This window comes from Rhodococcus sp. PD04 (assembly GCF_035918275.1).
In the GTDB taxonomy this organism is placed as follows: Bacteria; Actinomycetota; Actinomycetes; order Mycobacteriales; family Mycobacteriaceae; genus Rhodococcus; species Rhodococcus rhodochrous.
Window position 1 is genome coordinate 346,029 of record NZ_CP142144.1, and the last position, 57,671, is coordinate 403,699.

A 57,671-nucleotide genomic window follows, 5' to 3' on the forward strand; every position below is an offset into this window, starting at 1 on the left:
CACGTGCCCGAAGTGCGGTGACGGCGGCGAGATTGCCACCGGCACTGTCGCCCATGATGGCGACACGCGTCGCATCACCACCGAAGTCGGCGACGTTGTCGACTACCCAGTTCAAAGCAGCGAACGCGTCTTCGGGTGCGGCAGGGAACTTGTGTTCGGGAGCGAGCCGGTAACTCACGGCGGCCACGATGACTCGGGCGTCCGCGGCCAGCGCGCGACAAGGCTGCTCGGTAACGTCGAGGCTGCCCGCAACCCACCCGCCGCCGTGGATGTACACCACAACCGGCAGGGGCGCATCGGACTCCGGAATGTACAGACGCACGGCCTGGTCGCCATCCGGTCCGGGGTAGACCGTGTCGACGACACGAGCAAGATCCGCCTTCGGCGCCTGCAGTCCGCTGAAGGATTCGATGACCTCACGGACTTCAGCGACACTCATCTGCTCGAACGACTTCAGTCCCTGCTCGTTCAACGTGTCTATCAACTGCTCGACTACAGGATCGAGTGCCATGGTGATCTCCTTGATGTGATAGGCGGACTGGTCAATCGCCGAGTCGGTGGAGTCACACTACGAGGAGGCCCGAGCGGACGAGTGTCCGAAAACAACACACCTGTCTGTCTGTCCCGGTTCTCGGAGATGTGTGTTGCACAATCGGACACACCGAAGGTCCATCACTGTTCTACCGTCACCCACGTGACCCACAGACGGCCAGAATCTCCCCATCACCGTTCGATGATGGGTCCGGCACCGCGAGGGACCCACCAGAGAACGGGTTCACCCTCGAGGTGCTCTCGAGAAGTGGGTTCCCCTGTACGCTCACGCACTGTGGGGAGAGCTGTTCGGTCGCCGCACGTCAGGGTGAGGACACATCAACGGCTCTGAAAAACGCGCCGCCCACTTCGGGTGTCGAGCTCGAATTATGCTTCCAGAGAGGGATTATCATGTTGCATCACGTCGTAACATTCATATGGAAGAAGGACATCACCGACGAGCAGGTCGAATCGTTCCACAAGGCTCTTGACGCGATATCGGCGAGCATTCCCCAGGTCGTCGAGTTTCGTTACGGAAGGGACCTCGCCCTCAAGCCCGGGATCGGCGACTATGCAATATCTGCGATTTTCGAAGACGTCCCCGCCTTCCGCGCATATCTGGCCCATCCCGATCATGTGCGCCTCGTTGAGGAATTCATTTCGGTGATGTCCGAATCGTACTCGTCGATCCAGTTCGAGTTTGCCTGACGGCAGTGCCGGCCGCACGCTCACGAACGAAGTGCCGGTCGACATGGTCGCTCGTTACGGAAGGTTGTGATCAGTGGTGAACGCTGACGGTGTCGGGGGTGCCCTTCCTGGCGATGTCTTGAGTCGCCCTGTGGCGCTACGTGACGATGCGACCGCGCAGGCGAGGGCATGGCCGGATGCGCGGCTGCTTCGCGTGAACGGTGCCGGTCAGGTTCGCATCATCGATGGACAACTGCTCCTAGAGTCGGCTGCCGACTATTGTTCCCAACCTCCGACACACGCGGTCTTGTTGGGAGTTGTTGGTACAGTGCATCAGTGGGCTGTACGGGACGAGTTTCTCACGGAGGCCCCCATGGAGAGCGCGGGCATCGAGTTCGGTGACCTGCGGTCACACGGAGCACTTCTCGATGCTGTTGATGCCGAACGGTATCTCACCGCGCAGGCCCTGCTGATGTGGCAGGACGAGTCCCACTTCTGCGCCAAGGACGGGGCACCGATGACGATCACCTCGGGTGGTTGGACGCTCGTGTGCACTGCGTGCGGTCGGGAGGAGTACCCGCGGACCGATCCTGCGATCATTTGCCTGGTACATGACGGGGCGGACCGCGTGCTGTTGGCGCGACACGCGGCGTGGCCGGCGCGGAACTTCTCGACGCTGGCGGGATTCGTCGAGGTCGGTGAGTCGCTCGAAAGCTGTGTGGCGCGGGAGATTGCGGAAGAGGTCGGTCTCGTTGTCTCCGACGTGGCCTACGTCGGAAGTCAACCATGGCCGTTTCCGCGTTCCCTCATGCTCGGCTTCCATGCCGTCGCCGATCCTCGAGAACCGCTCATCTTCAGTGATGGTGAGATCTGCGAGGCTGTGTGGTGTTCCCGCGCGGAGGTGAAGGAGGCCCTCGCCGCCGGCGACTGGGCTAGTTCGGTCGATGCGCCCGTGTTGCTGCCGGGGAAGGTCTCGATCGCACGGCGCATGCTCGAGGCATGGGTGCGAACTGCTGGCTGAACGTCCGGATTGATCGCCGCCGACCTGTCATCGGCCAGCGCTGCTTCGGAGGGATCGGCCTTTGTTGGGGTTTCGGCCCCGGCTCGGTGGGATCCCATGGGGCTGCCATCGTGATGTAAGGGTCGCTTGTGGACGACGATCCGGAGTCGCATGGTGAGGGCACGCGCTGCGGCAGTCCTGATCTGCATCGTGCGCGCTTTTCCTCGGGTGTGTCGGTGCTGAGTCCTGTCAGCCGCCGCTGACAGGACTCCCATCGGCGACGATTGGCCGCTCACCCAAGGGGAGGTGATGCAGCTCAGCAGAGTATAAACGAATACTGGTGTTGTATAACGGAATTGAGTATAATTTTCGCGTCGACAGTATTGTGGTTGCCAGCTGGCGCGGCCCACTTGTCGGCGGTTCGTCCCACGAGCATCCACCACGGGCAACATGGTCGCCCCGCGGTGTGCATGCAGTGGCGGCGAGGCGGCGTGCCTCCATCTCCGGGCACGGGCAGATCCCGATATCCCCCCTGCGTTCGGGCTGCCGGGGTCCCGCTTCGGCGATCGACCGATAGTCGAAGCGGGGCCTTCCGTCCATTTGTCGATGCCGCCTTGTCGGTGACCTTCGCTCGATCCCCCGACACGTCAGCGCGGCTCGCGGCTCGGGGCTCGGAGGACCGGGTGCGGTGGTGTTCGTGGCGGATCGTCGGGCGCCGGGATCCCGTGAGCCAGGGCTACGGGTGTTTCGATCTTCCCGCGATATCGACGGGACATCCTCGCTGCGATTTGCCATAGAAGCCGATGATGCGGGCTCTGCTCTGTCCGCCGCCCTGACGGTGTTACCGACCCGGCGAGCAGCAGATCATGTATACGACTGCCCACTCGATGTCCCGGCGCCGGCCGGGCACCGCCGACGGGTGGGCCGGTTGTCTTCGGCCCTGGGAAATCGCAAGTCCCGGTGGCATCGGTCGTTGCCGCGACCATGTTTGATGGCCGACACGATCGACCGGATCGGCCGGAAATACCGCGACGACGGTGCCCGCTTCGCGGCGGAGGAAGTTGACGACCTCGCCGGAGTGCGTGCCGAACACCGCAAGGCTGCGCCCATCATCCGGTGCACCGGCACGAGAAGAGGGCAGCGGCTCCGTAGCGGGTGTGTGTGAGGACGCGTGCCCCACGATGCTCTGACAGCAGATGAAGGCTCATTTCTGCCTCCACATCAGGCCGGTCCCGTCGTTCCGTCACAGCGCCTTCTTGCACGTCAGGGTCGTGGCTACACCCTTCCAGGTCCGTCATCGGTTCGGTTCGAACCAGAACTCTGGACAGTCGCAGATCTCGCTTGGGCGATCCACGTCGTGTTCGTGTGCTGTCGTTTGATTCGTCTCGCGTACATCGCGACCGCATCACCGATGCTCGCGCCCGCCTCGCCTCTGGCGAAACCTGCTCGAAGACAATGCTCTCTCAGTTCCATCACTGCCCCATCGACGCAGTCGATGCCCATCGGGATCAGGGCAGCGAACCCCGTCGAGCGGATGCGCTTGGGCTACTGGGGGACCCAGTAGCCCAAGCGTGTCCGTCTCGTCAGTCGGTCTCGTAGGTGTCGTAACCGTTGGACTTGATTTCTTCCCAACGAGCAAAGTACTGAGGGACTCCCCCTGAGTAGTTGAGCATCTGTGCCGGCTTACCGGGCACGTTTGCACCCCAGTACCAGGAACGTGCCTTCGTGAACATCGAGTTCACGAAAAGCTCGTCGACGTGTGCGCGCCACTGCTTCTCGGACTCTTCGGTGTTCTCGAACCGTGTCGCACCCTTCTCGCGCAGGTGCTCGAGGAATTCGACGACGATTTCGCCTTGGTACTCGGCAGATGTCGGGCCGTTGCAGAACCCGGACGGGCTCTGAGGTCCGTACAGGAACATCATGTTCGGGAATCCGCGGGTTGACAGGCCCAGACACGTGTCGACACCGGACTTCCACTTGTCCTGAATCGTCAGGCCGTCGACGCCGGTGATATCGATGGCCATGATCCCACCACGGTTGTTGTCGAACCCTGTTGCCAGTACGAGGAGGTCGCATTCGATGACACCGTCGTCGGTTTCGACACCATGGGGCAGCACCCGTCGAATCGGCGTGACGTTGGAGTCGATGACATCGACGTTGTCCTGATTGATGACATCGAAGTAGTCCTGTTCGAGGGAGGGACGCTTGACGCCGTAGGGGTGCGGAGGCGTCTCCGGTGCGACGATTGCCGCTTTCTTGGGGTCGGTGACCCGCTCGAGGACCTTGCCACGCCAGAAGTCGTAGAACGTACGGTTGGCCTCCTCATCTACAAGGATGTCCTGGAAGTTTCCGAGCCACAGCTCGAAACCACCTTCTGCCCACATCTTCTCGTAGATCGCGTCGCGCTCTTCCTTACTCAGGTCGGTGGCGTTCTGCGGAATGAAATCGAAGTCGAAGCCGGCAAACGCCTTGTAGCGCGTAGCAAACCGCTCGGGCAGTCCCTTCCGGAAGTGCTCGTTGTCGTCAGGGGTGAGTTTGCGTTGCTGCATCGGAAGTGCCAGATTCGGGGTGCGTTGGAACACGGTGACGTGTTCGGCGACATGACCTGCCTCCTGGACGACCTGTACACCACTGGCGCCGGTACCGATGACGACAACTTTGCGGCCACTCATATCCACGCCCTCTTGAGGCCAGCGCGCAGTGTGGTAGCACTCACCGGCGAAGGAATCGAGCCCTTCGAGATTCGGATACAGCGGCTTGGCGCCGAATCCTGTGGCAACAATGACCTGCCGTGCCTTCTGGATCTTGCCGTCGGCGGACCGTACGGTCCACTGGCGGCTTTCCTCGTCCCACGTGCATGCTTCGGCGAAAGTGTCGAACACGACGTCGCGGGTGAGGTCGAGCTGTGCGTCGACATAGTTGAAGTACTCACGAACCCCCTGGTGACCCGGATACAGTTCGGTGAAGTCGTACTTCTTCCACAGGTCCTTGTACGAGAACTGGTAGATCTGTCCGGTGCTGTCGGTACGGGCTCCGGGATAGCAGTTCCACCACCAGATTCCGCCCAATCCACCCGCGGCGTCCCAGACTTTGACGGTGAAACCGAGATCGCGCAGTCGGTCCAATGCGTACAGGCCGGAGAATCCTCCCCCGATGATCAGAACATCGAGTACGTCATTGTTCGAGTGCGAGCCGCTGCGGGTCGCTGTGGCGACCTGGGATTCGGTCATGTGGTCCTCCTGGAGATTTCCCGGGACGGGTGTTTCCGCCCGGACATCTACGACGGTAGAAGCGAACATGTGATGTGAAGTGTCCGAAATCGAGTCAAGACAATCCGATACGACACACGTATTAGTAAGCAGCACAAACTAATTCGCTTACCGTGCGACATTCGAACCCGCTGCACTCACGACAGAACGATCGGTACTCCACGCCGAGATCAGAAGCCCAGATCGCGACCGATCAGTTCTTTCATGATTTCGTTCGATCCCGCCCAGATCTTCGTGACCCGGGCATCCCGCCAGGCTCGTGCCACTCGGTACTCGTTCATGTAGCCGTATCCCCCGTGCAGTTGCACACAATGATCGAGGATCCGGTTCTGGATCTCCGCAGTCCACCACTTCGCCTTGGCCGCATCGATCGGTGTCAACATCCCCTCCGAGTGGGCTTCGATGCAGCGGTCGACGTAGGCCTGTGTCACGTCGAGCTGTGTCACCAGTTCGGCAAGCAAGAACTTGTTGTGTTGGAACGTTCCGATGGACTGCCCGAATGCCTTCCGTTCTCGGCAGTAGTCGATCGTCTCGAGCAGAATCTGCGCAGCGTGCGCGAGATTGGCAATGGCGCATCCGAGTCGTTCCTGGGGCAGGAAGGACATCATGTGGATGAATCCTCGATCGAGCTCGCCGATCACGTCGTCATCGGTGACGCGCACCCGGTCGAGGAAGAGTTCAGCGGTGTCTGCTTCGTCCTGTCCGACCTTGTCGAGTTTGCGGCCACGCTCGAATCCGGGCAAGGACGTGTCCACGCCGAAGAGGGTAATTCCCTTGGCCTTCTTCGATGGAGAGGTACGTGCAGGAATGATCACCAGGTCTGCAGAGTAACCGTTGGTGATGAATGTCTTGGCACCCGAGAGCAACCACCCGTTGCCGTCCCGCACTGCGGTGGTCTTCAGTGCGGCCAGATCCGATCCCCCACCGGGTTCGGTCATTCCGATGGCAGTGAGCACGTCCCCGGAACACAGTCCTGGGAGCCACCTGGCCTTCTGTTCGTCGGTGGTCAGGTGCACCAGATACGGCGCCACGACGTCACAGTGAATACTCACGCTCGACGCCAACGCGGCGTTCATCCTGGCCAATTCCTCGATGAGAACCGCATTGAAGCGATAATCCCCTGCCTCGACACCTGAATATCGTTCGGGTACTTCGAGTCCCAACAGGTCGTGCTTACCCGCGGCAAGCCAGAACTCTCGCGGCAATGCCCTATTGGCACGAACGTCGGCGGCCAGGGGCTCGAACCATCGAGCGAGAAACTCGCGGACAGAGTGTCGGTAAGCCTCGTGATCATCGCCGTACACCGTTCGCTTCATGATGGGTCATCCTTCGGATCGGGTGGACGTCACCGTCCAGACGGACGATGTGAGGAGGCAAGGAGTGATTGCCTACCCCATATCATCGTCTCGTTCACCGTGCCGTTGGAGATGTCCCGTTATGCGACAGAGTGTTTCAGGGGTCAGGAACCGAACGTTTCGTTTTCCAGGCCCAGTGCGCGGATCTTGCGGTAGAGGGTCGAGCGGGCCACACCGAGTCGGTGGGCGGCGAGGGATTTGTTGCCGTCGGACTCGTCGAGGGCGCGGACGATCGCTTCGCGTTCGGTGCGTTCGAGCGAGGTCAACCGGCGGCCGGCACCGAGGGTGCGGTAGTCGGCGGGCAGATGTTCGAGTTTGATGTCGAATCCCATCGACCGTGCCGCCGCGGTACTGAGCACCGAGGCGAGTTCGCGCAGGTTGCCGGGCCAGTGATGGTCGATCAACGCCCGATGCGCGGCCGGTTGCAGTTGCGGGGTCGGACGGTCGGGGAATTCGGCGGCGAGCAACTCCCGCGCGAGATCGGTGAGATCTTCGATGCGCTGGCGCAGCGGTGGGATGCACACACTGCGCCGCACATGGGTCTGCACCTGATGGCGCAGATCGTCGGGGGTGCTCGAGGTGGCGGTGGCGATCACCGGTGCACCGAGCTCGACGGCGGCGTCGAGCAACCGCCGGGTAGGAGCGACAGCGTCGTCGGGGACCTCGTCGAGGTGCTCGAGGATGCACGCGAAACTGCCGGACAGACGCGCCCGCAACTCGGCCACCGCCGAGGGGGTCAACGTCGACGCGTCGACGCTCGGGACCGGGGCGTTCGGTCCCCAGCGGTGCTGGATCTGCCGGGCCAGATGGGTTTTGCCGACACCGGACTCGCCGATGATCAGCACCGGCGCGACGGTCGCGGCGATCTCGTCGACCCGGTCCTGGAGTCGGTGCGCGGCCAGGCTGCGGCCGGCGATACGCGTCGCCGGCGCCGCACCGGCGGGCGCGGCGGGGGCCAGGCGGGCGCGCGGACGCGGCGGAGCCGGGGAGGCCAGCGGGCGCAGTTCGATGATCGCGCTGAGCGGATCGGTGGACTCACCGACCCGGCGGGCATGGACCCGCACGTCGATCCCCTCGGCGAAACGCAGCGGTCCTTCCCATTCGTCCTTGGCGGCCAGATGGGTGCTGATCCAGTCCCAGATCATCATCTGATCGGTCGAGTCCATCAACCGTGACACCGTCGGGGTCGCGATCACCGTGTCCCGGCTCATCGCCACCACCGCGGCGTGGCCGCGGCGTTTGCTGCGCATGTATTCGCGCAGCAGGTTCTGCTCGCTGCGGGCGGACAGGGCGAACAGTCGTTCTTCGATGTCGCGTACCGCCGAGAGCACCAGCGGTGCCATCAGCTCGTTGACATCGTCGACCTGGCAGGTGATGTCGACGATGCCGGTCACCGCGCGTGAGACCGGGTCGACGATCGGGGAGCCGACACAGGCCAGCGGGTGCAGCGACTCGAGCAGGTGCTCTTCCCCGCGGACCCGGAACGCTTTGCGTTCTTCGAGGGCGGTGCCGATCCCGTTGGTTCCGGCGCATTCTTCGGCGAAGATGAACCCCGGGGCGACCTGGGCCCGGTCGAGACGACCGAGCAGCGACCGCTGCCCGGCCCGCCGGTCGACGATGGTCGCATCCTGCGAGGCGAGCAGGATCGTCACCGGTGCATCGGCGAGTTGATCGGCCAACCGATCCAGGACCGGCCGCGCCGCACGCACAAGCTTCGAGTCTGTGGGGGTATCGATGTAGCGCAGACGAGAACCGTCCGAAGCCGCCCCGATGGCACGGCAGCGGCGCCAGGACTGCTCGATCTCCGGCCGCACTCGTGGCGAAGCATTGTCATACCTGTCGGAGTCATACCTATCGGAATTGCGATCGTCTACGTGCATGCCAAGCCGCTCGGTCACGTCATCACCACCTCGAACACCTCACGGTCAGTACGAACATTATGTAATAGAGGTCACATGGACCATGGGTGTCCCAGAACGCTACACCACGGACTTCTGGGCCCACATCCGGCGCATGCGCACCTTGTCCAATTTGCCCACTGACGTCTTGGGGACCTCGTCTACCCGCACGAACGTGTCGGGGAGCCAGAACTTCGGCAGGGTGACCGCCAAGTGGGCCCGAAGCTGATCATCGGAGACCTCCTCCGTTGTCCGAACCCACGCCAAGGGGCGCTCCTGCCAGGTTTCGTGCGGTACCGCGATGACAGCGGCTTCCACCACCGCCGGATGCAGGAGCAGCTGGTTCTCGACCTCGACGGAAGAGATCCATTCTCCTCCGCTCTTGATGAGGTCTTTGACCCGGTCGCGGATCTCCAGCCGGCCGTCCGGGTGGATCACCGCGACGTCGCCGCTGCGCAGCCAGCCGGCGTCGAACGCCTCGGCGGCGCGGTCGTCGTCGAGGTACGTCCCGGTCACCCACGGCGAACGAACCTCCAGCTCGCCGGTGGTGAAGCCATTCCACGGCAGCTTCCGACCCTCTTCGTCGACGACACGCACCTGGAACAACGGCAAGGGTCTGCCTTGGCAATCGGCCGAGTTGCTGAAAGTTCCCATAGGGGAGGTTTCGGTCATCCCCCACCCGTTGACGGTCGCCACTCCCCGCTCCGCCCACCACCTCACCAGCACTGGTGGCAGCACCTGCCCGCCCAACCACATGGTCTGCAAACTTCCGAGGTCGTAACGCTCGGGATCGGCATCGAACTGTGCACGCATGAGCGCCGCCACGGCCGGGGCGCCGACGAAGACATCGGGTGTCTGATCCGTGATGATGCGCAGCAGCTCCGCGGGCGAGGGGTGCGGCCCGGGGAGGACGAGACGTGCGCCCTGCAGCACCCCCGCGTACGGAACACCCCAACTGTGTACGTGGGACATCTGCGTGGCAAGCAGGTACGAGTGCCGACCGTCGATCGCGACGCCCCCGGAAGCACTGATCGCCATCGCGTGCAGCACCGTACTTCGATGGCTGTACACGACCCCCTTGGGCAGCCCGGTGGTACCCGAGGTGAAACAAATCGACGATGCGGTCGTCTCGTCGAACTCCGGGAATTCCCCGATCGGCACGGCATCGAGCAGCAATCCGTCGAACGACCACCAGGTCACCTCTGCAGATATCGAATACTCGGCCTGCTCGAGATCACCGATGACCACCACATGCCGGATCCGCGGGAGGCGCGGGAGAATCTCGAGGAGTACGGGCAACAGATCAGCGTCGATCAGCACAACCTCGTCCTCGGCCTTGTCCATTGTGTAGGCGATGTGCTCGGGTGACATCCGATGGTTGACCGTGTGCAGCACTGCCCCGCACGCAGGAACTGCGTAGTAGGCGACAAGATGCTCGAAGGTGTTCCAGGCCAACGTCGCAACCCTGGTTCCGAACCCGATGCCCAAGTTCTCGAAGGAACCAGCAAACCGGCGTGCGGTCGCGCCGAGATCGCGGTAGGTGAACTCTCGGTCTCCGCGGGTTGCGTCGCACGAGACTCCGACCCGGTCGGCGAAGACGTTCTCAGCACGCCACAGCAGCGAGCTGATCAGCAGTGGACGATCCATCATCGTGGTGAGCATGGCGCATTCCTCCGGATCAGGTGAGCGAGGGTACGACCAGCCTGCACACCAACCCTGGCACCGAACCGTCCGAATTTGCGACAGCGCCCGATGAACTCGTCCGCACTGTTGCGTTGTGGGACACCTCGACCGCCGTGAGGATCCCGAGACTGGAGCCACCTCACCCGCATAGGCGCCCGGCCGAGACCGGCCGAGCCCAGCGGGCAACGAGCGCCGGAAGAAAGGTACTCCCATGACAAGTCGTCCAATGACGGAAGTCGCAACAGGATTCACCTACACCGAGGGACCTCGGTGGCATGAGGGCCGACTGTGGTTCGTGGATTTCTACACCCACTCGGTCAATGCCGTGAACGCCGACGGATCCATCGAACAGGTCTGCACCGTCGAACACCAGCCGTCCGGACTCGGATGGCTTCCCGACGGGCGCATGCTCGTCGTCTCGATGAAGGATCGCAAAGTCCTGCGCCGCGAACCCGACGGCTCGCTCGTCGAGCACGCCGACATCTCCGAACACTGCCACGGTCACGCCAACGACATGGTCGTCGCCGCGAACGGTCAGGCATACGTCGGCGAGTTCGGATTCGACCTCATGGGAGGTGCCGATCACGAGCACGGCGTTGTGGTCCTCGTCGACACCGACGGCACTTCCCGAGTAGCTGCCGAAGGACTGTCCTTCCCGAACGGTATGTGCATCTCCCCGGACGGAAGAACGCTGTACGTCAACGAACTGTTCGGCAACCGCGTCTCCCGATTCGATATCGAACCGGACGGCACACTCGGCCCCCGTCAGGACTTCGCCTCGTTCGGCGATCTCGGCGACGAGCCGAGCGTGGAGAAGAGGCTTGCGGCGTGCACGATTGCACCTGATGGTCAGGCCCTCGACGCTGAAGGTGCCATCTGGATCGCCGACTGCGTCAACCAACGTGCCGTCCGCCTGGCCGAAGGCGGAACCATCCTGGACGAGGTGAGTACGGCTCCGCTGGGAGTGTTCGCGGTTGCGCTCGGTGGCGATGACGGTCGCACACTATTCCTCTCGGTCGCACCGGATTTCGACGAAGCCAAGCGCAGCGCTGCGCGTGAAGCCAAGGTCCTCTCGACGAGAGTCGACGTTCCGCACGCAGGGAGGCCGTGATCGTGCTGCGCACACGTTTCACCGACACTTTCGGGATCGAGCACCCGGTGGTGTGCGGTGGCATGACCGGGGTCGGCACCGCGGAGCTGATCTCCGCGGTGGCCAATGCCGGGGGTTTGGGGTTTCTCACCGCGCTGACGCAACCCACCCCCGAAGCTCTCGTCGCTGAGATCGCCCGGTGCCGGGAGATGACCGATAAGCCGTTCGGTGTCAATCTCACCCTGCTGCCCACCGTCACTCCCGTGCCGTACGACGACTACCGGGCCGCGATCATCGACAGCGGCATCACCATCGTGGAAACCGCCGGCAGCAACCCCCAGGAACATGTAGCGGCGTTCAAAGCCGCCGGGATCAAGGTCATCCACAAAGCGGTAGCGGTCCGGCATGCGATCAAAGCACAGTCCATGGGTGTCGACGCCGTCAGTATCGACGGGTTCGAGTGCGCCGGCCATCCCGGCAACGAGGACATCCCCGGCCTGATCCTCATCCCCGCCGCAGCGCGCGTGCTCGACATCCCGATCATCGCCAGTGGCGGATTCGCCACCGGCGACGGATTGGCCGCAGCACTGGCCCTCGGCGCATGCGCAATCAACATGGGCACCAGGTTCGTGGCCAGCGACGAAGCTCCTGTGCATCCGAACGTCAAGGCCCAGATCGTTGCCAACGACGAACGCCAGACCATCCTCGTGTTCCGAGAGTTCCGTAATACCGCACGTGTGGCCCGCAACTCCGTCTCCGAGACGATCGCAGCCCTCTCCGCCCGCCCTGACGCCACGTTCTCCGACGTCGCACACCTCGCCTCCGGGGTACGCGGCCGAACGGAAGTGCTGGAGAAGGGGAACATGGAAGGCGGCATGTGGTGGGCCGGCCAGTCCCAAGGTCTCATCGATGCCGTGCTTCCCTGCAAGACGATCATTTCGGACATCGTGAGCGATGCCGAAGCCGCCATCCGCAGGATTGCCGCCGACCTCGCCTGACAGGCAGACGGGAGAAGTCATGGAATACACCACCCTTCGCCACGAAGTCGAGGACGGCATCCTCACCGTGGTCCTCAACCGTCCCGACCGTCTCAATGCGTTCACCGTCGAGATGGCCGACGAACTCGAGCACACCTTCGTGTCGGTGAACGACGACGACACGGTCCGGGCCGTGATCGTCACCGGAGCAGGGCGCGCTTTCTGCGCCGGCATGGACCTGTCGAGTGAAGGGAATGTGTTCGGACTCGACGAGTCGAAACGCCCCACTCTTGCCGACATGAAGAATCTCGACGACCCCGAATTGCGCCGGATCCGCGACACGGGCGGTCGTGTCACCCTCGCAATCCATGCCTGTCGTAAACCGGTGATCGCCGCAATCAACGGTGCGGCCGTCGGAATCGGTGCAACCATGACGCTGGCGATGGACGCGCGGCTGATGTCGACCCGAGCGCGGTTCGGCCTGGTGTTCGGCAAACTCGGAATAGTGCCCGAAGCGTGCTCGACATGGTTCCTTCCCCGGCTGGTCGGCATGCCCACTGCGCTGGATCTGGTCTATAGGGCAGAGATCCTCAACGCCGAGGTCGCATACATCGACGGGTTGGCGCAGGCGGTCCATGAACCCGAGATGTTGCTCAGCGAAGCGCGCGCGTTGGCGAATGCCTGGACCCGCGACCGCTCATCGGTCTCGGTGGCCCTGATGCGCCAGATGCTGCTGCGAAACGCGGCCGCTGCTCACCCCGCAGATGCCCACCGCGTCGATTCGCTGGCCATGTTCTACACCAGCATCGGCGACGGCGCCGAGGGAGTGCAGGCATTCCGCGACAAACGCCCACCCGAGTTCCATGACAAGGCCTCAGCCATGCCGCCGTTCTACGAAGAGTGGATCGAGACAACGACGCCGTGAACACCTACTGCGTCCCCGCTCCAACCGACCGAACAAAGAAAGTCTCATGAAGCGCACTGTCCTTATGCATGAACTCCGCCAGGAAATCGGACTACCGCTCGGCGACGGCATCCCCGCTGATTCGTCCGCATCTCTGATGGTCTCAGCCGATGCTCTGAGCGCGTGGGGCGCGGAGACCGAAGCGGCCGCAACACGCGAGTTGGCAGCGATGCTCCATCAGTGCCTCTGAATACCGAACCTTCCACTTCACCAGCTCGGTTCGTGATGATCGATCCACGCAGGACATCGAACTCTCAACGGATCAGGACTGGAGAAGCCCCGCACCCGGTTGGAGCCACCTTCCCGATCACGGGGAAGGTGGCCCGCCGCGTTACGCACGGAATGCGCCCGTGTGCGAGTGTTCGACGTCTCCTACCCCAAACACGTACTTACTTCGGGGCTACTGTCCGTCGGCCGAGGAATCCGTCGAGCCCTCTCCTCACGCCCGCGGTAGGAACGGTAGTTGCGAACCATGCGGCCTCGACAGCGAGTCCTTCGTCGATGGGCACGTTGAGGCCGCGGGTGACGGCGGCGAGACAGGCATGCACTGCGGTCGGTGCGTGGCGTTCGATGCGTACCGCCAACTCCAACGCGGTGGACAGCAGTTCGGTGGCCGGGACGACGTGGTTGATCAAACCCATCTCGTAGGCACGGTGGGCATCGACGGCGTCGCCGGTGAGGATCATCTCGAGGGCCCGTTTGCGGCCGATATGGCGTGGCAGTCGTTGTGATCCCCCGAACGGTGGTGGGAATCCCAGTGTGATTTCCGGTTTGGCGAAGAGGGCATGGTCGGCAGCGACGGCGAGATGTGCTGCTTCGACGATTTCGCATCCGCCGCCGTAGGCGAGGCCGTTGACGGCGGCGATGATCGGTTTCGGGAATTGTTCGATGCGTTTGGTCAGCCCTTGTCCGCGGGTCACGATCTCCTGCAGGGCGTGGGTGGTGCCGGCCTCGATGCTCTGCGCCAGGCAGGAGATGTCCGCGCCGGCACTGAAAGCCCGGTCACCGGATCCGGTGAGGATGATCGAGCGGATCGCATCATCAGCGGTGGCATCGTCCAGCCACGCCGACAACTCGTCGATCGTGGTGTAGTCGAGCGCGTTGAGTTTGTGAGGGCGGTCGATGGTGATCACTGCGGTCGATTCTGCGTGGCGCACGTGGATGCTCATACGGTTCCTTCGATCGAATGTCGCGAGGCACTGGCGGCGTGGTGGTTACAGGGACAGGGTGTGGCAGGCCGGGTCGTAACGTTGGGTCTGCTGGAATTTGTCTCGCATGCCGTGCAGGAGATGCGAGGGCGTGCGTGCGATGTCGTAGACGAGTTCGCGGGCGCGGTCGAGAACGGGGCGGTCACGGACGATCTCGGTCAGCAACCCGATCGTAAGAGCTTCGTCGGCCTCGACGGTTCGACCGGTGAGGACGAGTTCGCGTGCGCGGGTGGGGCCGACGCGTTCGGCAAGGGGGCCGTAGACGACGGGGAATCGGCGGTGTTCGGGGTGGGAGAAACTCGTGCACGCGGTGCCGAGGCGGATGTCGGTGAGTACCGCGAGGTCCGTTCCCCCGGCCATGGCGGGTCCGTCCAGTGCGGCGATCACCGGCACGGGGTGCGTGGCGATGGCGGCATTCATTCGGTCGGAGGATTCCCACAGTCCGGCCTCGTCGATCCGGTCGAATTCGGTGAGGTCGAATCCTGCACTGAAGACGTCTCCGCGGCCGGTCAGGATCACCACGCGGGCGTCGGTCAGGGCCTCGAAGGTGTGGGCGAGGTCAAGTCGCATCGCGTGCGACAAGGCATTCTTCTTATCGGGACGGTTCAGGGTCACGACGGCGACGCCATATTCGTCGAGCTCGGTGGTGTCCACGTCGATGAGGGAACTATTCATGCTGCCTCCATGGCCAGGTCAGGGGCGGGGAACCCCGATGGGATTGGGTAGCGGGATGACGCCGGTGTCGAACAGGCGGCGACTGATAGGCGCAGCGATCGCGATGATCGTTTCGACGCCGGTCTGACCGAGGGCGGTCACCGGATCCGCTGCGAGGAAATCGGTGCGGTCCTCGATGCTGCGTCGCAGCGCTCCCCCGCTCTTGGTGAGCCGGCCGCCGATATCGATCAGGCCGCGGGCACGCAGGCGACGCTCGGAGGCTTCCCATTCCTCATCGCTCCAGCCGCGGTTGGGTTGCATCATCTCGCGGGTGACTGTGCCGGTCGCGGCGTGCGCGACGACCGCATCGATGCCCCGCAATCCCGCGTGCACACAGGCAATGACATGACCGTCTCCACGATGTTCACGCAGGACTGTCGCGGCGAGCCACAGCTGAGCGGCGATATCGTCGGGACGGGGAACGCGCGACCATCCGGCTGCCAGCGGTCGCCCGGCGAAATGACATCCATCCGCTGCCATTTCAAGGTACGAAGCGAGTGTGTCGAGGTCGCGTCGGGGTACGTCGCGGAGGTAGTCGGTTAGGACGAGGCGCGCGGTGGTGATTCGTGCCTCGAGTACCGTGCCAGGATCCGCGCACGCCCAGGCTTCGGGCAGGGCGCGTGCGACGCGGCGGTCGGGGAAGCTGAAGAACATCGATTCGACCGGTGCTGCGGTCATCGCCCCCAGCGGTGCGGCGCGGCCGGCGAAGTAACCCATCCAGTAGCCGCTCATGCCGAGATCGAGGGAGATCCGGCGGTGGTGCGGGGAGAAGTACGGTGCCGCGTGCAGCGGTTCGATTGCCTCCCACAGGCGTCGGGCCAGTGTCGCTGCCGGTTCTGCCATCGCCATTCCTCCGCTCGGTGGTCGTGCAGGTCCAGCATCGTGCTTGCACCACCAGCCCGGACAGTGCCATTTTTGTCGAGTGGACCAGGACACTGCGTGGTGGACAACTGTCGTCTTCGCGACGGACGAACGCACCGACCTTCCTCGCTACCTACGAATCGTCACGGCGGTCGAACGAGCCATCGATTCCCGCACCGTGACCTACGGTCAGCGCCTCCCTGCCGAACGCACCCTCGCCGCCGCACTGTGCGTCAGTCGCGGAACGGTGGTGCGCGCCTTCGAAGAACTCGTCGAACGCGGGGTCGTCGAACGCATCCACGGTTCGGGCACCTTCGTTCGTCCCCGCCGGACCTCCTCTCACGCGGTAGTGCGCCATATCGATTCGTCGACCGAGGACATCGGCGACGTCATCGACCTGTCCAGGCCAGCCCCGGTGGATCCGTCGCACCTTCCTGCAATCGACTGGAGCTTCGACCCAGCCGCTCACAGGGCGGGCGTTCCCACCCGGGGACTTCCGGTCCTCCGGCACGCCCTGGCATCGCACCTCACACGCCTGGGCCTGCCGACCGAAGCGGAACAAATCGTCGTGACCACCGCAGCAGCAGAATCACTCGATATCGTGTTGCGAGCGAACTCCGCCGCGAAACGTCCGACCGTGCTCGGCGCACCGTTATGGCCGACGCTGCGTGCAGCCTTCACCGAACACACTGCGACCTCGCTGTGCCTGTATCCCGACGCCGGGGGCATCGATCCGGCGGCGATGCGGCGCGCGCTGCGCCGCACCCGTGCTGCGACTGCCTTCGTCGATGTGGTCGAGTCCGGACCCAGCGGACAGACGACGGCCTCGTCGCGGTTACCGCGCCTCGCCGCGGCGATCGAGGATCACACCGCCGTCGTGGTCGAGGAGCTGTCATTTCTTCCGCTCGCCAGGTCGCGCGACCCCCGGCTGCGACCGCTGGCGGCGCTGTCCGAACGGGTCACCGCGATCGGGGAACTCAATCGCGTGTTCTGGGCCGGGTGCGGCATCGGGTGGATCCGGCTTCCCGCGCCGGACGCATCCCTGCTCAGCGCATTGCCCCGTATTCCGGCCCCGGCGGTCAGTGCACAGGTCCACGCCGCACGGTTGCTCGACGCAACCAGTCCGCAGTGGTACACCGCCCGCTACGACACGCTCGCCGAACGGGTGGTCCTTCTGCGCAGCATGCTGGCGGGGCTGATGCCGAGTTGGACCGTGGCGTCGACGACCGGGGACGGGCTGTGGATCCGCCTGCCGGTCGTGGATGCGTCGACCTTCGCGCACGTCGCCGTGCGCGGCGGAGTCAGGGTGTGTGTCGGGCGCGAGTGTGTCACCGACGGGAGCCTGCGCGAGTACATCCGCATCTCGGCGGCCGCGGACCCCGCCGTGCTCGAGTCTGCGGTGGATCGGCTCGTCGAGGCGTGGGCGACATATACGCGGCGATTGGCGGCCAGTGTGTGAGCTGCCGGTTCATGCGCGGGCGCGGGTGCCCTCCGCTGGGCCGAAGACCACCAGTGTCGCGAAGTCCTCGTCGACGTCGACGAAACGATGGGGCAGACCTGCTGGGACGAACAGCACCGCCCCAGTCGGTGCCGGCACGGTCCCGGGCGGCGTCCACAAGGTCGCAGCCCCCGCGGTGACGATGTAGATCTCGTCTTCGGTGTGCGGTTGTTGTCCGTCTACACCACCGTTCGGAATCGAGTAGGTGCCGACGCTCAGATCGGGGCGCCGCAGGTGTTCGACATAGCGAGCAGTGGAGGTGGGCTGGACCTGCCCAGCGTCATCGAGCCGTCGCGCAGGTTCGGCGCGCACCGCCCGTCCGGACACGGTGATGCCCTGCCCACTCTCGCCGATCCGCACTCCGATCTTGCTCGGCCGTCCCATGTCAACTCCTTGGTGCACGACGAACCGGTCTCCCGGCTTCGCCACGCCCAAGTAGCGGAGGTATCCGCCGAGAGCGGCCGCGGCCGATCCGGTCGCAGGGTCCTCCACGATCCCGCCGACGGGAAAGGGGTTGCGACTGTGAAGGTCCCGCCCGGAGCCGAACCAGAACAGCTGGGCGGTCATCGCGTCGAGTTCGGTGAGCACGGTCCGCAGCGCGTCGAAGTCGTAATCGAGGCGAGCCAAGCGTTCGCGGGTGCCGACGCCGAGGATTAAGTGTCGAGAGCCCGCATCACATACCGCGGCGGGGAAGCGAGAATCGAGGTCATCCGGTGCCCATCGCAGCGCTGTCAAGGCTGCCGCGACGATGTCGTCCGGCACGGTGGTGATCGTGGGTGGGACCGATGTGAAGGCCGCGTGCAGACCGTCGGGACGGCGTTCGATCTGCACCGGCACACGGCCTGCGCGGGTCAGCATGACGATGTCGTCCTCGTCGCGGTGTTCGGCCAGGGCGATGGCGGTGGCGATGGTGGCGTGTCCGCAGAAGGGCACTTCGACCTCAGGGGAGAAATAACGCAGGCGATAGGTGTGCGGCGCATCCCCGTCGGTGACGAAAGCGGTTTCCGATGCTCCGACATCGCGGGCCACCGTGAGCATCTCGCGCTCCGACATGCCCTGTGCATCGAGGACTACGCCGGCCGGATTGCCTCCCCCGGCATCGACGGCGAACGCTTCGTACAGCTCCACTCGCGCCACTGTGCTCTCTTCCTCCATGTCCGACATTGTTGCCGCTTCGGTTCAACCGCGAACGAAGGGATCAAGGACCAGGATCGCGATGCCGAAACCGCACATGACGCCACCGGTGACGATGGCAGTCCAACGCTCCGACCGTGGGCCGAGCGTGCCGATCCGGGCGGCGAGCAGTGCCACCGTCAGGAACCATGCTGCTGCGAAGACCACCAGAAACAGGCAGTGTCCGACCAGGGTTGGGTAATCGGCGTCCGGACCTGCGAACGCCGGTACGACCGTGACGAACACGACCAAGGTCTTCGGATTGGTCATATCCACGAGAAGGCCTCGTCCGAACCGACGTGCAGGTGCCAATATCCGCTGCGACGCAGGGCTTCCCGGAGCTGTTTCCTCGGTATCGGCGGGAGCACGGACAGCGCTGCGCAGGGACGTGAGTCCGACGAAGACCAGATAGAGTCCACCCACGATCCGTAGGGCGTCGAGAGCGGCGGGTGCGGCGACGAGCAGTGCACCGAGTCCGGTGCAGGCGGCGACGGTGAAGACGAGCATGCCGGTAACAGCACCGAGTGCGATCATGACACCGTCGGTCCGAGAGCGCACGGCCGCATCAGCGATCGCCAGGCTGTCCGGACCAGGGGTCATCACCATGAAGGCGACCGCAATGACGAAAGCGGCGGTCATGACCTATTCTCCCCTTCATCAGCATGTTCCGGTCACAGGCCACCGGCCACGGTGATGGTCGTGGCGGTCAGATACGAGGCGTTCTCTCCGGCCGCGAACAGCACCGCGGCGGCGATCTCGTCCGCCGTGGCGATGCGGCCGAGAGGTATCCGTTCGACGACCCTCTGTGCTCGGTCCGGATCGCCCGCAGCGGCGTGGATGTCCGTGTCGGTGGTGCCGGGCGCGATGCCGACGACACGGATGTCCGGCGCCAATTCGCGTCCCAGGCCTCGGGTGATCGCCTCGACCGCAGCCTTGGACGCGGCGTAGCCCACATACTCACCGGGCGCCCCGGTAGTCGCGGCGATGCTGCTGAGGTTGACCACCACACCCGGCAGGGAATGTGCGCGCCAGTACCGGACCACGGCGGCCGTCATTGCCCACAGTCCGAAAACGTTGACGTCGAAGACTTCCCGCACCGTCGTTTGACTGACGGAGAGAAAGTCGCCGAGCGGGCCGGTGATCCCGGCGTTGTTCACCAGAACCGTCACCTCTCCCCTTGTCCGCGTCACCGTGTCGAGGACGGTTCCTGCCGCGTCGGTGTCGGCGACGTCGGATTGGATGGCCTGGACTCGGGGGCCGCATTCGGTGACCAGTCCGGTTGCGGCATTGGTGTCCCGGTGGTAGGTGAAACTGACCTCGTGGCCCGCACGAGCTGCAGCCCGAACGATCGCGGCACCGATCCCACGGCTACCACCCGTCACCACGAAATGCTCACTCATCGGAGTTCACACCACACTGAAGTCGCTCGGAATGATTCCGCGTCCGGTCAACGCGAGCAGGACGGTCTCACCGTGACCACGGCGCACCGCCAGCTCGGTCGCCAACGACACCGTCTCCCGCAGCGCCTCGACCGGGACCGATTCCGGCTGTCCGGTCGCTCGGGCCAGGTCCAGACCGTGCACTGCCAACTCGAACGTGCGAGTCGGGAGGTAGTGCGACAGCAACATGCCACCCACCACCGTCGTCACGATCCGATCGTCGGTGTGGGCGAGAGCGTGCAGCGCCCGGTCTCGCATCTGCGCCAGCGTGGCCGCGGGATCCTCGCCGAGTTCGGCGCCGGCCTGCTCACCGCGTCGGCGGACTGCGTCCGAGTCGACGAGTTCAGCTGCCAAGAGGTAGTAGTCGGCGGTGGACGGCACAGTCTGCTCGATGGCGGGCCGTGAAAGATAGTCGACGACCGTGGTCAGCGCGCGACCGATATGTCCCACCAGCGACCGCACCGTCCATTCCCCCAACGCCGAGTTGTTCCACTGCTCCGACGCAACAGCAGCCGCTAGCGCAACAATGTGATCAGCGGCCGCCCGGAACCCATCAACCGACAGCGCTCCGCCCGGTGCGCCTGCACGAACGTGTCCGGTAACAAGTTCACCTTCGTCGATCCTCATGACGCCAGGAAACCCTCTCTGTCCCCCGTCTCAACAGTGCCATTTTGTGAGAAGCGATCGGGTTTTCCGTGAAGTGGACCAACGCGGAGAATTGGGGCTCCAGCTATTGGTCTACATGCGCGAGCACCCGACGCGCTTGCCGAGCGACTGCTTCATCGATCAAAAAGCCAGCCGCGTCCACGGCAACACCGGACTCCGCTACCTCTAGGCGGGCCAGCACGGCGCGTGCCGCACGTACCTTGTCCTGCGAAGGTGTGAACACTCGTCGGACCGGTTCGAGCTGGGCAGGGTGAATACACGCCTGACCGACGAACCCGAGCCGTGCAAGAGCACGGGTACCCGCCTCCAGAGCGTCACTGTCGCGGAAATTGCGCGACACAGCGGCCGGGGGCGGGTTTATCCCTGCCGCCACACTCGCCGCGACGACTTGGCTACGTGCGAACAGCAGCGCTGTGTCATCGCCGTCGACTTCGACACCGAGATCGGCGGCCAGATCGACTTCCCCGAGTTGCAGGAACCGCATCCGGGGCGCACGCGCGATGGCCAGGGCGTCGAGTACGCCAGCAGCGGTCTCGATCAGCGCGGATACCGCCGCCCCGGGACAGAGGTCAGTTAGGAGGCCGTCGACCTGTTCGACCTCGCGTGCGGATCCTACTTTCGGCAACCACACTCCCGTCAGTCGCGGGTGGGCGACAGACTGGATGTCCGCTTCCTGCAGGTCACCCGGGTTCACCCGCACCCACACCTCCACGGAACCGGGTGTGAGTGCAGCGATCCACCGCGCAACAGTTTCGCGCGCAAGTTCCTTCCGATCAACGGCGACCGCGTCCTCGAGGTCCAGCACTACCGCATCGGCACCCGAAGCGAGTGCTTTGTCGAAACGCTCCGGGCGGTCACCCGGGACATACAGGTAAGTCAGCGCCACGCTCACCCGATGACCCCGGAGCCGGAGACCAGCGCCTTGGCGATGACGGTCCGCATGATGTCGTTGGTGCCCTCTCCGATCGACATGAGAGGCGCGTCGCGGTACAACCGTTCGACGACGAATTCCGTCGAGTATCCGTAGCCGCCGTGGATACGCATCGCTTCGAGGCTCGCGGTGATGGCCGTCTCGGACGCGAAGTACTTCGCCATTCCAGCCTCCATGTCCACGCGCTTACCCGAATCTGCCTGCGAAGCAGCCCAATACGTCATCAACCGGGCGGCCTGCAAATGGGTGGCGATGTCCGCCAGCTTGAGCTGGATCGCCTGGAAGTCCGCGATCGGCTGCCCGAACGCCGTGCGCTCTCGCGCGTAGGACAGTGCTGCATCGTAGGCTGCTTGAGCGATACCGACGCTACGGCCTGCAATGTTGAGCCTGCCGATTTCCAGGCCGGACAAGGCCTGCTGCAAACCGCGCCCCTCCGTTCCGCCAAGCAATGCGTCCGCAGGTACCCGAATGTTGTCGAGCAGGATTTCGCAGGACTCGGTGCCCTTGTACCCCAGTTTGCCGAGATCACGTTGCACCTCGAACCCGGGAAGCGTGGTGTCAATCAGCAGGATGCTCATGCCCTTGTGCGCAGGCTCTGCAGACGGGTCGGTCTTCACCAGGACTGGGAGGACATTGGCGTGCCGGGCGTTGGTGATCCACGTCTTCGCGCCGTTGACGACGTAATGGTCCCCGTCGCGGCGCGCAGTCGTTCGAATGCCCTGCAGGTCTGTGCCTGCGCCGGGCTCGGTGAGCCCGATCCCGGTCCGCCATTCTCCGGTGGCCAGTTTCGGTAGCAGGGTCTGCTTCTGTTCCTCGGTGCCGTGACGGTTGATCATCCAGCAGGACAGGTTGTGACTGCCGAGAATTCCGGCGATGCCCATCCAGCCGCGAGCCAGTTCCTCGTACACGAGTGTGAACGACACCTTGTCGAGGTCGATGCCGCCGTACTCTTCAGGGGTGGTGATGCCGAACAATCCCATGGCCTTCATGTGTTCGACGATCTCCGTGGGATACCGCCCCGACTTCTCCCATTCATTGGCAACGGGCACGATTTCCTTGTCCACGAAGTGACGCAATGCCTTTCGGAACGCCAGTTGCTGCTCGTCGAATGTGAAATCCATGATGGCTCCTAGGATGTTCAGTGCAGGGGTGCGGGTGCAATGAGGGCCGCGAGATCGAGTACGGCGGTCAGATTCGGCTCGTCAGCCAACCCGAAGATGCGGTCGGCGAGCTCTGAGGCACGGGGATGATCGCCGCAGTTGGCGGTGAACTTGGCGAGCAACTGCTGATCGTCGAGGGGGAATGCGGCGGTGCCGCGGCTACCTTCGACGCGTCCCTCGAGTACACGCCCGTCGTCGAGGGTGATGATCGCATGTCCGGGTGCCGATGCTGCCGGCCCCTCGGTCGGGGCTTCGACGACACGGACCGTTCGAGCGGTCGCGAGCACCGAATCGCGGACGATCGAAGTGTCGGTGTAGGTCGCGACGTCGATATGTCCGTCGTGCACGAGTGCAGCAACGCTCCACGGCAGGTCGAACTTCCCGTCATAAGTGCTGCGCGGTGCGGCCACACCTGCGTTCGGACCACACACGATCGGCACCGAATCCGGATGAACGTGCACCTCGATGTCGACCACTTGGGCAGGCTCGACGGCCGTGTCGGTCAGAGCCGCTGCAACCGCGTCGAGAGTGACATGCATGAGCTGGCAACTCGGATAGGGCTTGATGCCGATACGGGTCGCTTCCCAGTCTGTGCCCAACCCGTCCGTCAGCACCGTGAGGTCCGCGGTCCGCTCCGACATCGACGCATACACACCCCGACGCCCCTCGAACACCGATTCCGGACCGCTGGCGCCCGCAGCAGCCAGCCGGGCTGCGAGAATCCCGCCCAGCGTGGCCGAACCAGGGTGGAGCGCCTTGGTGTCGGCATCGGTGTCGAGGAACTCGAGCAACCCTCCACTCGATGATCCGGCGACACCAAGAGCGTGCACTAAGACCGGCACCGGCAATCCGGTCAACTTGCCGGCGACGAGGGCTGCAGCGAACGGGCCGACCACGGCTGTCGCATGAAGGCCACGTCCGTGAAAACCATGCGGGCTGACAGCCCCGAGGCGGCACGCCGTCTCCAGTCCGATCGCAGCGGCGGTAAGAACTTCTGCGCCAGTGGCTCGAACCTGCTGTCCGGCGGCGAAAGCCGCAGGCAGAGAGACTGCGGTGGCGTGAACCAGGGCGCCGGCATGAGTGTCGTCGAAGTCCAAGGCGTGCACCAGCACCGCGGTCGCCATAGCTGCAGCCGGAGCGGAGATCGCCCGCGTCCCGGTTAGCGGTCTGGCTTCGGCCGGACCGCCGAGTGCATCGGCGACCGTCCACGCCGCGCGCCCGTATCCGAGCCGTTGCGCGGCGACGGCATTGCCGACCCCGTCGAGAAGATGCCGGGCGACCGCATGCCGGACATCGTCGGACAGGTCCGCAAGAGTCAGACCGTGGGCCCATTGGGCAAGTACCGACGACGTCACGCCCGAGCCCCGCTTGCCTGCTTGCCGAAGGCACCTTGCCCGACCAGTTCCGCAACACGCTCGGCGCTGTAGCCGAGGTCGCGGATGATCTCGTCGAAATGCTCGTTGCGTAGCGGCGCGCGCCGGTACTGCGTCGTCTCGGAGCCGAACCGGACCGGTGAGGCAACTTGGCGCACCGTTCCGAAGGTGGGGTGGTCGGTCTCGACGAGGAGACCTCGTGCAAGGGTGTGCGGTTCGGTGAGGGCCTGGGCGACGTCGTTGATCGGACCCGCCGGCACACCGGCAGGCCCCAGGCGCGAGAGCCAGTAGTCCACGGGCTGGCTGACGAAGGTCTGCTCGAGGATGGGGAGCAGTTCGTCCTGGTGCTCACCGCGCAGTGCGAAGTTCGCGAAACGTGGATCGGCGCCCAGATCGGGCCTGTCGATCGCAACGACGAGGCGTTCCCAGAACTTCTCCTTGGCGCAACCGACGACGAACCAACCGTCGCTGGCCTCGAAGGCCTGGAACGGTACGAGGGAGGGGTGCGCCGAGTTCTTGGTACGTACCGGTTCGAAGCCAGCGTTCAGATGCCAGGTGGCCGGGTAGGTGAGCAGCGACATCGCGGTGTCGTAGAGCGAGACGTCGCAGTCCCCGCCGATGCCGTCCCGTTTGGCGGCGTGGAGCCCGGACAGCAAACTGATCGCAGCGACGAATCCGCCCGAATAGTCCACGAGCGAGAGCCCGGACTTGGTAGGAGGTCCGTCTGGGTCGCCGGTGACGCTCATCCATCCTGCGAGGCCTTGCAGGATATAGTCGTAGCCGGGCTCTTTCGCACGCGGTCCGGTCATACCGAAGCCCGTGAGGCTGCAGCAGACGATAGCCGGATTGAGGTGCTTGAGGTCGTCGTAAGTAATGCCGATTTTCGCGGGCACATCTCCGCGGAGATTGGAGTAGACCGCGTCGCTGGTGCGGACGAGGTCCTCGAACACTGCGCGCCCGGCGGGGGACGACAGGTCGAGTGAGAGGCTGCGCTTGTTGCGGTTGAAGGTTTCGAAGAACAACGAGTCCTCGGCGTCGTTGTAGGGCGGGACGTAACGTCCGACGTCGCCCCCCACGTTCGGATCTTCGATCTTGATCACGTCGGCACCGAGGTCGGCGAGGTGGACGCTGCCGAACGGGCCTGCGCCGTACTGCTCGAGCGAGATAATGCGGACGTCTTCGAGTGGTTTCATGAGAGCGCCCCTTCCGGGTCGGCGGGTGTCGGCAGTTGCAGCGGTCCGCCCTTGGCTTCGGGGAAGTAGTTCTGGCCGATCCCGCTCTCGCGGGTAGCGACCATGACCGACCGCTTCCACGAGATGACTTCGGTTCCATCTTGATTCAGCCCCCGGGTGATCATGGAGACGATTCCGGCATAGGGCCGGGATTCGGACCGGCGCAGTCCTATGCAGATGCTTTCTGCGTAGATGGTGTCGCCCACGTATACCGGGTGCGACATCTTGATGTCGGTGAATGCCAGGTTCGAGATGGCGTTCTGACTCATGTCGAGAACCGAAATACCGAGTACCACAGCAACAGTCAGCCCAGAGTTGACGATGACCTTGCCGTCGGTGATGGGATTCTGCGCTGCGAGATGAGCGTTGAAGTGGTTTTGGTTGGTGTTCATCGACAGCAACGTGATCCACGTGTTGTCGGCTTCGGAGATCGTGCGCCCGATGGGGTGCTGGTAGATGTCCCCTACAACGTAGTCCTCGAAAAATCGGCCGAGAACAGCCTGATGCACTGCCACCGTGTCTCCTCACATCAGTTCGGCGAGTACGTTCCTTCGAACAATACATCAGACATTTCAAGGGTCAATAGTGCAGAGCAAGGCAATCATCCGGGGATCTTCGATACCTACTCGCCTAAAAAGCAGATGTTTTGAGTCAAGCCTGTCCGCGGCGATCCATCCGGCGATACGAGTCGCCCAAGTTGTCCAGATGCCTGCGCATCAGATCCATCGCAGCCATGGAGTCTCCGGCAGCGACGACATCGAGGATCGCACGGTGATCGTGATCGACACACTGCCAGAACCCCTGCGGGGCATGCTCGCGCCCGAACCTGCTGGACAGCACTCGAAACACCGGCGCAGTGATCAACTCCAGCAACGGATTGTCCGTCGCCCGAAGAAGAACCAAATGGAACTCCTGATTCTTCGCGAACGTCTCGGGTCCCTGCAAGCTGTGTGGGTCGAAGATCGACGCTTCGAGTTGCTCGAGGTGCTCATCGGTCCGACGGAATGCCGCCATGCCGGCCGCCGGCACCTCCATGAGGTTACGCACTTCCATGAGCTGCGCGACGGTGACCGTCTCAGCCGCCGCCATCAATGCCACACCCGTCTCGAGATGCGCACTGATATGCCCGACACTCGGCGCGGCGACGAAACTACCGCCGGTGACTCCCCGAGTCGTGGTGATCAAGTTCTGGCTCGCCAGCGAACGCAAGGCCTCACGGATGGTGCTGCGACCGACACCGAATTCAGCGGTCAACTCTGCCTCTCCGGGCAACCGGACACCGGGTTGCAACTCACCGGACAGGATTCGGTTGCGCAGGTGCTCCGCGAGGACCGCATAGGCAGGTCCGTTCTTGACGGGTGCGTCCCCGGTCGTCGGTTCGGTCACGAGCGTCGACTCTTCTCTCTCGAAAGCTGCGGTGGACGGCCTGAGCCTAACCCGACGCTGCGGCCGAGTTAGGGCGCCGCGCACCTGTCCCATGCCCCCTAATCATCCGCCCTTTAGGTGATTTTTCCAAGGATTGAACCGATCGGACCGCGATTTTGGGCAGATTTCTCCCGAAAACATCTGAGGTATTGATTTCTTGGTCGCCCTCAAGCACGATGACCTACATCACCCTCCCAGTGACTCCCCACCCCAGACTTCGGACCGCCGCACGGCTCGGTCGTCCCCTCCGCTCCTCGCGGGCACCGAAAGATTGGAAGTATTGATGAAGAGAATTGGAGTCGACGTCGGCGGCACGTTCACCGACCTCGTGCTGTGGGACGACGACGGCACCGTAGTGGTCCACAAGACCCCGTCGACGAACCACGACCCCTCCATCGGAACCATGGACGGCATCGAGGTCCTCGCCGAACGCGCCGGCATCGACCCATCCGACATCGACATGTTCTTCCATGGCACCACCGTTGCCACCAACATCGTGCTCGAACACAACGGGTGCAACGTCGGCATGATCACGACCGAGGGATTCCGCGACCTTCTACACATCGCCCGCAAGAAGCGTCCCCTCAACTACTCGAACTACCAGGACCTGCCCTGGCAGAAATGGCAGTTGGTGCCGCGTCGCAACCGCCGGGTCGTGCCCGAACGGATCGATGCTTCCGGCAACGTCCTCGTACCGCTCGACGAAGATGCAGTGCGCCAAGAGGTTCGCCTGCTCCGTGAACGCGGAGTCGACGCTATCGCCGTTGCCTTCTTGCACTCGTACCGCAACCCCACGCACGAAAAACGGGTCAAGGACATCATTCTCGAGGAGTACCCCGAGGTGTTCATCTCGCTCTCCAGTGAGGTTGCTCCCCAGTACCGCGAGTACGAACGATTCTCCACTGCGGCACTCAACGCCTTCATCGGACCGAAGACCTCGAGCTACATCGCCAACCTCGCAAAGAAGGCCGCAGAGGCGCAGGTCGGCGACGACGTGCATCTTATGACCTCCGCTGGCGGTCTGGTCACCTCGCGCAGCGCCAGCGAACAGCCGGTCTCGCTGCTGACCAGCGGTGTGGTCGCCGGATTGCTAGGAGGATGCGCTATCGGTAAGGCCTCCGGCTTCCCGAGCGTCATCACACTTGACGTGGGCGGAACCTCCGCCGACATCGGTGTGGCGCCGAACGGCACCCTCCGAATGAAGCATCTCCTCGACACCCGCATCGGCGACTACCACGCCATGGTGCCGATGGCGGAGGTCGACACGATCGGCGCCGGTGGCGGTTCCATCGCCATGGTCGATGAAGGCGGCATGTTCCGGGTCGGACCTCGAAGCGCCGGGGCATTCCCCGGACCCGCCTGCTACGCCCGTGGCGGCACCGAACCGACCTCGACCGACGCTATGGTCATGATGGGCTGGCTGCGTGAGGACAGCTTCCTGTCCGGAACCATGAAGGTCGAACCCGAGTTGGCCCGTACCGCGATCCAGACCCACATCGCCGACAAGCTCGGAACCACCCTGGACGAGGCCGCGATGGGGATCTTCAAGATCCTCGCCCATTCCATGACCGAAGCGATCAGCCTCCACTCGGTACGCAAAGGTTACGACCCGCGCGACTTCTCGCTCATCGCCGAGGGCGGTGCCGGCCCCCTCTTCGCATGGCAGATCGCAGACCAACTCGGCATTCCCCGTGTCATCGTGCCCGGACACCCCGGCATCACCTCCGCAGTCGGATTGCTGACCACCGACATCCGGTACGAGATTCCCACCACCGTCTGGACCTCCTCCGCGGACGCAGACCTGAACCTGCTACAGACACAGATGGACCGACTCGCCCGCGAAGCCATCGCCCAACTGGAAGCCGACGGCGTTCCCACCGAGAACATCTCGCTCGAACGAAGCGTGGATTGCCGCTATGTCGGACAGGGCTACGAACTACGCGTCCCCGCTCCCGACGGCGACATCGACGATGTCTGGGTCAAGACCGTCGCCGAGGCCTTCCACGAGGCACACGGACGAACCTACTCCCAGCGTTTCGACGACAAGCCGGTGCAGCTGATCAACATCCGCGTCACGGGTGTCGGCGCCGTACCGCACGTCCGTATCACCGAGATCGACAAGGGCACCGCCGACTGCTCCGCGGCGATCAAGACCATGACCCGCGCATTATTCTGGCGCGACGAAACGGCCGCGCCCCAGTGGATCGACACCCCGGTCTACGATCGATCGCTTCTTCTGGCCGGCAATACCATCGAAGGACCCGCCATCGTCGAGCAGTTCGACTCCACGACCATCATCGGCATGAACCAGCACGCCACCGTCGACGCAGTCGGCCACATCATCATCGAGAGGAAGCCCGCATGAGCAAGACCCTGATGCCCAAAACCGGCGTATCGCTCGCGGGCGAGTCCCACCGTACGTGGAACGACGTCGAGGTCGACCCGATCACACTGCGTGTCATCGGCGGTGCACTGCAGTCGATGGCCAAGGAAATGGCGCAGGTCCTCTACCGCATGGCCTACTCGAGCCTAATCCGCGAATCCGAAGACCTCGGCGCCGGCATCTTCGACATCAACGGCCGTGAACTGTGCGAATCAGATTCGACACCGATGCACTGCGGTTCAATCCCCGCATACATCCGTGGCGTCAACCGCAGACTCGCAGGTACGTATCGACCGGGCGACGTCGTCCTGCACAACCACCCGTACCACGGTGCAGCCCACTCCCCCGACTACGGCGTGATCATCCCGATCTTCTGGGAAGGTGAGCACATCGGATTCGCCGGATGCACCGGACACGTATCCGACGTCGGTGGCAACTTCCCCGGCCTGTGCATGGATGTCGTCGATGTTTGGGCCGAAGGCAAACTCATGGATTCGATGAAGATCTATGACGCCGGTGTCCGCAACGACTACCTCATCCAGCACATCCTCGACAACGTTCGCACACCCGAACAGAACCGAGGCGATCTCGAAGCACTCATTGCCTGCGCACGCATCGGTGAGAAGCGATTCATCGAACTGCTCGAGAAGTACGGTCTCGACACCGTCATGAGCGCCAGCGAACGGTGGATGGACTACTCGGAGAACATGCTTCGCAGCCGAATCCGCGAAATACCGGACGGCAGCTACGAAGCACCCATCGGCTATCTGGACGACGACGGTAAGAACCGCGGTGTTCCCCTCAAGGTCGCCGTGCGCGTGCAAGTCGAGGGAGAAGACATCCTCATCGACCTCACCGGCTCCAACGACCAGGTCCCCACCGCCTTTAACGTGCCCTTCGAAGGATCCGTCCTCCCCGTCGCAGTCGCCGCGATCCGCACCATCCTGCTCGACGAAGACCTGACCGAGGAATTCGTCCCCCAGAACGACGGCTGCTTCCGCCCAGTAAGGGCATACGCACCCGAGGGAACGATCTTCAACCCGGACTTCCCGGCATCGTGCTTCGCCCGGTTCTCCCAGGTGAACCGAATCTTCGACTCCATCAACCTCGCCCTGGCACCCGTACTCCCCGACCACGCGATCGCGGGATCGTCGGCAGCACTATGCGCCATCGCCTACTCCGGCGTCGCTGAAGACGGCGAATCATATTGGGTGTACATCGAAATCAACGAAGGTTCGTACGGCGGACGCAACGGCAAGGACGGCATGGACGCCGTCGACTCGCTCATGGCCAATACCCGCAACAACCCCATCGAAGAACTCGAACTCAACCACGCCATGCGTGCCCTCCGATACGAACTCCGCGACGAAGCTCCCGCACCGGGCCAGTGGCGAGGCGGCATCGGCAGCGTCCGCAAATGGCTCATGGAGACCGACACCTTCCTCGGATCCGAAGCCGACAACCGCTCCGACCCGCCCGCCGGTGCGCTGGGCGGTCACGACGGCATCGCAGGGGCGTTCACCCGCAACGCCGGAACAGACCGCGAGGAGGTGCTCTTCTCCAAGGTCACCCAGGAAACCATCCGCGCCGGCGAAACCTTGGAGATCAAGCTGCCCTCCGGCGGCGGTTTCGGAAATCCGTTCCTCCGCGATCCTTTCCAGGTCCTCAGCGACGTCTGGGACGAGTACCTCACGGCGGAGGACGCTCGACGCGACTACGGGGTCGCCGTCGACACCGACACGTGGACCGTAGACGAGGAAGCCACCGCGGCACTGCGCGCAGGGAGCGCATCCTGAGCGGCACCACACGTCGGGCCGCCGCAATCAGCGGCGGCCCGACCGCTCACGTTCTCGACGAGACGTTGGGCAGCGTCATCACCTGGATCGACACTCCGGACGCCACCATCGATGGTCCTCTGACCGGAATGCGTATCGGCGTCAAGGACAACATCGACGTCACCGGTGTACCCACGACCTGTGCGTCCCGGTTCTTCTCCGACCGCATCGCATCTGCACACGCGGAGGTCGTCCGCAGACTGATCGCTGCGGGCGCGCAGATCACCGCCAAGCTGAACATGGCCGAGTTCGCGGTCGGAGTCACCTCCCAGAACTCCGCCGCGGGCCCCGTCCGCAACCCCTGGGACCCCAGCCGGGTCCCGGGCGGTTCGAGTGGAGGCTCCGGCGCCGCAGTCGCTGCAGGTCTGGTGGACGCCGCCCTCGGTACTGACACCGGCGGATCAGTCCGCCTACCCGCAGCAGCATGCGGCATCACAGGACTGCGACCAACCTGGGGCGCAATCAGCAATACCGGAGTCTTCCCGGTCAGCGACGCCTTCGACACCGTCGGTCCGATGGCACGATCGGTAACCGAGGTTGCCCGCCTCTTCGACGTACTGCGCACCGACCAGGCTCCGGCGCCTAGCCCCGCTCGACGGATAGGGCTGCCGTCGGTGTTCATCACCGACGACGTCGACGCTGCCATCAGCGACGCAATCGACGCAGCGGCACGGCAATTGCAGAGCGTGGGATACGAAGTGGTACCGGTCGATGTTCCCGGCGCTGCTCACGCGCAGGACATCGTATACATCCTGCTGTACTCGGACCTTGCTGCGCTCCACCATGACCGAGTGCAATCGTCGCCCGATCTGTTCCATCCCGATACCCTCGCGCGTGTGTCCCTGGGTCTGTCCATTTCGGACTCCGAGAGAACAGCAGCCCTGGCCGCCAGGGCGGAGTTCCGTCGCGGACTCAGCGCGCTGTTCACAGACGTCGACGCCGTATTGACCCCGACGATGCCGGTCGACGTACCGCCCATCGCCGGTGATGACGACGTCATTGCACGCTCGCGCCGACTCGGCCAGTTCAGTTATCCCTGGTCCCTCCACGACGGACCCACGCTCGCGCTCCCGGTCGGATCTCACCCTCATACGGGTATGCCGATCGGTGCTCAACTCACGGCCGCGGCCCATCACGAATCACTACTGTTCGGCATCGGTGAAGAGTTTCAGCGCACCACGGACTGGCACACCAGGAGACCACCGCTATACATTATGCGCTGAGTCATTCTCGGGGATCACTGGCCATCACCCTGACCGAGGACGCGAAGAGTCGCCTCCCACCCAACAGGCAGCGGGTGAAAGGCGACCTGGTCCATCAACTCCGGCACACCCGGTGCTGTCAGCACCGACCTGGTCGCAGTCCTCACGCAGTCGACCTGGACCTGGGCGCAGGGACGGTTTCAAAGCGTTGAGCCCACCCGACAGCCTGGACCGATCGACATCCAGTTCGTCAGGGACCGCCATGATCATGCGGCATTTACCGCGCAGGGACGTTTCCGATCCGATGGTTCGACGACTGGTCGATCGTGCGACTTTTGGTGATGGTCATTGGTTTGACCTGGCTCACCGACGTGGCAATGACCTGCGCACCCCTTGCAAGCAACCGAGATGGATGCGTCCCGCCGTCAGCTTCCCATTGCTCACATGGCTTGCGAACGAAGACGCTCCCGGTCGATCTCCCCACTATTCAGGGCGTCCGGACGGTGCCCGATGTGGAACAACCCCTCGAGGTGCGGGCAGGCGAACACCGCCATGCCCTTCTCCCCTCGGTGACGTTTGCGGACCGTCTTCGCATCCCCTCGGGTCAGATAACCCCGGTGTCGACAGCGACCGCACCAGATCCAACGGGTGGATGGATTATGGGCGCGGGGATTCATACGGCACGTCCGATCTGGAGATTGAGCCAATCCGACAGCCATTGGATGGCACTGCGGCCTGCGTTGTCGACCACAAGAGTGTTGTAGTTGGTGTGAGCGTTAGAGGTGAAGAAGCTTGCTGCACTGAGTCCTTCGCTGACCAATGAGGCCAGATCATCGACACTCTGGGACTGTGAGAGCTCGACCAGTGAATCCGACAGCTGCCACATGTCCAGGTTCGCCTCCTGGTTCGTGATCGTCGGCGACGCAGCGTGTGTGGTCCTGCCCAGCAAGTCGGGAGCGGTCTTGGTCGGTTTGCCCGAGAGCATGTCGGTCGCTACCGATGCCAGGTCCAATCCGACGGGCAGCAAACCGGTCATCGCCGCAGCGGCCCCCACCGGGTCGGGCGCAATGCCGGGAGGGGGAAGCACCTTTTCCACCGCCGACCATGCGATCTCCTGGATCTGACCGACGATCGTAGCCAGCCTGATGACGTCGACATTCGACAGGATCGACGCGACCAACGCCGCGATCTGCGTCGCGCCGGACGGATCCGGGATCACGGCCAGCACCTGCGCTACCCACCGCAAGTCCACGGCTGCCGCCATCTCCACCAGTGGTGAGAACTGATTGTTCAACTCCCCGGCCACCTGGTGGGCACCGCGGGCGTCGAGCGCGGCAACCTTCTGCGGCAGCACGGTCAAGTTGTGCAAGATGCCGGGCATATCCAGCGAGCTCACGCCGGCCACGACGTTCAGAACCTGATCGATCACTACCGTCGGTTTGAGCACCGATAACACGCTGCTCGCCGACGCAAGCACATCAATAGGGGCGGACGCCAACGGGCCGATCTGCCCAGTCAATACGTCGGCATTCTCCGTAAAAGCACGCATCTCGGGAGTTGACGTCGGCAAGGATGGTGACTCGTTCCCGGCGAGCATGCGTGCCGTGTCGGCGATCTCGACCGCAGCGTCGACGGCACCTGCAAGATCGGAGTCACCGGCCCTGGTGAGCACGTCGTAGGCATGATGTTCGGCGGTCCCCGCCGGTGCGGCACCGAGTTGATCGGTCGCCGCAGGATTCACTGCCCCTGAGGAAAGCAGGTCGGCTAGCGGAGCAAGAGTCGACGCGATCGACTGCGCAGTCGCGGCGACTTGCCCGAGATCGATATTTGGTGCGGTGAGCTGCTGACCGAGGATCGTGACGTCGGCGCCTAGTGCCGGCAGATCCGCATCGGAGAAGTCCGCGGTCAGTGCGCCGGCAAGCTGTGTATTGCCGCCGGACGCGGTGGCACCGGCGGCGCTGGGGGTCTTGCTCAGGATCGAGCCGAGCGAGCCGATCAGCGGGTTCGTCCCTTTCTCGATCGAGCAGTACAGATCACCGGGATCGCAGATCGATGCCACCCGACCAGACAGAGCCCCCATTCCTCGAGGTCGTGGATCGGCGATGCCGTGTCCGGACGTTCGCGGCCCCACCGTCGCGGCCCCTGGTGTCCCGGCTCCCGGATCGGCCAGCAACCCGACAGCAAGCACACGACTTGCATCGACCGGTCCCCTGCCGTTGCCGATATCCGAGGCGAGATCACCTGCCGCATCGGCGCCCTGCGAATACCCCGTCAGCGTGAACTTCGTACGAGGACAAGACTGTGCGACATCCTCGAGCACCCGCGTGGCCCTCGACACCGCGTCCGCCTTGCTATCCGCGTAGGTGTGGCCGTTGTCGAACGCACGCGCCATATAGGGCAGCGTGTACACCTCGACCGCGTCGCCATGGGCATTGTTCAGGGCGTGCGCAACAGCTGCGAGCATGCCCACCGGCACAGCAGGGTCGGCGTTCTCGTCGGTCTCCCAGGTTCCAGGGATCAGCAGGTTGAACGTCGACACGCAGTCCGCTGGCTCCGCGTGGGCGACCGCGGGAACGGTGGACAGCGTGCAACCTCCAACGATGATCGTGGTGACGATCAACGCAGCGGTGCGGCGGGACCTCGAATGTCGCGCAGGCATGAGTACCTCTGATGGCCGGAAGGACATGTGTGCGCCTACGTTCACCCACACGGCCGATTTCCCCAACGCGGTGAAACCTGTCCGACGCCCACTTTCGCCCCGTGATCGGCACAATCAGCCGATCTTCAGATACGTGCGCGGCGTGCATGACGTACAGACACTGTCATCGATCGACAACGCAGACAGCTGCTCTTTCGAACCCACAAAGCAGCACCGGTGCCTCGATCGTCCATCCCCAGGCTGCCACCTCCGAAAACGCGACCACGCCCGAGCCAGCACGGAACTGCCTCACGCGTCTAGTGATGACGGCGCTCGCTGAAATTCCCCAGTAACGCTCATTGAAATTCCCCACCCGTGTGGCACCGCCAATGAGGGCGGGTCTCCTCCGATGCTGATGGTCTCTGACCACGCATCAGCCAGTCGAAGGAGACCCGCATTCTCATGCTGACATGGGAGGACGATGTGGAAGTACACGCCCTACGCAAACGAGGTTGGACGATCTCGGCGATCGCCCGTCACACCGGCCGCGACCGCAAGACCATCCGGGCCTATCTGAACAACGAACGCACCCCTGGGGTGCGCACACGCACCGAACCCGACCCGTTCGAACCGTTCGTCGACTACATCACCTGCCGGCTGCGGGAAGATCCGCATCTGTGGGCGCGGACCCTGTGCGACGAACTCGAAGACCTCGGCTACCGGATGTCCTATCAGACGCTGACCCGGCAGATCCGCGACCGCGAACTCCGGCCGGTGTGCGAGCACTGCGCGAACGCGACCGACCGAGCGAACGCGGTCATCGAGCATCCACCCGGTGAGGAAACCCAGTGGGACTGGGTCGATCTGCCGAACCCACCTGCCTCTTGGGGGTGGGGGTCGATGGCGCATCTGCTGGTCGGCTCGCTGGCACATTCCGGGCGCTGGCGCGGGGTCTCGGCGCCGGCGATGACCCAGCCGCATCTGGTCGACGGTCTCGATCGCATCTGCCGCGGACTCGGTGGCCTGACCCGTAGTTGGCGCTTCGACCGGATGGCCACGGTCTGTCATCCCGACAGCGGGCGGATGACCGCCAGCTTTGCCGGCGTTGCGAAACACTACGGCGTGACGGTGACGATCTGTCCGGCTCGGGCCGGCAACCGCAAAGGCGTCGTCGAGAAGGCCAACCATACTGCTGCCCAACGTTGGTGGCGCACCCTGCCCGACGACGTCACCGTCGAGCAGGCGCAGGCGAGGTTGGACGAGTTCTGCCGGGTGCGCAGCGACACCCGACCCCGCCGCACCGCCGACGGACGCACCACCGTGGGCGCCCTGGCCGCCGCCGAAGCGTTGTCGCCGCCGCCGACAGTGCCGTATCCGGCGATCCTCACCGAGTCCCGGGTCGTGTCGCGGCAGGCGTTGGTGTCCTATCGCGGCAACCGGTATTCGGTGCCGCCGGAGTTGGCGTCGGCGCAGGTGACCGTCACCCGGGTGCTCGGAGCGGAGGTCATCGACATCGTCACCGGCTCGCAGATCACCATCGCGCGACACCGCCTGGCGCCGGACGGAGCCGGGGTGATGGTCCGCGACCACGGGCACGTCCATGCGCTCGAACAGGTCGCGATGGCCGCCGCCGGCACCGGTGGTCGCCCGCACCGCCGCAAAGAACGGATCCCACCGGGACCCGAGGCCGTCGAGGCGGCACACGCACTGCGCCGCCGCACCACCGAGGCTGCAGCGTCGTCGTCCGATGAGTCCGACTCGGTGTCGGCAGGGACCACATCGACCGTGATCGATCTGTCGACCTACGAGCGGGCCGCTCGAGGAAGGAACACCCTCGCATGAACAGCACACCGGCCACGACGGACCCGATCCCGCCGCCGAACACCGGCGAGGCGGCCAGTCTCTACCAGCGGTTGCGCGGTCATCTGGCCGTGCTCAAACTGCACGACGCCGCCGAAGCGCTGCCGTCGGTGCTCGACCGGGCCCAGAAGGACAACCTGTCGATGACCGCCGCTCTCGAGCAGTTGCTGGCGATCGAGGTCGACGCCACCGAGGCGCGTCGGTTGGCCGGCCGGCTGCGGTTCGCCTGCCTGCCGACGCCGGCCTCGTTGGAGGACTTCGACTTCGATGCCGCCCCGAACCTCGACCGACGGCTCATCGCCGAACTCGGGACCTGCCGGTTCCTGGAAACGGCGACGAATGTGCTGCTCATCGGCCCGCCCGGGGTCGGGAAGACGCACCTGTCGGTGGGTTTGGCCCGCGCTGCGGTCCATGCCGGGTATCGCACCTATTTCACCACCGCCGCCGATCTCGCCGCTCGTTGTCATCGCGCCGCGATCGAGGGTCGGTGGGCGACAACGATGCGGTTCTTCGCCGGACCGACCCTGCTGGTGATCGACGAACTCGGTTATCTTCCGTTGCCCGGGGAGGCGGCATCGGCGTTGTTTCAGGTTGTTGCGCAACGCTATCTGAAGACCTCGATCGTCATGACCACCAACCGCGGCGTCGGGGAATGGGGTGAGGTCCTCGGTGACACGACCGTGGCCGCCGCCATGCTCGACCGGCTCCTCCACCGATCCGTGGTGCTCAACCTCGACGGTGATTCCTACCGGCTGCGCGATCATCACGCACGCTCGGAGAACCTCCGCAAAGCCACCACCGGAACCCGACAACCGCTACAGTGAACACCGCTCACGGGTGGGGATTTTCGTTGAGCACAGCTGGGGAGTTTCCCTGAGCCTCGTCAGTGATGAACCGGCCATCACGCTCAGCAGCGATCTGACGCGAACGATCATCACACGAACCGACCGTCAACCGCGGCCATCACCGCTCGAACCACCACTTGCCAGGTCGATGACCGCCCCCGGATCTCGCGAACTCTCTTACCGGGTGCCCCGACAACGTCAGGGCCGACAGACCCCGTCCAGCGAGCGCAACAAGACGCACGCCAACACCAGCGACAACCAACCATCTATGCGATAGCGCGCCACCAGTGGTCTTCTTCCTCCTGCCGGTCCAGCACCTCGCGATATTCCGCCGCACAGGCGACCGAGCACAACCCCTCATACTCGTCACCAGCGAGACGCTGCCGACACACCTCGCACCGACGCACACGGTCAGCAGGAAACCGGGCCATCCCGAACGCGGCGCTGACAACGATCAGGACGGCTGCCGCACAAACGAACACGACAGCAACACTGGACTCCCGGAACAGAACGGCAACCACTGCACACGCAAGGGCTGACAAAGCAACGGCGGCCGGCGCCTGGTGAAGATTCACAAACCATAGGTCGCAACCTCAACCCCACCCGTTACCAGTAGGCAGACCTCGGGGGCTCGCACCGAACGCCACGTCATCAACGACCCGCCACCACCGACCTCCTATAGCAAATCGCGCCGTCGAAGGCGTCATGTCCTGAGCCCAACAGAGACGCTCGAGGACACGCCTCACTGGTTCCACACGAAGGCGGAGATCGGCGACGTACCGCTCAACTTCGGACGCCGAGACCAGCCCGCCCGGCATACAACTCGACATCAGATCTGCCGACGTCACACGGCACACGGGCCGATCCCTTGCCCTTACCCGTGTTCCACCCTTTCGAATGCCCCGACACCACTGGGCCCACAGGCACTCCGGATCGACTCAGCTTGCCAGCACAGCACTGCCGACCGGACCGTCCTACTCGAAACGACCAGCGGCTCTGTTCGCCACCCTCGCCGACGCCTCCCCCACCATTGTCAACCTCCCCACGTTCAGTACGTGTGTGAGCGATGGCCATGCCCCGCAACCGGATCAAACAACGACATAGCCGAGTTCGTACGCCGCGGTATCAACGGCATCAGCCAGACCAGGATGCGACAAGGGAAGCGACAGCACAGGACGCTGCGGAAACGCATCAGCAGCACGTTCGACGACAGCAACGGACGTGCTGCCGGCAAACCGACCGCGATAGATGACCCCGTCGAGATCGGTGTGAGCGCGATGGATAGTGCGGGCCCAATGCTGCGAGAGGCGGTGCGGCACGGAATCAAGAGCGTGATTGCCCCCCACCCGAGTGGCCCATGCACCTCCACCGATACCGGACACGTCGAGCAACCGCAGAACGCGGGTGAAGCGCACACCGGTCAGATAAGGCTCACCGCGACGGCGATCGATCACCCTCGCCGATTGAAACGCTTCCGCCAATGCACCTCGGGGGCTCGAAGCGCCGTACCACACGCCGTAGCCGGGATGATCCCCACGCGGAAGCGGATGCTGATCGAACCGCAAAATCGGCCCGAACTCACGCAACGCATTCCACGGGAGAACGTGCGAGCCCGTCGTACGGTGCACGCGCCACACGATCGCGCTCGGCTGCCACTCGAGTATTTCCTTCGGCAGCAGACCTGCCGCACGAAGCTTCGCGATGGAGGGCGGTGGCGGAAGCATTGCCCCCATCTACGCTGATTCCCACTCGGCGGCGGCAAGCACGTCGACCACAATCTCGACCTCTTCGGGTGTGCCTGCGCTGCCGGTCAACCACGCGACGATCGAGACCGGCCGGCCATCGACGACCAATGACGACTGCGGCTGCGTGAGCAATGTCTGAACCGTCAGCGGGTGCAGGTCCTTCGGAATGTGGGGCATGACTTTGTCGAGGTGAGGCACGGCCCCGTTGTCGGTGAATTGCGCCGGAGGCAACAAGCGGTTGCGACCGGAGTCGAATGCCCACAGGGTACCGTCGGCGATTCGTTGCCTGATGCGAGCCGGCGTGACGCCGAGGCTGACTGCAGCGTCTGCAATGGACAACGAGGTCGCGACGAGGTTGGCCATCCGAACATCGCGATCAACTCGCGCTGCCGTGGCAGCGGCGGGACTCGCGGTGAATCCGGCATCGGTAAGCACGCGTGCGTCGTGCTCGGACAGTGCGGGCCCGGCGGGATTCGCCGTATGGAGGCTCTTGAGGATCTGCACGAGTTGATCACGGCCGATGTCGACTCCGGTCACTTCACGCAAGGCATCTTCGAAATTGAGGTCGCCTCGCAAATAGCGGCTCTCCGTCGTTGCTTCACTCACCACGACCTCCTGATTTGCGATGATTTACGCTCGCAAATACATGATAGCGAACTCGGTCAAGCACGCCCACCCTGACGACTCCCGTCGGTGTAACACCGACGCCAGCAGCCACAAAACCCCAGAACAACGCGCCACGGCCACCGCGCGCCCCCTTCCAACGGCCACGACGTCCAGGACCGGGGGTGACGCCGCCAACACCTTCTCGTCATCGAAACAGCGAAGATTGACCCTCCCGATAGAGCTGCCGACCAGGATGGTTGTCTCCGCAACGATCCCTTTCGCCGGCCCGAGAAAACGGTCGAGCAGTCCGTTGGGATGCACAACGTTCGCTTCCCGAGTCGCCGTGCCCCGGAATCAGGGACTCCGGGGCACAGGGCGGGCAGCTCCGAGGGGTGAGCGGCCTGCCAGGACTCGACCACTCCCGAGATGGAGTTGAACATTCGTCACCGCAGCTCGGTCGAAGGAGCCACAGCCAGACCGCAACATGCGTGTGGGACGTTGCGGCCGAGGTCACTGTACAAACCCGAGGGGTTCACCTCAGGTCTTCACCCCACCCGTCATGACGGGGAGAACCCCGGAGCCGTACTGCCGCCGCGTTGGTACCCCTATCTCCCCTCGGGCGGTTCAGATCTCCGAACTCCCCGAGCTCGAGCTATTCGTCCTCTGCACCAGTGAGAGACGCGCCTGCCATCCACATCGACGCCCCTCTCAGCAAGATCATCGACCGCGGCACTACCAACCCGTCAATGCAGCACCACACCCGCTCTCGACCGATTGCCGCCGCCGAGCAATTGACTCCCCTCGTACGACCCCCCAGACGACGTCGTCAGCGCGTGGCGATGACAAACCATCTCTCCGCCGTCCGTGGTCCTCACTCGCGACACCCCGGGGGCTACTACAAGAAGCAACAGGACGGCGTGCACATCCCAGGTAGTTCACCGTCGCGCCAGTAACGAGCCTTGTGCTCCAGCCACTCCCCTACCTACTCATCAACTCCGCCGACGTACGCATTTGGGACTTCCTTGCTGCCGCGCTGCTCACGGTCGCCGGCGCTTGCGAGCACCATCTCGTGGTACCTACTGTCCATGCACGCAGGAGGCGGCGCTGGTCCGTCGAAATCGATGGCGTGCAAGTCTGATTCGCGTCCTTCGACACGGCCTTGACAACGTGAGCGAATCGCTACCGGAGCCCATCGACAGTGATGGAAGACGTCGTCAGTACCGAAACCCTGTTCGACGACAGCGCACCGGTTGGGCTCGATGTAGCGCTGCACCGCCCGTATCAGAGCGGTATTCGAGATAGAACGCACCCGGCGAGAGACGACGGTGTGGTTGCGTATCGCACATCACCAGAGGGCCTGCGCTCTGCCATGTGCCCCAAGACGCCGGGACAGTAGCTACCGAAACAGTTGAATGGATAGCGACGACATAGGTCAGCATCGACGGACGTCGATACTTTCGACGCGAGCACCTCACAGCGCCCTTCTTATCCCTAACATTCTGTCCGCGACAAAGAAACAAAAGTGCCCTGCCGATCGCATACGGCAGGGCACTCGAGCAGGGTCGTCCGGTTATCGCCATCCGAAGGCGGCCACGCATTCTGCCCTATTTCCTCATTGTCGATCGCACTGACTCGGCCTCCCTAGATTTGGCCCATCGCAAGTGCTCCAACCACGGTGGACGAAGACGGGGCGAAGCGGTGAGTCGAAGCTTCTGCAGTGAGCTAGTGCCGCATCACGCAACGTTTGCCCTGTCGACGATCTCCCGTAGCTGTTGATCCTCGGCGTGCTTGTTGCGCCAGATGATGTAGCGACGGATCATCGACGCTTGCTCCCGATGACTGCCGTGGTCGGTGCCATCGAGCGCGAAGTACCGCAGCGCGGTGAACTGCGCCTCGATCCGGTTGAGCCACGAACTGTTCGTCGGGGTGTACGCGATCTCGACGTTGTTCGCCTCTGCCCACAGACCGACCCGTTGGCACTTCCTCGTGGTCAGGTGCGGCGAGAAGTTGTCGCACACGATCGCGATACGAACCTCCGCCGGGTAAAGAGTGCGCAGGTAACGGCAGAACTCGAGGAACGTGGAGCGGTTCTTCGTCGTCTTGACGTGCCCGTACAGCTTGTCCTTGCCCAGGTCGTACGCGGCGAACAGATGCCGCACCCCGTTCGGACGGGTGTAGGTCGCCCGCCGCCGGCGCCGCGGCTCCCGGTCCGGGTCCTTGTGCCTGCCGCCACGCTGCGCCCACTGCCGGCCCGGATGCGGCTGCAGATTCAAGGGACCGAACTCGTCGAGACAGAAGATCGCCTGTGGCTCATCGGGATCGGACACGACATCGCCATCGGCGATGGCATACAGGTGTTCGACCCGAGCCTTCTTCACCGCGTAATCGGGGTCCCGAGATCTCTTCCAGGTCTTCACTTTTTGAAAGGAGACACCCTCCTCGCGGAGCAGCACTCGCAGACCCTCGTGGCTGATGTCGTCGACCACCCCCTCGGCGACCAGGAACTCGGCGAGTTTGGTCAGACTCCAGGTCGAGAACGGCAGATCGTGCTCGGCGGGGGCGGACTTGGCGATCTTCTTGATCTCCCGGCGCTCCGGCAGGGTGAACTTTTTCGGCCGGCCGCCGGCGTACTTCGGGTACAGCGAGTCGAATCCGTCGGCGTTGAAGTTGTGGATGACATCACGGACCCGGTCGGCGCTGGTGAAGCTGACCTCGGCGATCTTCGGTACCGGCATGCCCTGGGCCGAGAGCAGGACCATCTGGGCGCGCCGCCAGGTCACCACCGATCCGGTGCCGCGGCGGATGATCCGTACCAGCCGTCTGCCTTCGTCGTCATCGATCTCTCGCACGCGTACTCGTTCTGCCACTCGACCAGGCTGACCGATCCCGTGGCCGACACGCCGCAACCGGTCGGCGTGTCGGCCAGAACGGGCAAAGGTTCACGGGTGCGGCACTAGTTGTCAGTGAGCAGCGACGTACTCGTCGACGAGGGATTGAGGCAGACGTCCTCGCGCGGGAACCTCGAAACCTTCTTCAATTGCCCACTCTCGAATCTCCTTGGAGCTCGGAGAATTCGGATCGGATGACCGAGCCGTTCCGGCTCGCTTCTTGCGGCCTCCGACGCGGGTCGCATGCTCGACGTAGTAGTCGATCTTCTTCCGGAAGTCGCGAGCGTTCTTCTTGTTCAGGTCGATGGTGTACTCCACCCCATCGACAGCGAAACTGATGGTTTCTCCGTCATCGTCCAACGCAGTTCCATCGATGTCGTCGAAAGTCTCAACGATTGTTCTACGCGCCACAGGTTGATCTCCTCTTCGAATGCATCCGGCCGGAGTCTAAGTAGCCTCTTGTCACCAAAGCCAAACCAACTCCGCAACCCACATCATTGACATGGACAACTCTACTCAGAAATTATCGCACGACTGCGACGATCCAGCGCCTCAGAACTTATGGCCGACAAGCCCCATAGAGGTCCGTAATCCCTTGCCTATCGCGGTTCGTCACCGTATGCGACATCAGACGACCGGGGCCTATCCGTTCATGCAGCCCGTCACACGCCCCCTCGGCCCGTTACAGCACCGTGGTCCGCAAAATTGTGAGTAGACCCGTGACCACACAAAACAGCGGCAGTGGTCCGGATCGCACCAATCGCGTACTCCGCGCCCCTCAGGTCCATACCCTGTGCCCGAGGTGCCATATGGGCGATCGCATCGACCCACAATTCCTACAGCCACGTTCGCCGCTCGGGGAACCCCATGAGTCAGCAAGCACGACACCAGACTTCGAAACAATGGTAAGTCTCGTAAACCCTCTGGCGTCGCATCGGCCACGAAGCCGTTCGACGCGGCACCACCGCAGTAACCATCGCGGCCGACGGAAACGAATCCGCAATTCGGTTCGCGCAGCGGCCCATCGGTGTCGTTCGTACCACCGCCAGAGGGAGCAATCCGTAGCAACCAACAAGCTTCGACGTCGTTTCACGTCCCCACGACAGGATTTCAACGACCGAAGCGTAGGGATTCTGAACACAAAGGTTCTCACTTGACCCGACCGCCGGAAATACGACCTCATGAGCCGATCGCGGTTCGAGCCGGACTCCCCGTCAATTAGCTCAGCACCGGCCGCGACCTCATGCCTGGACCAATACAGTGAAGAAACTGTCAACAGTAGGTGCGCCCTACGAAAGCTAGCCATCTCGCATCACGATCGCGCACGACTACTGACGCCACACTCCGCAAAGGACCGCAGACACCGCAGCGAAGGCCCAATAGAACCCGCACCCTTGCCCCCGACAGTAGCGACGGGTTGATCGAACCCTTCCTCATCACTACGCGACAAGAACTCTCTACCGCTCGTCATTTCAGCAAGACCAACCTTGGGACGGGTCCCGCACCGCGAAGACCCAATCGCGGACCGCGGACTGCACCCATCCGCAGCTGCGTGCACCAGGCCACTCCCCCACTCGAGTCGACACCGACCCACTCGAAGCTGACTCCGCCCCAGTGCTCATCCAGCCAGGTTCCCTGAGTTCAAGCTGCCGTACGACGAACATCAACTCTCCTGCACGCATGAGGCACCTCCGGGCGACCCTGTCGGCGACGCACGACCCACCAGTACACCCGACTCGCAGGCACCCTGAATCGCCCCGAGATCCGTATCAGCTCTCCCACGCGACACCAGCGACTCGAGATCCCCCATTGCGATCGTGCGCGCAGCGCAGGCGTCACACCGGACCCTGTCCCCTACTCCGTACGGATCAGGCACGCTCCATCCGCCAACGCCCAGCGACTCATCGAAGCCAAGGCACTACCCCGGACTCCTCGACGCAGTTTCACCCGAGCACGGCGCGCAGAGACCTACTTCCTCGGAGAGTCCAAGGAGCCCATCTCTGCCGGCACCCACCGCGCGGAGGGGACGTGTACTCCTTCACGATGTGCTCGTCGGCGACTTCGCCTACGGCCACACCTGTACACACTACGCCCTGGTTCATCCACGCCGCCCCTATGCAATTCGAGGACGTCAAGAGCGGTCCGATCGCGTGCTTCGGCCGTCTCACTGCCAGCCAGTAACGTGCGCCGCCGACGGCTCCTACGACCTGAGTTGCACCAGGTGAGCCGGTTTCCGGGTGGTCCGGTGTATCTGTGCAGGTAGCGACGGTGCGTGTTCGGGAAATGGCACACTAACGGCTCGGTAGACTCCGCCTCGTGGCCGCTTACATCCGCAAAGTCCGCACCGCTTCGGGAGCGACCGCGGTGCAGATCGCGGCCAAGCAGGGACGCCGGGACAAGGTGCTCGAGCACCTCGGATCGGCCCATACCGACAGCGAGCTCGCCGCGCTGCTCGAAACCGCTCGAACCAAGCTGCTCGCCGGCCAGCAAGAGCTCGACCTCGACCTGGGCACCACCACCAGTGCCGCACCGACGATCACCGGGAAGCGATCTCGGTGGTTGATTGAGGTCATTGCTGCTGCGTGGCGGCGTCTCGGGTTCGATGTGGTCGACAACGAGGCGTTCTTCCAGCTCGTGGCAGCCCGGCTCGTCGAGCCGACGTCGGTTGCGGATGCGGGCAGAGTGCTGCGGGAGATCGGGATTGCCCCGGCGCACCGCAACACCTTCGTGCGAACTCTGCAGCGGTGCACCGCCCACGGTTACCGCGACGACATCGCACGACGCTGCTTCGAGCATGCCGCCACCGCGGGGGATCTGAACCTGCTGCTCTACGACGTGACCGTGCGCCGTGAGGCGCTTGCTGTTCGAGCGGAGGTGAGAGACCTTTGCCTTGAGCCTGGCCGTAGCCAGGAGTCTATGAAGCTGGGGGCAGCCTGACCGGGGAGACGCCCGGGAGGGTGGGAGCAGCCCTGACAAAGCCGTGTCGCGTCAGCACCGCTGGATGACGTGGGCGCGGCGAGCGATGCCGAAGAGGTATACGCGAGGAACCGGTGTCATCACCTGTCTTGACGTATAACCGCCTCTAACCCTGCGGATTTGGGGCGGGCGCGGTGAGCTGTCTGCCGGAGTGACGGGCAGGCAGACCGTCCGGGGGACGAGTTACTTTTCCCGGGCGGGGCCGGCGGCGAAGGACTACGGAGTAGTCGCCGGTGGGTGCCGCAGGCAGATAGCCGGGTGCCTCCTTCGGTGAGCGAACAGCGAGTGAACACGGGAAGGTTCTCGGATCTGCCACGACCGTGGTGCAGCCGGTGCTGCGGGGTGGCTGGGTGCGTCGTCCACCGACCGATCCGGGAGCTGGCGGAGCCGCCGTAGTACTGCGAGTCCGGGAGAGCCGGACACATCGGGAAGGGCGGCAGCGACAATGGATAGGAGGTACTGCGATGGCGCAAGACGCGTCGGTGAACTCCGGCGCCGGGCCTCGGGCGGATATCGCCCGGGATCGGGTAGCGCGGACGCAGATCAAGTATCACCGGTGGGCCAAGACCGACCGCAGTGCGCGGTTCGGGGACTTGTTCAACCTCGTGTCCCACCCGGACTATCTTCGGATGGCCTGGTCGGTGGTGGCACGCAACAAAGGAGCTCGCACTGCTGGGATCGACGGTGCGACAGTGCACCGGATCGAACAGCGCGGCGAGGTCCAGGCGTTCTTGTCCGGGATCGCCGCAAGCATCGAGGACGGCACGTATCGGCCCGCGCCGGTGCGGCGGGTGCTCATCCCCAAACCGGGCGGCAAGTCCCGCCCGTTGGGGATCCCCACCGTGACCGACCGGGTCGTGCAACAGTCGTTGAAGATGGTGCTGGAACCGATCTTCGAGGCCGACTTTCTGCCGGTCTCATACGGTTTCCGGCCGAAGCGGCGAGCCCACGATGCGGTCGCCGAGATCCATTCCTACGCCCAACGCGGGTACCGGTGGGTGCTGGACGCGGACATCGAAGGATGTTTCGACCACATCGATCACCGGGCATTACTCGCACGGGTGCGGGCACGGATCACGGACAAGAAGACCGTCGCATTGGTGCGGGCGTTCCTCAAGGCCGGGGTGCTCGATGAGCTCGGCCGCCAGGGCGGCACCGATGCGGGAACGCCTCAGGGCGGGATCATTTCACCGCTGCTGGCCAACATCGCGTTGTCCGCTCTGGACGAGGCGATCATGGCTCCGTGGCAACCCGGTGGCGATCAGGCCACGCAGTGGGCTCGTCGCAAACGGGTGCGTAGCGGGATGGGCAACTGGCGGATCGTGCGCTACGCGGACGATTTCGTCATCATGACCAACGGCAGCAGAGATGACGTACTCGCCTTGAAAGAACAAGTCACCGAGGTGCTCGGCGGGATCGGACTCCGTTTGTCCGAGACCAAAACCCGCATCACGCACCTCGAGCATGGGATCGACTTCCTCGGCTTCCACCTCCAGTGGAGGCAACGACGAGGAGGCGGAAAGTGGTACTGCATGACCTTCATCGCCGACAAGGCGTTTCGGTCGATCAAGCAGACCATCCGCCAGTTGACCCCACGCCGGTCTCCTCGGCCCCTGACGGCTGTGATCGTCGAGGTCAACGCGGCACTGCGTGGCTGGACCTACTATTTCCGCCACGCGCTGGCCGGGCGACGGTTTTCCTTCCTCCGGTATTTCACCTGGCGAAGGTTCGTGGCCTGGCAGCGCGAGCAGCGTCGTTGGAACTGGTCCAAGGTCAAACGATGGCTCCGCCGTTCCGACGGCAGTTGGAGACCCATCGCGACCTCGGATGCGGTCCTGTTCGATCCCACTCGAGTGCGGATCGAACGCTACTGGTACCGCGGGACGAAGATCCCCAGTCCCTACGACCCGATCATGGCTGCCTGACCGGCACCATCGTCGTGGAGAGCCCGTTGCGTTGAAAGGCGCACGGCGGGTTCGGCGGGAGGCCCGGGGAAACGGAGCAGCAGCAATGCCGCCACCGCGCCCCGGGTCCACCCAACACCTTGTACTTCGAAGCCGAGAAGGAAGACGACCTGCGGAAAGTCGGGTACTCGAAAGAGCGCCGGGTGGACCCGCAGATCGTCGTCGGACTGCTCGTCGACCGCACCGGATTTCCTTTGGAGATAGGGTGTTTCGAGGGAAATCATGCCGAGACCCGCACCATCGTGCCGATCGTGCGGCAGTTCCAGGCCCGCCACAATATCGACGGGGTGGAGATGGTCATCGCCGCCGACGCCGGCATGTTGTCGTCGACGAATCTGAAGGATCTCGATGCTGCCGGACTGAAGTTCATCGTCGGATCGCGGGTGACGAAGGCTCCGGCGGATCTGGCCAGTCATTTCCACTGGCACGGGGACGTGTTCACCGACGGGCAGATCATCGACACCGTCACCCCACGGCACGCCAAGAGCTCGGTCAACGACATCGGTCGCCGCAGCGAACCGGTGTGGGAGCCGGCCGACACGTCGGCGTGGCGTGCGATCTGGGCGTACTCGACCAAGCGTGCCGTGCGGGACAACCAGACCCTGAACGCGCAGGAAGCCCGGGCCCGTGAGGTCGTTGACGGCACCCGTGCTGCTAGAGCACCGCGGTTCGTCAAGAACACAACGAAGGGCAAGTCCCTCGACACCGACGCTCTGGCCCGGGCGCGTTCCCTCATCGGGCTGAAAGGCTACGTGACCAACCTGCCTGTCTCACTGATGAATCCGCAGGAGGTGATGGGGAAGTATCACGATCTGTGGCATGTCGAGCAGTCGTTCCGGATGTCGAAGACCGACCTGCGGGCCCGCCCGATCTTCAGTCACACCCGGGAGTCGATCGAGGCGCACCTGACCGTCGTGTTCACCGCATTGGCGATCTCACGCTATCTGCAGGACTCGACCGGGATATCGATCAGGAAGATCGTGCGGACCTTGCGTCCCTTGCAGGAAGTCACCGTCACGATCGCCGGCCACGAACACACCGCCTTCGATCCACTAACCGACGACGCCGTGCACATCCTCGACTCTCTCGGCATCGCGAATCCCCGGTCGGGGTTGGCACACTAATCTGGTGCAACTCGGGTCAAGAGCGGTCCGATCGCGTGCTTCGGCCGTCTCACTGCCAGCCAGTAACGTGCGCCGCCGACGGCTCCTACGACCTGCGCGGCGCCCGCCCTCGAGTGCGCACCGCGCCGGATGTCGCTGCAAGATGGCTCACGGCACGCCGGGGACGGTAGACACTGACCTTTCGCTCCCTCCTCCCCTGATTTCACCGGTCTCCGCGAAATCAGGGGCGTGAGGGCACGATTCGTAATTACAGCCCGTCAATGCGTCTGCCCGACTCTCGCACACCATCGACCCGTGAAAATAAATTCGAGCCGGTGCGCGACATGAGAGGGATGATGTGATGAAATTACTGCCAGGAATATAAACCGACCGGAGGAGATCGAACCGCACTCATCGCACACAACTACATGATGCTTGGACAGCACATGACAAAGCCCCCTTGCGGGGGCTCGTCATTCGGTCGAACTTTGCCGAGATCGACCGGAACTCCGAACACCTAACGGCGTTAGTTTTCACCCTCACCGTCAGGTGTCCTTTTGGGGCCGAAGTTGCCGCTTCGACTCCATTTTGTGCTTTCACCAGGGATTTCCTTGCTGAAATCCCCGATTCCCCGAAGGGACTTACCGTGCCTGGTACGTCTCAGGGTACCCCATGCCCTGAACAGCAAACAACCTTTTCGACGACCTCCGATGAGCAGATCACACGCCCAGAGGACGAATCCCCCATTTCCCCAATCGCCAATTTCGGCGATATTCAATATTCCGACGCCGTCTCTCGCGCTAAAGAAAATATCGAACGCGTCGAAAAAATGAATGAGGAAAGCGGCCAGCGCGGCCGCACGTGGTCAATTCCCGTCTCATCGCAATTGCAGGCCAAAACCCCCATATGGTCAGGCCGCACACAATGGCAACGCCAAGTCCGCGAGATTCTCAACCGCGAAGAGGGCAGAAATCTCTGCCGGCGCCATCACGCCGACCCCGAACGTGTCTTTGCCGTCGCGGTGAGCATGGCATCGTTCGCGGACCGGCGGACAGGCCGACGCGTCACAGCGTCCCGCGAAGTACTCGCAGAACGCGCAGGGGTGTCCGTCACTGTTCTCAAGCGCGCTCGACGAGTGCTGGTCGAGTTCGGGCTGGCCCGCGAGATGGTCCGAGGACGTTTCCTACGTACACTCGAACAGTGGGCAGCTGAAGCGCATCACGGACGTAAACAGGTCAAGGCCACCAGTGTCTGGGCTCTAGTCTCCCCCAAGGTAGTCGTCCGTCGGGGCACGTATGATCGCACGACCCTGGCCCCGTCCCCCTCGCGGCGTTACACCAAGGCAGCCCCGACTCTAGGGGAGCCTCATCGTCCGCTTTATCCACAGGACGCCAGCCATGGCCCCCAATCTGTTGCTCTATCTTTTGGTACTTGTACTTCTGTTAAGAAGTACAAGACAACGCGCGCGAGCGCGCGCAGGCTCGATAACTCACATAACCAACCCCGAGAACCGCGTCCAATCGGCCTCCAGAAGGCCGCTGCGAGCTTAATTTTGCACACTCCATGCCTAGACACCGGAGAACATGTCGGAGCCGTCTGTGACGCTCTCAGGGACCATTACGTCGATCCTGAGCGATGGACTGGCCGCGATATCGCACTTGTGCTTACCGAAGACACCCGCCGACGTGGATGGATCTGGCCTACACAGGACTCGCTGAAGCATCCCATCCGATACCTTCGATGGAGACTTGCCGCTATCGACTGGTCACTCCCCTCCCCCACCGAACGCGCCGAGGCCGCGAAACGACACCGCGACGCCGAACGCCACGCAGCTGCCTCTGCCCTAGCGGAACGAGCTGAGAAGGCCGCATCGGAAGAAGTTCGGGTTAACACCATGGCGCGGATCCGCAAGCTGCTGCAGGACAAACGTTCCAAGTAAAGTGATCCGGCAACGTACGAGCTGACGACAGCATGAGAACTACCATCGGCAGATCCATCGAGACGACCGGAATGTACGCTTCGAACGTGTGTCGGCGCAGTGATTGGCCCACCGCCTTGGTTTACCGCGGTAAACCAACAGATTCTGCATATGCTGCGGAGTGGACAACTTCCGAATCGTGGCCCTGGGTCCAAGCCCGACCTACGGTTTGCCGCGGTAAACCACCTCTACTCCCCCACCTATTGACCCCAATCGGTTCGTTGGGGCCGCACTAAGGTGATCGCGATCACCTTCGCATCCTCCTACTATCTCTGGAGAGCCGGAGAGTAACAGACAAATTCGAGTACGCGGTTCGGGCGAGGCACAGCGATTACAGCATCCCTGAGGTTTATCGCGGTAAACACAAACTCGAAGGACAAAATTGTGTCGCTCTCGCCGTCCGACAGCCGGCGCAACCTCAACTCCCTTTCGGCGGTTTACCGCGGTAAACACAGGTCGTGAACGGGCCGTCGCGCAGCTCGTTGACAACCTGCGACAACCGCATGCGATCTTTGCTGCCTTCGGCCCGCCGAACTCCGTGCCTCGACTCTCCCTTCGCGACATAGGTTCCTGGTTTACCGCGGTAAACCAGGAACCTATGTCTTAATTGGGGCTCCTACGAACTGCGGCCGGTTTACCGCGGTAAACCACGAAATCTGTACCGGCTGACCCGGTGGCGACGCGCGACCTTCCTTAGCGATGGTATGGCCTGGTTTACCGCGGTAAACCAGCGAGTCAAGAAGGTAACGCGGTCGAGTCGTACGCACCGCGGAGGGCGAAACATATTGATGGCTCCACCGCATCCTGCAGTCGGTAAGAAGCAGAGGACCTTCCATCGATCAGGCAGATCTGCAGCGAGGAGGTTCGCGTCTTGGTGATCGACGGTGGTGGGTACATAAGAACTCCATTCGGCGGTTTACCGCGGTAAACCGCCGAATGGTTAAAGCCGCAGTTGCGCGCACCCCAGCAATGAAGCAGCGGCCAGGTAGTCCAGCGCCTATACGGTTTACCGCGGTAAACCGCGGTTGGTTCGGCGGTCTGCTATTGAGCCTCTGTTGGCATGAACAACGAGAACCGTTCTGTCAGGCAATGGGTTGGAACGTGAGCAGAAGGCGACGTAGGGGTGATCAGCTGGGTGTCGTGGTTTACCGCGGTAAACCACGACAACGAATACGAGGGGCTACCCAGAAGAGATGCGCGAAGCAGATCGAGGCAAGGCGGGAGCCTCCAGTGCTGCTGATAGGGACGCCGTCGCATCAGGTTTCCTACAGCTTGTTCCGTTCAGATGGCGGGAGGCAAGAGATTGGTTTACCGCGGTAAACCAGCGCGGATCATAGCCACTCACGTCCGCGACGAACCTCGGCGTCACACATCGGCAGAGGAACGAGCAGGATAGAGCGAGTGGGGAAGCGACCATCCGCGCACGAGAAGAAGAGACGCGGTTTACCGCGGCAAACCTTCCTCGGCATTCGTCTCTCAAATGATGGAATCAGTAGAGGTAGGCAGCTCCGACTTGAAGGGGTGAGCTACGAAAGATAGCGATGGCGCGTTTACCGCGGTAAACACGCTCTCCCGCAAGCCCCTCGCTATCGACAGACCTGTGCTGATTCAGCGATCCGCACCAGCACCCCGAGGATGGGCATTTGCTAGGAGTCCAGACGGGGGAGAGGGGGACCAGTGCATACTCCGAGCGTTGCACCCCATGGGGTTGGTGTCGATGACCCCACCTGCCTGCAACGGTTGGAGAGACCGAGAAGCGCCGCACGTGCGAGATCGCTCAAGCACTGGCTGAGTCAACCCCTGTGCGGCCGCGCTGTATGGGAACGTCCGGTCTGACGTCTACGAGAGGTGAGTCATGGGGGAGCGGGGCCATTCCGGATTGCATTCGTGGAAGGGAGACGCGTCCTTCCCAAAATCTGCGGTAGTTTACCGCGGTAAACCACCGCTCCAGAACATGGCATGGAGGAAGTCAAAGACGAGTGCGACAAAGGGCTCCAGCGCAGGGAGATCCGGAATTACGGTCAAACTCTGACGGTTTCGTGCAGGGCATCAGTACGCCGGCTCAGAAAGAATCGTGAGCCCTTGGTAAGCACGGCGGAGGCAACCCAATCGTCACAGTGACGAAATTGCCGCAAGGTAGGGACACCCTCAAAACGGCAGGCATCCGCACCGCGTTCACCTCGTGCACGTCCCCTTCATGGCGACGTCGGCGACACGCCGAAGCGATCAGAGTTTTTTCGTTCCAGAAGCCAGGCGGATTCGGGTCGGGGGAGTGCCCTTGTGTACCCGTCGACCTCGACCCGGCCGCGTTTCCATCCACGCGTCGACAGTCTCAGGGAGCCAACCGAACCGGGGCCCGATCGACGCATCAGCTTGCGGCAGAACACCTTTCCGTAGATAGCCTTTGGCGGTGTTGTAGGTGATGCCGACACGGTCGGCAACCTCGTGCAAAGTCAGGTAGCGAAGCACATCTGCGATGATACGGCGAAAGCTTGTTCCGTAGACCCGTAAGGGTCTATTGTACGAGTTGCGCGCCTCATAGAACTGCATCGAAACCGTTACAGTGGTACAGGCGCAATCGTCATCTCCGCCAAGAGATGACGACGCGAGTCCGAAGTAGCCCCACCGTGGGGTGAAGCATACGGAGGTAACCTATGGCTGTTCATGTCATGCTCAACCAAAAAGGTGGCGTCGGAAAATCCACCCTCACCATGAACCTCGCCGCCGTCAAAGCGGATGTTCTCACCGCAGGCGACGATGACGATGTCCAGTCCCCGGTCGCAGCAATCTCGGTCGACCCCCAGGGTTCCGCAGTCTGGTGGGCTTCGCGCGTCGAAGAACTGCCGTTTCTGATCGACCAGGTTCACGACAACCTCGACGTGCTCCGCAATCTCGACAAGCTTCCCGGCATCAAGCACGTCTACGTCGACACTCCCGGCTGGATCGACCTGTCCGGCGCCGACGACGGCACCGATGTCCTCGGGACCGGCAGCTCCGCCGACGCCTTGCGGGCGGTGCTCGAGGTCGCCGATCTGGTCATCGTCCCGATCGAACCCGAACCGCTGTGCTTCGATCCCACGGCGCGCACCATCAAGCAGGTCATCGAACCACTCGGTAAGAAATTCATTGTCGTGGTGAACAATTGGGATCCCCGCGACGGCAAGGTCGATCTCGAACAGACCCGCGAGTTCGTCCAGGCCAACGGATGGCCCCTCGCACGAACAGTGGTGCGCCATTACAAGGTTCACACCCGCGCCGCCGCCGAAGGCCGGGTTGTCACCGAATACGAAGCCAACCGCGTCTCTCTGCAGGCACGGGAGGACTTCTACAAGCTCAGCCTCGAGCTCGCGGACGGTGGTCGCTGATGCCGCCCAAGGGCGGGCGCGCGAACTTTGCCTCTCTTGTCGGAGCAGTAGGCGATAACTCTCCGGTCGACCGCAAGCGCACCCCCACACCCACAAAGACGAAAACCACGATCGAGCCGCTCGAAGGTCAACTGCTCGCCGATGTTCCGGTCGATCAGCTCATCGCCAACCCGCGCAACCCGCGCGACGAACTCGGAGACCTGTCGGATCTGGCGACCATCGCCGACCGGCAGCTGCAACCCGGAACCGTTGTCAGCCGCACCGCCTGGCTGAAACTGTGGCCCGAAGACGAAGACGACATCGGCGCAGCGCAGTACATCGTCGTCAACGGCAACCGCCGGCTCGCCGCCGCCCAGAAGTACGGACGTCCCGGCCTCGACGTGGTGCTGCGCGACAGCATCGCCGTCGACAAGGGCGAAATCCTGTGGGCGGCAACGAGTGAGAACATCGACCGCCGTGACTTCGACGTCCTCGAAGAAGCCAAGGCAGTCGAGTTGATGGTCTCGGAGTTCGGTAGCGCGGACGCCGCAGCGAAGAAGCTCGGCCGCTCCAAAGGCTGGGTGTCCCAGCGTCGCGCCCTGCTCAAACTCGCCCCTGAGCTGCAAGCAGCCTTGCGCGCAGGTGATCTCGCTGTCCGGCAAGCCCGCTCGCTGGCCCGGGTTCCGCTCGAGGAGCAGGTCGCGGCATGGGAAGCAGCTCAGAATCCCGAGCCGGAACCCGCAGAGGAAGAGACTGCCGAGCCCGACGCGCCGCAGCCGAAAGAGCCTGCCAGCAAGCTCGAACCGGTGGACAAGGTTGCCCAGGCACTCAAACGACTCGGCGCGGACCCGGACGTGCTCGCCGCGGCAGTGCGTAAGCACTTCACCGACGACGAGCGCCGCAAACTCATCGATGCACTCGAGCTCCGGTAGGCACGACTCGGAGACGGGACCGGTGGCAGATCGTAGAAGGGCTGCAGTGGTGAGCCGATGAGCGGAATCGACGACCAGATCGCCCTTTTCGATCTCGACCCTGAACCCGAAGAGCCGTCAGCCGAACCGTCTGCATCCGAAGAGCCGGCGTCCGACACACCCGATACGCCACCGGAAGACCTGTCGCCAACCGACGCTGACACCGCCCCGTCCGACACAGTTGATGCTGCCGGAACCGATCAGGAAGAGGACCTCCCGGTCGAGCCTCGGCCATGGGAGTCCCTACCTGTCACCGAGGACGCGGACGGTCACGCGATCATAGTCACCGCCGAGGCGACCTACACACCCTCGGGTGCCCGTCTGACCGGACCGGTCGACTCGATCGAGAAGCTGGACAAGCTGCTGCACTGGGCAGCGCTGACCCCACACGGACTCACCGCACAGGTGTGGTTCGTTGGGATCGACTCCTGCTCCCAGCTCGGTTGGAGCATCGACCCCGGCAGCGAAGACGACGTCGACGACCTCGAACAGCTTCGTCAACGAGCGGCGACCGAACTGACCCAGACCATCACGGCAACCTTGCCACCTCTGATCGCTGCAGGCTGGGAACTGCGCGGCGACCCTGGCTACGTCATCCACCTGATCCGCAAGGTCGGCAAGGCCACCCAGATGGTCGACCTCGTCCTCGAGCCCTACGTGTGGACGTATTGGAACAAGGACTTCGGTTGGGGAAACCGTGTCGGAGACATGGGCATCCTCGGCAATCCCGCCGCCGGCACCTACCTCCCTGACGACGACCTTCCCGCCGCCCGCGAACTCGGCCGCCGCCTGGCCTGGTCCATCAAACACCTCGACACCCTGCCCGGCCCGACCCCTGCCCGCACCGGCGCTGCGGTCCTGGACAAGATCCGCCGCGAACGCCTCCGCACAGGCAAAGGCATCGTCGTGACCGCCGGCGGACCGATTCCCCCGATCGACGGCGCCCCACGCGGGGACTTCGAGCCGGCCGCCGGTTGGTCCCGCATCCCCGATGCCGACGATCTCGAGGGCGCCACCGCCCTGGTCACCATCGACCAGCGCGCCGCGTATCTGGCCTCGGCGGGCATGCTGTCGTTCGGCTACGGCCGGGTCCGCAACCTGCTCGGTGTCGATGCCGCGGCCGCCGCGACCAGCGACAAGCCACCCTTCGGGATCTGGCGCGTGACCCTCCCTGCCGCTGGGCAGTACGCGCTGCCGGAGAAACTACCGCTGCCGCACCCGGCGATGCTCGACGAGCAACCCGTACAGACCTGGATCACCACCATCAGCCTCGACGGATTGTGCGCTCCCATCGCCGACGGGGGAATGGGCCTCGACGTCGATGACCTCGACATCACCGAAGCCTGGGTCTACGAAGAACAAGGCCGCGCCCTCGACAAGTGGGCCAAAGTGCTGCGCGAGGCGCGCGCCGTCGCAGCAGAGAGCGGTGACGCGGCGATGAAGCGCTTCCTCGGAGCCTGTTACAAGGGCTACGTCGGCCGGATGGTCAACCCCGACATGTGGACCGCTACCCGCATGCAACACCACCATCAGCCGCTGTGGCGAGCGGCGATCATGGCGCACTGCCGCTGGCGTGGCCGCCGCGTCGCGATGCGCATCGCCCGCGAGACCGGACGCTGGCCGATCCGCACCATGACCGATTCCTGGGTGTACCTGGTGGGGGAGGGGCAGACCCTCGCCGACGACAGCGATGCGTTGGGCAAGATGGTCCTCGAGAAGCATGTCGAGCTCACCGACGAAATGCTGTTGGCGTTCGCGGAGGCCGAGACCACCCATGAGGTGCGTTTGGCGATTGCCGCTGCCCACGGCGCCGATCACGATGAGGAGCAGTAGATGGCATTGCATCTACCGAAACCTCGATCGAAAGCCGTGCCGCAGAAAACTGTCGGCCTCGACGGCATGAAGGTTACTGTCGCGGCTGCGGCGGCTGCAGGTGTCGCCAAGGCGCAAGAAACCAGCCGGGGCCTGGCCGGGTTGACCTCGCGAGTCTCGGTCAAACAGATCCGCACCGAGATCGGCAACGACGGGCTCAGACAGGCCGCCATCGACGCCGGCCGTACCCCACCATCGGACCGCACGCTGCGCCGTTGGGCGCAGCAAGGACGCATTCCTCATGGCGAGGTCGCCGAGCTGGCTCAGCGTCGCGCCGCCGTTGCACGCCTCGGGGGAGTGAACGAGGTAGCGAGGAAGATCGGCCGC

Annotated in this window: 40 protein-coding genes and 2 pseudogenes (2 of these 42 cut by a window edge); 19 read left to right on the top strand and 23 right to left on the bottom strand. The window is 63.7% G+C overall.

Translation table 11 applies throughout. From position 1 onward, the window contains the following. Positions 1 to 511, bottom strand: partial view of an alpha/beta hydrolase gene (locus tag U9J23_RS25915; protein ID WP_060655084.1) — the 5' portion only. The gene continues 422 nt to the left of window position 1, outside the view; 511 of the gene's 933 nt are visible here — the first part of the coding sequence; its start codon is at positions 509 to 511; the stop codon falls past the left edge of the window. A gap of 431 nt (positions 512 to 942) precedes the next feature. On the opposite strand from U9J23_RS25915, the gene U9J23_RS25920 reads away from it, so the two are divergent. The 3 genes from U9J23_RS25920 (at position 943) to U9J23_RS25930 (ending at position 3,383) form a co-directional block, all read left to right on the top strand. After that, the gene (locus tag U9J23_RS25920; protein ID WP_060655082.1) at positions 943 to 1,239 is read left to right on the top strand and encodes a Dabb family protein; all 297 of its coding nucleotides are present in this window, start codon (positions 943 to 945) and stop codon (positions 1,237 to 1,239) included. Between the two features lie 73 nt (positions 1,240 to 1,312). Then, positions 1,313 to 2,239 carry an NAD(+) diphosphatase gene (gene nudC / locus U9J23_RS25925; RefSeq protein WP_442802296.1) on the top strand — a complete coding sequence of 309 codons (927 nt, stop codon included), beginning with the start codon at positions 1,313 to 1,315 and terminating at the stop codon, positions 2,237 to 2,239. Between the two features lie 970 nt (positions 2,240 to 3,209). Beyond that, positions 3,210 to 3,383 carry a hypothetical protein gene (locus U9J23_RS25930; protein ID WP_172415067.1) on the top strand — a complete coding sequence of 58 codons (174 nt, stop codon included), beginning with the start codon at positions 3,210 to 3,212 and terminating at the stop codon, positions 3,381 to 3,383. A gap of 418 nt (positions 3,384 to 3,801) precedes the next feature. On the opposite strand, the gene U9J23_RS25935 is transcribed toward U9J23_RS25930, so the two are convergent. From U9J23_RS25935 to U9J23_RS25950, 4 genes are all read right to left on the bottom strand, one after another. Further along, on the bottom strand, positions 3,802 to 5,448 hold the full coding sequence (locus U9J23_RS25935) for a flavin-containing monooxygenase (RefSeq protein ID WP_088899469.1): 1,647 nt from the start codon (positions 5,446 to 5,448) through the stop codon (positions 3,802 to 3,804). Positions 5,449 to 5,657: 209 nt separating this feature from the next. Beyond that, positions 5,658 to 6,803, bottom strand: coding sequence for an acyl-CoA dehydrogenase family protein (locus U9J23_RS25940; protein ID WP_088899468.1), 1,146 nt, complete (start codon positions 6,801 to 6,803; stop codon positions 5,658 to 5,660). A gap of 143 nt (positions 6,804 to 6,946) precedes the next feature. Next, entirely contained in the window at positions 6,947 to 8,521 is a 1,575-nt protein-coding gene (locus tag U9J23_RS25945) for a sigma-54-dependent Fis family transcriptional regulator (RefSeq protein ID WP_143543609.1), read from the bottom strand. A gap of 300 nt (positions 8,522 to 8,821) precedes the next feature. Further along, positions 8,822 to 10,402, bottom strand: a complete 1,581-nt coding sequence (locus tag U9J23_RS25950) for a long-chain fatty acid--CoA ligase (RefSeq protein ID WP_088899526.1) — start codon at positions 10,400 to 10,402, stop codon at positions 8,822 to 8,824. 232 nt (positions 10,403 to 10,634) lie between these two features. Here U9J23_RS25950 and U9J23_RS25955 point away from each other — a divergent pair, with 232 nt between their 5' ends. Genes U9J23_RS25955 through U9J23_RS25965 form a run of 3 tightly spaced genes read left to right on the top strand, consistent with a single transcriptional unit; the run spans position 10,635 to position 13,415 of the window. Beyond that, a complete protein-coding gene (locus tag U9J23_RS25955) occupies positions 10,635 to 11,534 on the top strand; it encodes an SMP-30/gluconolactonase/LRE family protein (RefSeq protein ID WP_039583700.1) in 900 nt (299 codons plus the stop codon). Between the two features lie 2 nt (positions 11,535 to 11,536). After that, entirely contained in the window at positions 11,537 to 12,511 is a 975-nt protein-coding gene (locus U9J23_RS25960) for an NAD(P)H-dependent flavin oxidoreductase (protein WP_172415071.1), read from the top strand. Positions 12,512 to 12,530: 19 nt separating this feature from the next. Further along, positions 12,531 to 13,415 carry a crotonase/enoyl-CoA hydratase family protein gene (locus U9J23_RS25965; RefSeq protein ID WP_088899528.1) on the top strand — a complete coding sequence of 295 codons (885 nt, stop codon included), beginning with the start codon at positions 12,531 to 12,533 and terminating at the stop codon, positions 13,413 to 13,415. Between the two features lie 428 nt (positions 13,416 to 13,843). Here U9J23_RS25965 and U9J23_RS25970 read toward each other — a convergent pair whose 3' ends face one another. Genes U9J23_RS25970 through U9J23_RS25980 form a run of 3 tightly spaced genes read right to left on the bottom strand, consistent with a single transcriptional unit; the run spans position 13,844 to position 16,219 of the window. Further along, on the bottom strand, positions 13,844 to 14,623 hold the full coding sequence (locus U9J23_RS25970) for an enoyl-CoA hydratase-related protein (protein WP_088899530.1): 780 nt from the start codon (positions 14,621 to 14,623) through the stop codon (positions 13,844 to 13,846). Between the two features lie 45 nt (positions 14,624 to 14,668). Further along, on the bottom strand, positions 14,669 to 15,337 hold the full coding sequence (locus U9J23_RS25975) for an enoyl-CoA hydratase/isomerase family protein (RefSeq protein ID WP_088899531.1): 669 nt from the start codon (positions 15,335 to 15,337) through the stop codon (positions 14,669 to 14,671). Positions 15,338 to 15,355: 18 nt separating this feature from the next. Then, positions 15,356 to 16,219, bottom strand: coding sequence for an SCO6745 family protein (locus tag U9J23_RS25980; protein ID WP_088899543.1), 864 nt, complete (start codon positions 16,217 to 16,219; stop codon positions 15,356 to 15,358). Positions 16,220 to 16,298: 79 nt separating this feature from the next. On the opposite strand from U9J23_RS25980, the gene U9J23_RS25985 reads away from it, so the two are divergent. Continuing rightward, complete coding sequence (locus U9J23_RS25985; RefSeq protein WP_225623885.1) at positions 16,299 to 17,696, top strand: GntR family transcriptional regulator; 1,398 nt, start codon at positions 16,299 to 16,301, stop codon at positions 17,694 to 17,696. A gap of 9 nt (positions 17,697 to 17,705) precedes the next feature. On the opposite strand, the gene U9J23_RS25990 is transcribed toward U9J23_RS25985, so the two are convergent. From U9J23_RS25990 to U9J23_RS26035, 10 genes are all read right to left on the bottom strand, one after another. Then, positions 17,706 to 18,890, bottom strand: coding sequence for a PhzF family phenazine biosynthesis isomerase (locus tag U9J23_RS25990; protein WP_272269679.1), 1,185 nt, complete (start codon positions 18,888 to 18,890; stop codon positions 17,706 to 17,708). 24 nt (positions 18,891 to 18,914) lie between these two features. After that, positions 18,915 to 19,547, bottom strand: a complete 633-nt coding sequence (locus U9J23_RS25995; RefSeq protein WP_088899532.1) for a LysE family translocator — start codon at positions 19,545 to 19,547, stop codon at positions 18,915 to 18,917. A gap of 32 nt (positions 19,548 to 19,579) precedes the next feature. Then, positions 19,580 to 20,308: an SDR family NAD(P)-dependent oxidoreductase gene (locus tag U9J23_RS26000; protein ID WP_088899533.1), complete on the bottom strand. Its 729-nt coding sequence runs from the start codon at positions 20,306 to 20,308 to the stop codon at positions 19,580 to 19,582. Positions 20,309 to 20,314: 6 nt separating this feature from the next. Then, positions 20,315 to 20,974 carry a maleylpyruvate isomerase family mycothiol-dependent enzyme gene (locus U9J23_RS26005; RefSeq protein WP_088899534.1) on the bottom strand — a complete coding sequence of 220 codons (660 nt, stop codon included), beginning with the start codon at positions 20,972 to 20,974 and terminating at the stop codon, positions 20,315 to 20,317. A gap of 103 nt (positions 20,975 to 21,077) precedes the next feature. Next, positions 21,078 to 21,905: an HpcH/HpaI aldolase/citrate lyase family protein gene (locus U9J23_RS26010; RefSeq protein WP_088899535.1), complete on the bottom strand. Its 828-nt coding sequence runs from the start codon at positions 21,903 to 21,905 to the stop codon at positions 21,078 to 21,080. Next, positions 21,902 to 23,065, bottom strand: coding sequence for an acyl-CoA dehydrogenase family protein (locus U9J23_RS26015; protein ID WP_088899536.1), 1,164 nt, complete (start codon positions 23,063 to 23,065; stop codon positions 21,902 to 21,904). Before U9J23_RS26015 ends, U9J23_RS26010 begins: the two co-directional genes overlap by 4 nt. A gap of 17 nt (positions 23,066 to 23,082) precedes the next feature. Next, positions 23,083 to 24,459, bottom strand: a complete 1,377-nt coding sequence (locus U9J23_RS26020; RefSeq protein ID WP_088899537.1) for an MmgE/PrpD family protein — start codon at positions 24,457 to 24,459, stop codon at positions 23,083 to 23,085. Further along, positions 24,456 to 25,670 (bottom strand): CaiB/BaiF CoA transferase family protein, encoded by a 1,215-nt coding sequence (locus U9J23_RS26025; protein ID WP_024100314.1) that lies wholly within the window; start codon positions 25,668 to 25,670, stop codon positions 24,456 to 24,458. The genes U9J23_RS26020 and U9J23_RS26025 overlap by 4 nt, the downstream gene beginning before the upstream one ends. Next, a complete protein-coding gene (locus U9J23_RS26030; RefSeq protein WP_024100315.1) occupies positions 25,667 to 26,224 on the bottom strand; it encodes a MaoC family dehydratase in 558 nt (185 codons plus the stop codon). The genes U9J23_RS26025 and U9J23_RS26030 overlap by 4 nt, the downstream gene beginning before the upstream one ends. Before the next feature lie 136 nt (positions 26,225 to 26,360). Continuing rightward, entirely contained in the window at positions 26,361 to 27,095 is a 735-nt protein-coding gene (locus tag U9J23_RS26035) for a FadR/GntR family transcriptional regulator (RefSeq protein ID WP_024100316.1), read from the bottom strand. A 322-nt stretch (positions 27,096 to 27,417) separates the two neighbouring features. Here U9J23_RS26035 and U9J23_RS26040 point away from each other — a divergent pair, with 322 nt between their 5' ends. Genes U9J23_RS26040 through U9J23_RS26050 form a run of 3 tightly spaced genes read left to right on the top strand, consistent with a single transcriptional unit; the run spans position 27,418 to position 32,575 of the window. Further along, on the top strand, positions 27,418 to 29,499 hold the full coding sequence (locus U9J23_RS26040) for a hydantoinase/oxoprolinase family protein (protein ID WP_088899539.1): 2,082 nt from the start codon (positions 27,418 to 27,420) through the stop codon (positions 29,497 to 29,499). Beyond that, positions 29,496 to 31,313: a hydantoinase B/oxoprolinase family protein gene (locus tag U9J23_RS26045; protein WP_272269669.1), complete on the top strand. Its 1,818-nt coding sequence runs from the start codon at positions 29,496 to 29,498 to the stop codon at positions 31,311 to 31,313. Before U9J23_RS26040 ends, U9J23_RS26045 begins: the two co-directional genes overlap by 4 nt. After that, positions 31,259 to 32,575, top strand: a complete 1,317-nt coding sequence (locus U9J23_RS26050; protein WP_326603234.1) for an amidase — start codon at positions 31,259 to 31,261, stop codon at positions 32,573 to 32,575. The genes U9J23_RS26045 and U9J23_RS26050 overlap by 55 nt, the downstream gene beginning before the upstream one ends. Positions 32,576 to 33,227: 652 nt before the next feature. On the opposite strand, the gene U9J23_RS26055 is transcribed toward U9J23_RS26050, so the two are convergent. Next, positions 33,228 to 35,213, bottom strand: coding sequence for a cutinase family protein (locus U9J23_RS26055; RefSeq protein WP_192379049.1), 1,986 nt, complete (start codon positions 35,211 to 35,213; stop codon positions 33,228 to 33,230). A 441-nt stretch (positions 35,214 to 35,654) separates the two neighbouring features. Here U9J23_RS26055 and U9J23_RS26060 point away from each other — a divergent pair, with 441 nt between their 5' ends. After that, positions 35,655 to 37,034: a Mu transposase domain-containing protein gene (locus U9J23_RS26060; RefSeq protein ID WP_272269664.1), complete on the top strand. Its 1,380-nt coding sequence runs from the start codon at positions 35,655 to 35,657 to the stop codon at positions 37,032 to 37,034. After that, entirely contained in the window at positions 37,031 to 37,876 is an 846-nt protein-coding gene (gene istB / locus U9J23_RS26065; protein ID WP_159419419.1) for an IS21-like element helper ATPase IstB, read from the top strand. The genes U9J23_RS26060 and istB overlap by 4 nt, the downstream gene beginning before the upstream one ends. A 1,109-nt stretch (positions 37,877 to 38,985) precedes the next feature. On the opposite strand, the gene U9J23_RS26070 is transcribed toward istB, so the two are convergent. The 4 genes from U9J23_RS26070 to U9J23_RS26085 all read right to left on the bottom strand — a co-directional run bounded on the left by U9J23_RS26070 (position 38,986) and on the right by U9J23_RS26085 (position 43,547). Further along, positions 38,986 to 39,621, bottom strand: a complete 636-nt coding sequence (locus tag U9J23_RS26070; RefSeq protein ID WP_272269666.1) for an RES family NAD+ phosphorylase — start codon at positions 39,619 to 39,621, stop codon at positions 38,986 to 38,988. 9 nt (positions 39,622 to 39,630) lie between these two features. Further along, positions 39,631 to 40,248 (bottom strand): hypothetical protein, encoded by a 618-nt coding sequence (locus U9J23_RS26075; RefSeq protein ID WP_041804393.1) that lies wholly within the window; start codon positions 40,246 to 40,248, stop codon positions 39,631 to 39,633. A gap of 1,733 nt (positions 40,249 to 41,981) precedes the next feature. Beyond that, positions 41,982 to 43,115: an IS630 family transposase gene (locus U9J23_RS26080; RefSeq protein WP_268655833.1), complete on the bottom strand. Its 1,134-nt coding sequence runs from the start codon at positions 43,113 to 43,115 to the stop codon at positions 41,982 to 41,984. 93 nt (positions 43,116 to 43,208) lie between these two features. Then, positions 43,209 to 43,547, bottom strand: coding sequence for a histone-like nucleoid-structuring protein Lsr2 (locus tag U9J23_RS26085; protein ID WP_088899677.1), 339 nt, complete (start codon positions 43,545 to 43,547; stop codon positions 43,209 to 43,211). Positions 43,548 to 45,452: 1,905 nt separating this feature from the next. Between U9J23_RS26085 and U9J23_RS26090 the strand changes: the two are divergent. From U9J23_RS26090 to U9J23_RS26120, 7 genes and pseudogenes are all read left to right on the top strand, one after another. Then, positions 45,453 to 46,049: pseudogene (locus tag U9J23_RS26090) on the top strand (IS1634 family transposase); the annotation flags it as partial. A gap of 527 nt (positions 46,050 to 46,576) precedes the next feature. After that, positions 46,577 to 48,037, top strand: coding sequence for a group II intron reverse transcriptase/maturase (gene ltrA, locus U9J23_RS26095; protein WP_326603236.1), 1,461 nt, complete (start codon positions 46,577 to 46,579; stop codon positions 48,035 to 48,037). Between the two features lie 116 nt (positions 48,038 to 48,153). Continuing rightward, positions 48,154 to 49,200 (top strand): annotated as a pseudogene (locus U9J23_RS26100) (IS1634 family transposase); the annotation flags it as partial. Positions 49,201 to 53,811: 4,611 nt separating this feature from the next. After that, on the top strand, positions 53,812 to 54,522 hold the full coding sequence (locus U9J23_RS26105; protein WP_026061884.1) for a ParA family protein: 711 nt from the start codon (positions 53,812 to 53,814) through the stop codon (positions 54,520 to 54,522). Next, entirely contained in the window at positions 54,522 to 55,433 is a 912-nt protein-coding gene (locus U9J23_RS26110) for a ParB/RepB/Spo0J family partition protein (protein ID WP_272269518.1), read from the top strand. The genes U9J23_RS26105 and U9J23_RS26110 overlap by 1 nt, the downstream gene beginning before the upstream one ends. A 57-nt stretch (positions 55,434 to 55,490) precedes the next feature. After that, entirely contained in the window at positions 55,491 to 57,305 is a 1,815-nt protein-coding gene (locus tag U9J23_RS26115; protein WP_326603238.1) for a hypothetical protein, read from the top strand. Then, positions 57,306 to 57,671: the 5' portion of a hypothetical protein gene (locus U9J23_RS26120; protein WP_085470921.1), read on the top strand. It continues 429 nt past the right edge of the window; only the first 366 of its 795 coding nucleotides appear in the window; its start codon is at positions 57,306 to 57,308; its stop codon lies beyond the right edge, outside the window. It abuts the gene before it with no gap.

What these genes read in the sequence shown, in the direction of transcription:
- U9J23_RS25920 (WP_060655082.1), top strand. Translation starts at nt 943, where the DNA reads ATGTTGCATCACGTCGTAACATTCATATGGAAGAAGGACATCACCGAC.
- U9J23_RS25930 (WP_172415067.1), top strand. Translation starts at nt 3,210, where the DNA reads ATGGCCGACACGATCGACCGGATCGGCCGGAAATACCGCGACGACGGT.
- U9J23_RS25935 (WP_088899469.1), bottom strand. Translation starts at nt 5,448, where the DNA reads ATGACCGAATCCCAGGTCGCCACAGCGACCCGCAGCGGCTCGCACTCG.
- U9J23_RS25940 (WP_088899468.1), bottom strand. Translation starts at nt 6,803, where the DNA reads ATGAAGCGAACGGTGTACGGCGATGATCACGAGGCTTACCGACACTCT.
- U9J23_RS25950 (WP_088899526.1), bottom strand. Translation starts at nt 10,402, where the DNA reads ATGCTCACCACGATGATGGATCGTCCACTGCTGATCAGCTCGCTGCTG.
- U9J23_RS25955 (WP_039583700.1), top strand. Translation starts at nt 10,635, where the DNA reads ATGACAAGTCGTCCAATGACGGAAGTCGCAACAGGATTCACCTACACC.
- U9J23_RS25965 (WP_088899528.1), top strand. Translation starts at nt 12,531, where the DNA reads ATGGAATACACCACCCTTCGCCACGAAGTCGAGGACGGCATCCTCACC.
- U9J23_RS25970 (WP_088899530.1), bottom strand. Translation starts at nt 14,623, where the DNA reads ATGAGCATCCACGTGCGCCACGCAGAATCGACCGCAGTGATCACCATC.
- U9J23_RS25975 (WP_088899531.1), bottom strand. Translation starts at nt 15,337, where the DNA reads ATGAATAGTTCCCTCATCGACGTGGACACCACCGAGCTCGACGAATAT.
- U9J23_RS25980 (WP_088899543.1), bottom strand. Translation starts at nt 16,219, where the DNA reads ATGGCAGAACCGGCAGCGACACTGGCCCGACGCCTGTGGGAGGCAATC.
- U9J23_RS25990 (WP_272269679.1), bottom strand. Translation starts at nt 18,890, where the DNA reads ATGGAGGAAGAGAGCACAGTGGCGCGAGTGGAGCTGTACGAAGCGTTC.
- U9J23_RS25995 (WP_088899532.1), bottom strand. Translation starts at nt 19,547, where the DNA reads ATGACCGCCGCTTTCGTCATTGCGGTCGCCTTCATGGTGATGACCCCT.
- U9J23_RS26000 (WP_088899533.1), bottom strand. Translation starts at nt 20,308, where the DNA reads ATGAGTGAGCATTTCGTGGTGACGGGTGGTAGCCGTGGGATCGGTGCC.
- U9J23_RS26005 (WP_088899534.1), bottom strand. Translation starts at nt 20,974, where the DNA reads ATGAGGATCGACGAAGGTGAACTTGTTACCGGACACGTTCGTGCAGGC.
- U9J23_RS26015 (WP_088899536.1), bottom strand. Translation starts at nt 23,065, where the DNA reads ATGGATTTCACATTCGACGAGCAGCAACTGGCGTTCCGAAAGGCATTG.
- U9J23_RS26025 (WP_024100314.1), bottom strand. Translation starts at nt 25,670, where the DNA reads ATGAAACCACTCGAAGACGTCCGCATTATCTCGCTCGAGCAGTACGGC.
- U9J23_RS26040 (WP_088899539.1), top strand. Translation starts at nt 27,418, where the DNA reads ATGAAGAGAATTGGAGTCGACGTCGGCGGCACGTTCACCGACCTCGTG.
- U9J23_RS26045 (WP_272269669.1), top strand. Translation starts at nt 29,496, where the DNA reads ATGAGCAAGACCCTGATGCCCAAAACCGGCGTATCGCTCGCGGGCGAG.
- U9J23_RS26055 (WP_192379049.1), bottom strand. Translation starts at nt 35,213, where the DNA reads ATGCCTGCGCGACATTCGAGGTCCCGCCGCACCGCTGCGTTGATCGTC.
- U9J23_RS26060 (WP_272269664.1), top strand. Translation starts at nt 35,655, where the DNA reads ATGCTGACATGGGAGGACGATGTGGAAGTACACGCCCTACGCAAACGA.
- istB (WP_159419419.1), top strand. Translation starts at nt 37,031, where the DNA reads ATGAACAGCACACCGGCCACGACGGACCCGATCCCGCCGCCGAACACC.
- U9J23_RS26070 (WP_272269666.1), bottom strand. Translation starts at nt 39,621, where the DNA reads ATGCTTCCGCCACCGCCCTCCATCGCGAAGCTTCGTGCGGCAGGTCTG.
- ltrA (WP_326603236.1), top strand. Translation starts at nt 46,577, where the DNA reads ATGGCGCAAGACGCGTCGGTGAACTCCGGCGCCGGGCCTCGGGCGGAT.
- U9J23_RS26105 (WP_026061884.1), top strand. Translation starts at nt 53,812, where the DNA reads ATGGCTGTTCATGTCATGCTCAACCAAAAAGGTGGCGTCGGAAAATCC.
- U9J23_RS26110 (WP_272269518.1), top strand. Translation starts at nt 54,522, where the DNA reads ATGCCGCCCAAGGGCGGGCGCGCGAACTTTGCCTCTCTTGTCGGAGCA.
- U9J23_RS26115 (WP_326603238.1), top strand. Translation starts at nt 55,491, where the DNA reads ATGAGCGGAATCGACGACCAGATCGCCCTTTTCGATCTCGACCCTGAA.